General features: G+C 68.9%; 46 protein-coding genes (1 of these 46 running past the window's edge). 40 read left to right on the top strand and 6 right to left on the bottom strand.

The annotated features are described in order from the left end of the window. The 31 genes from Q5064_RS07110 to Q5064_RS06960 all read left to right on the top strand — a co-directional run. Nucleotides 1-1,677: the 3' portion of a formate--tetrahydrofolate ligase gene (locus Q5064_RS07110; RefSeq protein ID WP_302963367.1), read on the top strand. Its footprint begins 12 nt before the window's first position; 1,677 of the gene's 1,689 nt are visible here — the last part of the coding sequence; its start codon lies beyond the left edge, outside the window; the stop codon is at nt 1,675-1,677. After that, entirely contained in the window at nt 1,677-2,291 is a 615-nt protein-coding gene (locus Q5064_RS07105; protein ID WP_302963366.1) for a cyclodeaminase/cyclohydrolase family protein, read from the top strand. The genes Q5064_RS07110 and Q5064_RS07105 overlap by 1 nt, the downstream gene beginning before the upstream one ends. After that, a complete protein-coding gene (locus Q5064_RS07100) occupies nt 2,292-3,167 on the top strand; it encodes a bifunctional 5,10-methylenetetrahydrofolate dehydrogenase/5,10-methenyltetrahydrofolate cyclohydrolase (RefSeq protein WP_302963365.1) in 876 nt (291 codons plus the stop codon). Between the two features lie 112 nt (nt 3,168-3,279). Beyond that, nucleotides 3,280-4,101, top strand: coding sequence for a formate/nitrite transporter family protein (locus Q5064_RS07095; RefSeq protein WP_302963364.1), 822 nt, complete (start codon nt 3,280-3,282; stop codon nt 4,099-4,101). A gap of 145 nt (nt 4,102-4,246) precedes the next feature. Beyond that, a complete protein-coding gene (gene tsaE, locus Q5064_RS07090) occupies nt 4,247-4,759 on the top strand; it encodes a tRNA (adenosine(37)-N6)-threonylcarbamoyltransferase complex ATPase subunit type 1 TsaE (RefSeq protein ID WP_302963362.1) in 513 nt (170 codons plus the stop codon). An 84-nt stretch (nt 4,760-4,843) separates the two neighbouring features. Beyond that, nucleotides 4,844-7,333, top strand: a complete 2,490-nt coding sequence (gene tsaD, locus Q5064_RS07085) for a tRNA (adenosine(37)-N6)-threonylcarbamoyltransferase complex transferase subunit TsaD (protein WP_302963360.1) — start codon at nt 4,844-4,846, stop codon at nt 7,331-7,333. 477 nt (nt 7,334-7,810) lie between these two features. Beyond that, nucleotides 7,811-9,598 (top strand): potassium-transporting ATPase subunit KdpA, encoded by a 1,788-nt coding sequence (kdpA, locus tag Q5064_RS07080; protein WP_302963370.1) that lies wholly within the window; start codon nt 7,811-7,813, stop codon nt 9,596-9,598. A 15-nt stretch (nt 9,599-9,613) separates the two neighbouring features. Further along, on the top strand, nt 9,614-11,749 hold the full coding sequence (gene kdpB / locus Q5064_RS07075; protein WP_302963357.1) for a potassium-transporting ATPase subunit KdpB: 2,136 nt from the start codon (nt 9,614-9,616) through the stop codon (nt 11,747-11,749). A 25-nt stretch (nt 11,750-11,774) separates the two neighbouring features. Next, entirely contained in the window at nt 11,775-12,383 is a 609-nt protein-coding gene (locus tag Q5064_RS07070; RefSeq protein ID WP_302963343.1) for a potassium-transporting ATPase subunit C, read from the top strand. Nucleotides 12,384-12,528: 145 nt separating this feature from the next. Continuing rightward, nucleotides 12,529-15,384: a sensor histidine kinase KdpD gene (locus tag Q5064_RS07065; RefSeq protein WP_302963342.1), complete on the top strand. Its 2,856-nt coding sequence runs from the start codon at nt 12,529-12,531 to the stop codon at nt 15,382-15,384. Further along, complete coding sequence (locus tag Q5064_RS07060; protein WP_302963340.1) at nt 15,374-16,105, top strand: response regulator; 732 nt, start codon at nt 15,374-15,376, stop codon at nt 16,103-16,105. Before Q5064_RS07065 ends, Q5064_RS07060 begins: the two co-directional genes overlap by 11 nt. Nucleotides 16,106-16,163: 58 nt before the next feature. Next, on the top strand, nt 16,164-17,495 hold the full coding sequence (locus Q5064_RS07055) for a replication-associated recombination protein A (protein WP_302963339.1): 1,332 nt from the start codon (nt 16,164-16,166) through the stop codon (nt 17,493-17,495). 127 nt (nt 17,496-17,622) lie between these two features. Beyond that, nucleotides 17,623-18,516 carry a DUF948 domain-containing protein gene (locus Q5064_RS07050; RefSeq protein ID WP_302963338.1) on the top strand — a complete coding sequence of 298 codons (894 nt, stop codon included), beginning with the start codon at nt 17,623-17,625 and terminating at the stop codon, nt 18,514-18,516. Nucleotides 18,517-18,543: 27 nt separating this feature from the next. Beyond that, nucleotides 18,544-19,920 carry an AI-2E family transporter gene (locus Q5064_RS07045; RefSeq protein ID WP_302963337.1) on the top strand — a complete coding sequence of 459 codons (1,377 nt, stop codon included), beginning with the start codon at nt 18,544-18,546 and terminating at the stop codon, nt 19,918-19,920. A 61-nt stretch (nt 19,921-19,981) separates the two neighbouring features. Next, nucleotides 19,982-22,618, top strand: a complete 2,637-nt coding sequence (gene alaS, locus Q5064_RS07040; protein WP_302963335.1) for an alanine--tRNA ligase — start codon at nt 19,982-19,984, stop codon at nt 22,616-22,618. A 187-nt stretch (nt 22,619-22,805) separates the two neighbouring features. Beyond that, nucleotides 22,806-24,371 carry a 5-bromo-4-chloroindolyl phosphate hydrolysis family protein gene (locus tag Q5064_RS07035; RefSeq protein WP_302963333.1) on the top strand — a complete coding sequence of 522 codons (1,566 nt, stop codon included), beginning with the start codon at nt 22,806-22,808 and terminating at the stop codon, nt 24,369-24,371. An 18-nt stretch (nt 24,372-24,389) separates the two neighbouring features. Next, nucleotides 24,390-25,541 carry a toxic anion resistance protein gene (locus Q5064_RS07030; RefSeq protein WP_302963331.1) on the top strand — a complete coding sequence of 384 codons (1,152 nt, stop codon included), beginning with the start codon at nt 24,390-24,392 and terminating at the stop codon, nt 25,539-25,541. Between the two features lie 33 nt (nt 25,542-25,574). Further along, the gene (gene ruvX / locus Q5064_RS07025; protein ID WP_302963329.1) at nt 25,575-25,991 is read left to right on the top strand and encodes a Holliday junction resolvase RuvX; all 417 of its coding nucleotides are present in this window, start codon (nt 25,575-25,577) and stop codon (nt 25,989-25,991) included. Nucleotides 25,992-26,067: 76 nt separating this feature from the next. Then, complete coding sequence (gene mltG, locus Q5064_RS07020; RefSeq protein ID WP_302963327.1) at nt 26,068-27,276, top strand: endolytic transglycosylase MltG; 1,209 nt, start codon at nt 26,068-26,070, stop codon at nt 27,274-27,276. Between the two features lie 51 nt (nt 27,277-27,327). Beyond that, nucleotides 27,328-27,861 carry a YqeG family HAD IIIA-type phosphatase gene (locus tag Q5064_RS07015; RefSeq protein WP_302963326.1) on the top strand — a complete coding sequence of 178 codons (534 nt, stop codon included), beginning with the start codon at nt 27,328-27,330 and terminating at the stop codon, nt 27,859-27,861. Beyond that, nucleotides 27,858-28,790, top strand: a complete 933-nt coding sequence (locus Q5064_RS07010) for a shikimate dehydrogenase (protein ID WP_302963324.1) — start codon at nt 27,858-27,860, stop codon at nt 28,788-28,790. The genes Q5064_RS07015 and Q5064_RS07010 overlap by 4 nt, the downstream gene beginning before the upstream one ends. A 112-nt stretch (nt 28,791-28,902) precedes the next feature. Beyond that, the gene (gene asnS / locus Q5064_RS07005) at nt 28,903-30,342 is read left to right on the top strand and encodes an asparagine--tRNA ligase (protein WP_302963322.1); all 1,440 of its coding nucleotides are present in this window, start codon (nt 28,903-28,905) and stop codon (nt 30,340-30,342) included. 144 nt (nt 30,343-30,486) lie between these two features. Continuing rightward, nucleotides 30,487-31,653 carry a chorismate synthase gene (gene aroC / locus Q5064_RS07000; protein WP_302963320.1) on the top strand — a complete coding sequence of 389 codons (1,167 nt, stop codon included), beginning with the start codon at nt 30,487-30,489 and terminating at the stop codon, nt 31,651-31,653. A gap of 1 nt (nt 31,654) precedes the next feature. Beyond that, entirely contained in the window at nt 31,655-32,197 is a 543-nt protein-coding gene (locus Q5064_RS06995) for a shikimate kinase (RefSeq protein WP_302963319.1), read from the top strand. Next, complete coding sequence (gene aroB, locus Q5064_RS06990; protein ID WP_302963318.1) at nt 32,179-33,288, top strand: 3-dehydroquinate synthase; 1,110 nt, start codon at nt 32,179-32,181, stop codon at nt 33,286-33,288. Before Q5064_RS06995 ends, aroB begins: the two co-directional genes overlap by 19 nt. Then, a complete protein-coding gene (gene aroQ / locus Q5064_RS06985; RefSeq protein ID WP_302963317.1) occupies nt 33,285-33,728 on the top strand; it encodes a type II 3-dehydroquinate dehydratase in 444 nt (147 codons plus the stop codon). Before aroB ends, aroQ begins: the two co-directional genes overlap by 4 nt. Nucleotides 33,729-33,897: 169 nt before the next feature. Continuing rightward, the gene (locus tag Q5064_RS06980; RefSeq protein ID WP_302963315.1) at nt 33,898-35,046 is read left to right on the top strand and encodes a Xaa-Pro peptidase family protein; all 1,149 of its coding nucleotides are present in this window, start codon (nt 33,898-33,900) and stop codon (nt 35,044-35,046) included. A 2-nt stretch (nt 35,047-35,048) separates the two neighbouring features. Further along, nucleotides 35,049-35,774, top strand: coding sequence for a response regulator transcription factor (locus tag Q5064_RS06975; protein ID WP_302963313.1), 726 nt, complete (start codon nt 35,049-35,051; stop codon nt 35,772-35,774). A 247-nt stretch (nt 35,775-36,021) separates the two neighbouring features. After that, entirely contained in the window at nt 36,022-36,966 is a 945-nt protein-coding gene (locus tag Q5064_RS06970) for an ABC transporter ATP-binding protein (RefSeq protein WP_302963312.1), read from the top strand. Then, the gene (locus tag Q5064_RS06965; protein ID WP_302963310.1) at nt 36,959-37,807 is read left to right on the top strand and encodes an ABC transporter permease; all 849 of its coding nucleotides are present in this window, start codon (nt 36,959-36,961) and stop codon (nt 37,805-37,807) included. The genes Q5064_RS06970 and Q5064_RS06965 overlap by 8 nt, the downstream gene beginning before the upstream one ends. Before the next feature lie 28 nt (nt 37,808-37,835). Further along, complete coding sequence (locus Q5064_RS06960) at nt 37,836-38,735, top strand: HAMP domain-containing sensor histidine kinase (RefSeq protein ID WP_302963308.1); 900 nt, start codon at nt 37,836-37,838, stop codon at nt 38,733-38,735. Between the two features lie 152 nt (nt 38,736-38,887). Here Q5064_RS06960 and Q5064_RS06955 read toward each other — a convergent pair whose 3' ends face one another. After that, complete coding sequence (locus Q5064_RS06955; protein ID WP_302963306.1) at nt 38,888-40,528, bottom strand: FAD-dependent oxidoreductase; 1,641 nt, start codon at nt 40,526-40,528, stop codon at nt 38,888-38,890. Nucleotides 40,529-40,812: 284 nt separating this feature from the next. Here Q5064_RS06955 and Q5064_RS06950 point away from each other — a divergent pair, with 284 nt between their 5' ends. The 3 genes from Q5064_RS06950 to efp all read left to right on the top strand — a co-directional run bounded on the left by Q5064_RS06950 (nt 40,813) and on the right by efp (nt 43,967). Beyond that, on the top strand, nt 40,813-42,216 hold the full coding sequence (locus Q5064_RS06950) for a helix-turn-helix transcriptional regulator (protein ID WP_302963303.1): 1,404 nt from the start codon (nt 40,813-40,815) through the stop codon (nt 42,214-42,216). A gap of 178 nt (nt 42,217-42,394) precedes the next feature. Beyond that, nucleotides 42,395-43,294 carry a YitT family protein gene (locus Q5064_RS06945; RefSeq protein ID WP_302963302.1) on the top strand — a complete coding sequence of 300 codons (900 nt, stop codon included), beginning with the start codon at nt 42,395-42,397 and terminating at the stop codon, nt 43,292-43,294. A gap of 109 nt (nt 43,295-43,403) precedes the next feature. Beyond that, entirely contained in the window at nt 43,404-43,967 is a 564-nt protein-coding gene (gene efp / locus Q5064_RS06940) for an elongation factor P (RefSeq protein WP_302963301.1), read from the top strand. 50 nt (nt 43,968-44,017) lie between these two features. On the opposite strand, the gene Q5064_RS06935 is transcribed toward efp, so the two are convergent. From Q5064_RS06935 to Q5064_RS06920, 4 genes are all read right to left on the bottom strand, one after another. Then, the gene (locus tag Q5064_RS06935; protein ID WP_302963300.1) at nt 44,018-44,890 is read right to left on the bottom strand and encodes a DegV family protein; all 873 of its coding nucleotides are present in this window, start codon (nt 44,888-44,890) and stop codon (nt 44,018-44,020) included. Between the two features lie 257 nt (nt 44,891-45,147). Further along, on the bottom strand, nt 45,148-46,680 hold the full coding sequence (locus Q5064_RS06930) for a response regulator transcription factor (RefSeq protein WP_302963298.1): 1,533 nt from the start codon (nt 46,678-46,680) through the stop codon (nt 45,148-45,150). A 218-nt stretch (nt 46,681-46,898) separates the two neighbouring features. Further along, on the bottom strand, nt 46,899-48,623 hold the full coding sequence (locus Q5064_RS06925) for an FAD-binding protein (protein ID WP_302963296.1): 1,725 nt from the start codon (nt 48,621-48,623) through the stop codon (nt 46,899-46,901). Then, on the bottom strand, nt 48,613-49,311 hold the full coding sequence (locus tag Q5064_RS06920) for a cytochrome c3 family protein (RefSeq protein ID WP_302963295.1): 699 nt from the start codon (nt 49,309-49,311) through the stop codon (nt 48,613-48,615). Before Q5064_RS06920 ends, Q5064_RS06925 begins: the two co-directional genes overlap by 11 nt. 330 nt (nt 49,312-49,641) lie before the next feature. On the opposite strand from Q5064_RS06920, the gene accB reads away from it, so the two are divergent. The 6 genes from accB to dxs are packed head-to-tail and all read left to right on the top strand — an operon-like array spanning nt 49,642 to nt 56,215. After that, entirely contained in the window at nt 49,642-51,525 is a 1,884-nt protein-coding gene (gene accB, locus Q5064_RS06915; RefSeq protein WP_302963294.1) for an acetyl-CoA carboxylase biotin carboxyl carrier protein, read from the top strand. Nucleotides 51,526-51,527: 2 nt separating this feature from the next. Next, nucleotides 51,528-52,880: an acetyl-CoA carboxylase biotin carboxylase subunit gene (accC, locus tag Q5064_RS06910; protein WP_302963293.1), complete on the top strand. Its 1,353-nt coding sequence runs from the start codon at nt 51,528-51,530 to the stop codon at nt 52,878-52,880. Then, complete coding sequence (locus Q5064_RS06905) at nt 52,877-53,227, top strand: Asp23/Gls24 family envelope stress response protein (RefSeq protein WP_302963292.1); 351 nt, start codon at nt 52,877-52,879, stop codon at nt 53,225-53,227. Before accC ends, Q5064_RS06905 begins: the two co-directional genes overlap by 4 nt. Nucleotides 53,228-53,237: 10 nt before the next feature. Continuing rightward, nucleotides 53,238-53,954, top strand: coding sequence for a transcription antitermination factor NusB (gene nusB / locus Q5064_RS06900; protein WP_302963290.1), 717 nt, complete (start codon nt 53,238-53,240; stop codon nt 53,952-53,954). Between the two features lie 4 nt (nt 53,955-53,958). Then, entirely contained in the window at nt 53,959-54,318 is a 360-nt protein-coding gene (locus tag Q5064_RS06895; protein ID WP_302963288.1) for an exodeoxyribonuclease VII small subunit, read from the top strand. A 10-nt stretch (nt 54,319-54,328) separates the two neighbouring features. Further along, nucleotides 54,329-56,215, top strand: a complete 1,887-nt coding sequence (gene dxs / locus Q5064_RS06890) for a 1-deoxy-D-xylulose-5-phosphate synthase (RefSeq protein WP_302963286.1) — start codon at nt 54,329-54,331, stop codon at nt 56,213-56,215. 142 nt (nt 56,216-56,357) lie between these two features. Here the strand turns inward: dxs and Q5064_RS06885 are convergent, their stop codons facing one another. After that, nucleotides 56,358-57,548 (bottom strand): 4Fe-4S binding protein, encoded by a 1,191-nt coding sequence (locus Q5064_RS06885; RefSeq protein WP_302963285.1) that lies wholly within the window; start codon nt 57,546-57,548, stop codon nt 56,358-56,360. Nucleotides 57,549-57,671 lie beyond the last annotated feature (123 nt).

Here is a 57,671-nt window from a genome sequence, read left to right as displayed (position 1 = left end):
ATTGAAATTGCCCAGGCGACCGAACCGAAACCGATTGGCGAGATCGCCCGCATCGCCGGCGTCGACGAGAAGTACCTCGAGCTGTACGGAAACTACAAGGCGAAGGTCGATTACAACCTGCTGCGCGAGGAGGAGCACGCCCCGGGCAAGCTCATCCTGGTGACGGCCATCAACCCCACGCCCGCCGGCGAGGGCAAGACCACCACCACCGTCGGTCTGGCCGATGCCCTCGCCAAGCGCGGGAAGAACGTGGTCGTGGCCTTGCGCGAGCCGTCGCTCGGGCCCGTGTTCGGCATCAAGGGCGGCGCTGCCGGCGGCGGGTACGCCCAGGTCATTCCTATGGAGGACATCAACCTGCACTTCACCGGCGACTTCCACGCCATCGGTGCGGCCAACAACCTGCTTGCGGCGCTGCTGGACGCTCACATCCAGAACGGCAACGAGCTGAACATCGACGTGCGCAAGATCACCTGGAAGCGCGTGGTGGACATGAACGACCGCCAGCTGCGCCACATCGTGGACGGCCTGGGCGGCAAGGCCCACGGCGTGCCCCGCGAGGACGGCTTCGACATCACCGTGGCCAGCGAGGTCATGGCCATCTTCTGCCTGGCCACCTCCATCACCGACCTGAAGGAACGCTTGGGCCGCATCGTGGTGGGCTACACCTACGACGATAAGCCCGTCACCGCCCACGATCTGAAGGCCGAGGGCGCCATGGCGGCGCTTCTGAAGGACGCCCTGAAGCCGAACCTCGTGCAGACGCTGGAGGGCACGCCGGCCTTCGTGCACGGCGGCCCCTTCGCCAACATCGCCCACGGCTGCAACTCCATCATGGCCACCCGCATGGCCATGGCGCTGGGCGACTACTGCGTCACCGAGGCCGGCTTCGGCGCCGATCTGGGCGCGGAGAAGTTCCTCGACATCAAGTGCCGCCTTGCCGGCCTGAAGCCCGACGCGGTGGTTGTGGTGGCCACGGTGCGCGCGCTCAAGAACCACGGCGGTGTGGCCAAGGCCGACTTGAACGAGGAAAATCTGGAAGCGCTGGAGGCGGGTCTGCCGAACCTGCTGCAGCACGTGGAGAACATCACGAACGTGTACAACCTGCCCTGCGTGGTGGCCATCAACGCCTTCCCGACCGACACCAAGGCCGAGCTGGATTTGGTAGAGGCCAAGTGCCGCGAGCTGGGCGTGAACGTGGCCCTGTCCGAGGTGTGGGCGAAGGGCGGCGAGGGCGGCCTGGCGCTCGCCGACGAGGTGGTGGCCCTCTGCGAGGACGGCGACGCGGCTGGCCGCTCGGCGGAGACCTTCTCGTTCTCCTATGAGAGCGATCTTTCCATCGCCGAGAAGATCGAGGCCATCGCCAAGCGGGTCTACCGTGCCGACGGCGTGGTGTTCGAGCCCGCCGCGCAGAAGGAGATCGCGCAGCTGGAGGCCCTGGGCTTCGGCGGCATGCCCGTGTGCATGGCCAAGACCCAGTACTCCTTCTCGGACGACGCCGCCAAGCTCGGCGCGCCGCGCGACTTCACCATCACGGTGCGCCAGGTGAAGGTGTCGGCCGGCGCCGGCTTCATCGTGGCGCTCACCGGCTCCATCATGACCATGCCGGGCCTGGGCAAGGCGCCGGCGGCCCACAAGATCGACGTGCTGGAAGACGGCACCATCACGGGCCTGTTCTAATGGTAAACACCGAGTTCATTGAGGCGCTGGCGTCGAAGGAGCCGACGCCGGGCGGGGGCGGGGCCTCGGCCTATGCGGGCGCGCTGGCTTCGGCCCTGGCCTCCATGGTGGGCAACCTCACCGTGGGCAAGAAGAAGTACGCCGAGGTGGAGGAGCGCGTGCAATCGGAGCTTCTGGAGCTGGCCGACACGCGCCTGCGCTTGCTGGAGCTTATCGATGCCGACGCGCGCGCCTTCGCGCCCCTGGCTGCGGCCTACGGTATGCCGCGCGGCACCGACGAGGAGGCCGCAGCCCAGAAGGCGGCGCTTCAGGCGGCGCTCGTGGATGCCTGCGAGGTGCCGCTCGAGATTATGCGCCAGTGCGTGCAGGTGGTGGAATCCTGCGTGTTCCTCGCCAAGCATGGCAGCACGCTCGCTGTGTCCGATGCGGGCGCGGGCGCGGTGCTCGCGAAGGCGGCCCTGCTAGCGGCCAGTTTGAACGTGCGCATCAACATCGCCTCCATGGACGATGCCGCCCGGGCCGGAGCCTACCGCGAGGAAATGGAAGAGCTCATCGACGCCGGAGGCGCTCTGGCCGACGATGTGTACGACGACGTGGTAAGGCGGTTGGGCTAAATGGCGAAGCTGCTGACGGGCAAGGAAGTGTCCGCTGATCTGGCCGAGCGCCTGGCACCGCGCATCGAGCGCTTGGCCCAGGCGGGCGTGGTGCCGTGCCTGGCCATCGTGCGCATGGGCGAGCGGCCCGATGACTTATCCTACGAGCGCACCGCGATGAAACGGGCCGACGCCCTCGGTGTTGCAGTGCGCCGCTTCACGCTTGCCGCCGACGCACCCCAAACCGAGCTGGAGGCCGTGATCGATGCGGTGAACGCCGACGATGCCATCCACGGCTGCCTGATGTTCCGCCCGCTGCCGCCGCATATCGACGAGCGTGCGGTGTGCGACCGCTTGGCGCCGGAGAAGGACATCGACGGCATCGGCGCGGCGTCGCTGGCGGGTGTGTTCGCCGACACGGGGGAGGGCTTTCCCCCAGCCACGGCCCAGGCGTGCCTGGAGGCGCTCGACTTCTACGGCATTCCCGTGGCGGGCAAGCGCGTGGTGGTGCTCGGGCGCAGCCTGGTGATCGGTCGTCCCGTGGCCATGATGCTCTTGGCCCGCCACGCCACGGTCACCATGGCCCACTCGCGCACCGAGGACGCCGCCGCCCATACCCGCGAAGCCGACATCGTGGTGTGCGCCACGGGCCAGGCCCGCGCCTTCGGGCCGGAGTTCTTCGCGCCGGGTCAGACCGTGCTCGACGTGGGCATCAACTTCGATGAGACGGGCAATCTCTGTGGGGATGTGGACTTCGCCGCCGTGGAGCCGCTTCTCGGCGAGGACGGCGCCATCACGCCCGTGCCCGGTGGTCTGGGCGGCGTGACCACGGGGGTGACGCTGGCCCATGTGGTGCGCGCCGCCGAACGGGCCGCGCAGCGGGAGGCGGCCGAATAGGGTGGCCCGCAGCCGCGCCGCCAGCCGATTGGTGCGGCATCGGCGCGGATACGGCCGCCGACTCGTGAAATGATATGTCCTTCACTAATGTTTGCGAGAAGGAGGGCGCCCCGTGGCCATCTTCACCCCCACCGAGATCACCGACAACTACATGAAGGCCTCCGTGGGCAAGGCGAAGTCGCCCGCGTGGCGCCTGTTCGTGCTCGCCGTGGCCGCGGGCCTGCTCATCGGCCTGGGCGCGGTCACCTCCTCCACGGCGGCCCATGGCCTTGAGAACGCGGGGCTCGTGCGCCTCATGTCGGGCCTCATCTTCCCCGTAGGCCTCATGATGGTCATCCTCATGGGCACCGAGCTGTTCACGGGCAACGCGCTCATGATCACGGCGGCCTTGGACGGCAAGATCAGCTGGGGCCTTCTGCTGCGCAACTGGGGCATCGTGTTTCTGGGCAACCTGGTGGGCGCGGTGGTGCTGGCCGCCTGCATGGCGTTCTTCGGCCAGCTGAACATCGGCGGGGGCGACTTGGCCGTGTACACGGCGAAGGTGGCCGCCACGAAGAACGCGCTTCCTTGGGTGAACGCCTTCGTGCTCGGCATCTTCTGCAACCTCATGGTGTGCATCGCGGTGTACCAGGCCAACACCGCCCAGGACACCGCCGGGCGCATCCTCGGCATCTTCTTCCCCATCATGGGCTTCGTGCTGGCCGGCTTCGAGCACTGCGTGGCCGACATGTACTACGTGCCGGCAGGCATCTTCGCCTATATGAACCCGGCCTACACCGGCATGATCGATGCGGCGGGCATCAACACGGCCCTGCTCACCTTCGGCGACTTCATCACGGCGAACCTCATCCCGGTCACCCTCGGCAACATCGTGGGCGGCGTGCTCGTGGGCGTGACCATGTACGCTTGCCATCGCACGAAGAAGGAGCAGTAGCCCATTGTCGGGAGGCCGCCTCCAAAACGCGACCGTGATATTCCCCGGCCTAAGAAAAAGTAAGGAATATGGGTAATTCGGTCGGGTTTTGCGGCGTCATCGTGGCGGGGGTTGCGCCGCGGGGCGCGAGCCGTAAGATAGGGGCATGGCAAACGGACTGACATACCAGCGCACCACCTCCACGTCCGAGGCGACCAAGCAGCTCGCCTCCACCCTGGCGCCCTACCTGCACCCGGGCGATGTGGTGGTGCTCGACGGCGATTTGGGCGCGGGCAAGACCCAGTTCGTGCAGGGGGTGGCCGCCGCCCTCGGCGTGCGCACGCCGGTGACGAGCCCCACCTTCAACATTCTCCTGGAATACGGCGAGGGCCGCATTCCCGTGCGCCATTACGACCTGTACCGGCTGGACGACCGCCTTCAGCTGGAGGACATCGACTACTACAGCGCCATCGACGGCGACGGGGATGGGGTGGCCTTCGTGGAATGGGCCGAGAAATTCCCCGAGGACATGCCCTACGACTACCTGGAGCTGACCGTTACCGTGGAGCCCGACGGATCCCGCCGCATCGTGGCCCACTCCTACGGCAGCCGCGCCCGCCAGCTGCTGTGCGTATGGGCCAACGACTCCAAGGCGCGCCTGGGGAAGTGCAAGCTGTAGGGCCTCGTGCGGTTTGTCTCGCGACGCCGCTGCGCAGTGGAGTACAATAGGGCGCTGATCTGTTGTCTTCGGGAAGGTCCCCCTTTGAATACTGAGCGCTCTTACGTACTTGCCTTCGATACGGCCAACGAGGTGATCACCATCGGCTTGGGGCTCTTGCATCCCGATGCGCGTGAGGTGGAATGCGTGGCCGCTGTTGAAGTGGAGGCGCGGCGGGCGTCGAACACCCAGCTTCTGCCCCGCATCGACGGGCTGTGCGCGGCGGCCGGTGTGGCGCGCGGCGGGATCGCCTGCGTGGCAGTGGGCCGCGGGCCGGGTTCGTTCACCGGCGTGCGCATCGCGCTTGCCACGGCCAAGGGCATCGCGAGCGCGCTCGAGGTGGCGCTCGTGGGCGTGTCGTCGCTCGACGCGGTGGCCTGGGGCGCATGGGCCGCGGGCGTGCGCGGCGAGGGAACCGTGGTGGCCGACGCCATGCGCCGCGAGGTGTACCCGGTGCGGTTCGCGCTTACCGATGCGGGCGTGGTACGCCTCTCGGCCGACCGCGTGGTGAAGGCAGCGGAAGCGGCCGAGGAGCTGGCGGAGGGGGCCGCGGCGCGTTCAGCCGGCGGTCCAGCTGCCGGGGTTGACGGGCCCCCCGCTTCCGATGCCGCGCTGCCGTTTGTGACCGGCGACGCCCTGCGCAAGTACGGTGAGCTCTTCGCGCCGTGCGGGCACGTGCTGTCCGAGGAACTGTGGACGCCCACGGGTGCGGGGCTCCTCCTCGCCGTCCAGGCAGCCTGGCGGGCGGGGGAGTGCGATCCCCTCGACGCGCGCCGGCATGACCCCGGCTTTCTTCTGCCGGTGTACACGCGTCTCTCCGATGCCGAGGAAAACGAGCGGACGCGCCTGGCCCAGGCCGGGGAAAACCTGGCCGGCAAGCGCGGCAGCAAGCATGTGACCATGAACGACACCGCTATTGCGAACGCGCGGGCCAACGGGGAGGGCATCGCCTACAAACCCCTCGATGCGCGCCATGTGGCCGACGTGGCCGCGCTGGAAGCGGAGGTCATGGGGTCGGATGCCTGGAGCGAGACCCTGGTGGCTGACGAGTTGGGACGGCCCGACCGCGTGTGGTGGGCCGCCTACGCCGCCGACCCGAAGATGCCGCTTGCGGCCGATGCGCCTTTGGTGGGCTACGCGGGCGGCTGGGTGGTCGACGGTGACGTGCAGATTTTAAAGGTGGGGGTGAGCCCCGACTGGCGCCGCCACGGCATCGCGCGGGCCCTGCTGGCCCGCGTGGCCGACGATGCGCGCAACCTGGGCGCGCGCACGAGCTCGCTCGAGGTGCGCGCTGCCAACGGGGGCGCCCAGGCGTTGTACGCGGCCCTCGGCTATAAGAACGTGGGGGTGCGCCCGCGCTACTACTCCGACGGGGAGGACGCCGTCATCATGCAGGGGCCGCTGCCCACCATCACCTTGGCCGCCGTGCCGAACGGGGAATGGGCAGCGGCGCCGGACGGCGTCCCAGAAACGCCCGCCGGCGCTCCCGAGCCCGCCCGCCCGCTCATCCTGGCCATCGAGTCGTCCTGCGACGAGACCGCCGCGGCCGTCATCGACGGGGTCGGCGCGCTGCGCAGCGACGTGGTGGCGAGCCAGGTGGACTTCCATGCCCGCTTCGGCGGCGTGGTGCCCGAGATCGCCAGCCGCAAGCACATCGAGGCCATCTGCGGCGTGTGCGACGAGGCGCTCGATGCCGCGGCCGCGAGTCTCGCCCGCCCGTCGGTGCGCTGGCGCGATCTGGACGCGGTGGCCGTCACCTATGCGCCGGGGCTCGTGGGCGCGCTCGTGGTGGGCGTGGCCTTCGCGAAGGGCGCGGCCTGGGGGGCCGGCATTCCCTTCATCGTGGTGAACCATTTGGAGGGGCATCTCTACGCCAATAAGATCGGCCTGCCCGATTTCGCGCCGCCGGCGGTGGTGTCGCTCGTGTCGGGCGGCAACACGCTGCTCGTGTTTATGGCCGACTGGGGCGACTACAAGGTGCTCGGCGCCACCATCGACGATGCGGTAGGCGAGGCCTTCGACAAAGTGGCCAAGGCGCTCGGGCTGGGGTACCCCGGCGGACCGGTGGTGTCGAAGTTCGCGGCGGAGGGCGATCCTGCCGCCATTCCCTTCCCGCGGGCCATGCTGCACTCGGGGGACTTGAGCTTCTCGCTCTCGGGTCTGAAGACCGCCGTGGTCACCTACATCAACAACGAGCGCGCCGCCGGCCGCGAGCTTTCCGTGCCCGACATCTGTGCGAGCTTCGAGGCGGCTGTGGTGGACGTGCAGGTGGCCAAGGCCCGCACCGCCCTGCGCGAGACCGGCGCCCCCACGTTCTGCCTCGGCGGCGGCGTGGCGGCAAACCCGGCCCTGCGACAGGCCTACGAGAAGATGTGCGCCGAGGAAGGGGTGCGCCTCGTGATGCCCCCGCTCGCCTCCTGCGGCGACAATGCCGGCATGATCGCGGAGGTGGCGCTCGACCGCTATCGCGCCGGCGCCTTCTCGCCGCTGTCCGCCGATGCCCTCGCCCAGGGCGATCTGGAGCAGCCCTACTAGGGGAGTCGCCTGTGGGGCCGGGGAGGGGGAGGGGTCTCGGCGGCCGTCTGAGCGCCCTCCGGAAAACGCGGCTCATAAGAAGCAGATTCTACTTCAGCAGCAGCGATGCGGGGACGGTACCGACCTGCGTGCGTCATCTTCTCTGCTTCGCTTGCCGCGTTTGGAGGAGGACAAGCGCGAAGTCGGCCGCCGAGACCCCTTCTCCTCCCCGACGGGTGGTAACTCCGCCTTAATGCCGTCTTAATATCTGCGCGGGAACCTTAACGGCGCATTTATTCCCCTTTGCCTAGACTGCTTTCTAAGGATGCGTAAGGCTGCGCACGGCGCGGCGCCGCATCGGGAAGGCAGGCGGCCCTTGGCGGGGCCTTGAGGCGAAAGGGTGGCGAACATGGCGCAGGTGACCGCAATCGTGGGCGTGCTGGCCGTGGCCGCGATGGTGTACCTCGCGGTGCTGCTTCTGAGGGGCGGTGAGCGGTGATGGGAGCCGAGGTGGGCGCGGCCCTGCTCGAGGCGGCGGCCCTGCTGGCGCTCGTGCTGGCGTGCGCCGTTCCGCTGTCGGGCTATCTGGTGAACGTGATGGAGGGACGCTCCTGCGCGGCCCGGCGGGTCACCGGCCCGGTGGAGCGGGCGGCATTCCGGCTGCTGAGGGTGAACCCCGACGATGCCATGGGCTGGAAGCGCTATCTCGCGTGCGTGCTCGTGTTCACGGGTGTGTCGGTGGCGGGGCTGTTCGTGCTGCTCGTCGGCCAGGGCGCGCTGCCCGGCAACCCCGAGGGCTTTCCGGGCCTTCCGGCCGACACGGCCCTCAACGTGGCGGTGAGCTTCGCCACCAACACCGACTGGCAGGCCGTGGCCGGCGAGTCGCACCTGAGCTACTTCTCCCAGGCCGCCGGCCTCGCCGTGCAGAACTTCCTGTCGCCGGCGGTGGGCATCGCGGTGGCCTTCGCCCTCATGCGCGGCATGTGGTCGGCGGCCGCCGGCACGGTGGGGAACTTCTTCGCCGACGTCATCCGCGTGGTGCTGTGCGTGCTTCTGCCCCTGTCGCTCGTGCTGGCCGTGGTGGAGGTCTCCCAGGGCACGCCCCAGACCTTCCAGGGCTACGAGACCGTGCAGCTGCTGGAGCCGGTGGGGCTCGACGAGGAGGGTAACGTGGTGGACGCCGACGACCCGGCGGCCGTGCAGGAGGTGACCGAGTCCGTGGTTCCGCTCGGCCCCCAGGCCTCCCAGGTGGCCATCAAGCAGCTCGGCACCAACGGCGGCGGCTTCAACGGCGCCAACTCCGCCTCCGCCTTGGAGAACCCCACGCCGCTTGCGAACCTCGTGCAGTGCGCGGCCATCATGCTTCTGCCCCTCACGCTCATCCTGAGCTTCGGGCGCATGGTGGCCGACCGCCGCCAGGGCCGGGCGCTCATGGCCTGCGTGCTGGTGCTCCTGGCCGCCGCTCTTGCGGCCATCGTGGCGGCCGAGTTCGCCGGCACGCCCCAGCTGGCCCAGGACGGCGCGGTGTACACCGGCTCGCTCGGGCAGTCGGCCGGCAATATGGAGGGCAAGGAGTGCCGCGTCGGCACCGGCGAGTCGGCTATCTGGACGGCGTTCACCACGGCGGCCGCCAACGGGTCGACGAACGCCTCGCTGGAGGGGCTCACCCCCGCCGGCGCCATCGTGCCGATCGTGCTCATGGGCCTCGGCGAGGTTGTCGGCGGGGGCGCGGGCACGGGGCTGGCGGGGCTTCTGGGATTCACGGTGCTCACGGTGTTCATCGCGAGCCTCATGGTGGGCCGCACGCCGGAGTACCTGGGCAAGAAGATCGGCCCGGCCGAGATGCGCGCCGCCGTGGTGATGGTGACGGCGCCGGCGCTCGTGATCCTCGCGGCCGCCACGGTGCTCTGCCTGGCGCCCTCCTCCCTCGTGCCGGTGGGAGAGCCGGGGTCTGCCGGCTTCACGGAGATCCTGTACGCGGCGGTGTCGGCGGGGGCCAACAACGGCTCGGCCTTCGCGGGGCTCGACGCGAACGCGCCCTTCGTGAACGTGGTGCTGGCCGTAGAGATGCTCGCCGGGCGCCTCATCCCCGTGGCCTGCGCGCTCGTTCTGGCCGGCCGCCTCGCCCAGCGCGAGCCGGTGGCGGCCGGGGCCGGCTCGCTTTCCACGGCCAGCCCCCTGTTCGTGCTCCTCCTGTTGGTGATTATCGTACTCGTCGGCGCGCTCACGCTGCTGCCGGCCCTGGCCCTGGGTCCGGTTGCCGAGCAGGTCGGCGCGGTGTTGTAGGAAAGGCGGCGTGTGATGACGACGTTGGCAGAGAAGGCCCCGGGCGCGTCTGCCCCGCGGGGGCGGCGCGAGGGGGGCGCCGACCTGCGCCGGGCCCTTGCGGGCGCCGTGGCGAAGCTCTCCGTGCGCGAGCAGGCCAAAAACCCCGTGATGTTCATGGTGTACGTGTCGGCCGCGCTGACCACTGCGCTGTTCGCGCTGGCCCTGGCGGGTATCTCCGATGCGCCGGCGGGCTACATCGCCGCGGTGACCGCCATCCTGTGGGCCACGGTGCTGTTCGGCAACTTCGCCGAGGCCCTGGCCGAGGGCCGCGGCAAGGCCCAGGCCGACGCCCTGCGCTCGGCCAAGCGCGACGTGGCCGCCCTGAAGGTGGACGCCGCCGCGCTCGCCGCGGCGGCCGAGGCGGACGATCCGGTGGAGGCGCTGCGCCGGGGTGCCCGCTCGGTGAGCTCCACGGCGCTGGCGCGCGGGGACGTGTACCTCGTCGTGGCCGGCGAGCAGGTGCCGGCCGACGGCGAGATCCTCATGGGCGCCGCGAGCGTGGACGAGAGCGCCATCACGGGCGAGTCGGCCCCGGTGGTGCGCGAGAGCGGCGGCGACCGCTCGGCGCTCACCGGCGGCACCACCGTGCTGTCGGACTGGCTCGTGGCCCGGGTGTCGGCCGAGGCCGGGCACAGCTTCCTCGACCAGATGATCGCCATGGTGGAGTCGGCCGCCCGCAAGAAGACCCCCAACGAGCGCGCGCTCGAGCTGTTCCTCATCGCGCTCACCCTCGTCTTCCTCGTCGTGACCTTCGCGCTCTACGCCTTCGGCGCCTTCTCGGCCGGCCAGGCCGGCGAGGCGAACCCGCTCGGCATCACGTCGCTCGTGGCCCTGTTCGTGTGCCTGGCGCCCACCACCATCGGCGCGCTCCTGTCCGCCATCGGCATCGCCGGCATGAGCCGCCTGAACGCGGCCAACGTGCTGGCCACGAGTGGGCGCGCCGTGGAGGCGGCGGGAGATGTGGACGTGCTTTTGCTCGACAAGACGGGCACCATCACGCTCGGCAACCGCCAGGCCGCGGCCTTCCTGCCCGTGGACGGCATCTCCGAGCGCGACCTGGCCGACGCCGCCCAGCTGGCGAGCCTCGCCGACGAGACGCCCGAGGGGCGTTCCGTGGTGGTGCTCGCCAAGGAACGCTTCGGCATCCGCGAGCGCACCTTGTCGGGCGGCCACTTCGCCGTGGTGCCCTTCACGGCCCAGACGCGCATGAGCGGGGTCGACTTCGACGGCCACGAGATCCGCAAGGGGGCGGCCGACGCGGTGCGCGCCTACGTGGAGGCTCTCGGGGGCGCCTGGCCGGCCCAGGTGGCGGCCCTGGCCGACGAGGTGGCGCGTTCGGGCGGCACGCCGCTCGTGGTGGCCCGCGACGGGCGCGTGCTCGGGGTCATCCATCTGAAGGACATCATCAAGTCGGGCATCCGCGAGAACTTCGCCGACCTGCACGCCATGGGCATCAAGACGGTCATGGTCACCGGCGACAACCCGCTCACCGCCGCGGCCATCGCCGCCGAGGCGGGGCTGGACGACTTCATCGCCGAGGCTACGCCTGAGGCGAAGCTCGAGGCCATCCGCCGCTACCAGGCCGAGGGGCACCTCGTGGCCATGACCGGCGACGGCACCAACGACGCCCCGGCGCTCGCCCAGGCCGACGTGGCCGTGGCCATGAACTCCGGCACCCAGGCGGCGAAGGAGGCGGGCAACATGGTGGATCTGGACTCCTCGCCCACCAAGCTCATCGAGATCGTGCGCATCGGCAAGCAGCTGCTCATGACCCGCGGCAGCCTCACCACCTTCTCCATCGCCAACGACCTGGCGAAGTACTTCGCGGTCATCCCGGCGCTGCTCGTGCCGCTGTACCCGGGACTCGAGGCGCTCAACATCATGCACCTGGCAAGCCCCGCCTCGGCCATGCTCGCCGCCATCGTGTACAACGCGCTCATCATCGTGGCGCTCATTCCGCTCGCCCTGCGCGGGGTGAAGTACCGCGAGGGCACGCCGCAAAGCCTGCTCGCCCGCAACCTGGCGGTGTACGGCCTGGGCGGCGTTGTCGTCCCCTTCGTCGCCATCAAGGCGCTCGATATGCTGATGGTCGCCCTGGGCGTTGCCTAGGCGCGGCCGCGGGAAAGGAAGCATCATGAACGGAAGCCAAATCGCGCGCATCGCCGCCACGTCCGTGGGGCTGCTGCTGGCGGCCACCGTCGTCCTCGGAGGGCTCTACCCGCTCGTCGTGACGGGGGTGGCGGCTGCGGCGTTCCCGTCCCAGGCGACGGGGTCCATCATCGAGGTGGACGGCGTGAAGTACGGAAGCGCCCTGGTGGGCCAGCCCTTCAGCGACGAGGACCACCTGTGGGGGCGCCCCACGGTGGCCGACGCCTCCACGTTTTCCGGCGCGGACGGCGAGCCGCTCCTGTGGTACGGCCCCGAGAACCTGAGCCCGGCCAGCGACGAGTTCGCCTTCCGCGTGGCCGAGCGGGTGGCGGCCGTGCGCGCGGCCCATCCCGACCAGGGCGACGCGCCGGTGCCGAGCGAGCTGGTCACGGTGTCGGGCTCCGGCTTCGACCCGCACATCTCGCCGGCCGCCGCCGAGTACCAGGTGGGGCGCATCGCGGCGGCCACGGGCCGCACCGAGGAGGAGGTGCGCGGCATCATCCGCTCCTGCACCGAGCGGCCGCTTCTGGGAGCCCTCGGCGAGGCGCGGGTGAACGTGCTGAAGGTGAACCTCATGCTCGACGGCATCCTGTAATGCGCTCGCCTGCCGGAGCCTCACCGACTTCCTCGGACGCCTTCCTGCCATTGATTAACTGTTGATTGGGCGAAACCATCGCGGCGCGCCGTGATGATAGGATGATGAAAACGGTAATCTATGGCATGCGGAAGGAGCGAGGGCTATGCGCGAGGGGCGCGAGACGCGGGACTTGGTCGATGTCCGCCGCGATCCCGACGCCATTCTCCAACGCATCCGCGAGGAGGAAGCCGAGGGGGAGGCGGCCGAGGAGCGCGCCTCGCGCGGCAAGCTGAAGGTGTTCTTCGGCTACGCCGCCGGCGTGGGGAAGACCTACGCCATGCTCAGCGAGGCCCACCGGGTGCAGGGCGAGGGCGCCGATGCGGTGGTGGGCTACGTGGAGCCGCACACCCGGGCCGACACGCTGGCGCTCCTCGCGGGCCTCGAGGTGCTCGAGCCCCGCGTCGTGGAGCACCGCGGCATCGCGCTGCGGGAGTTCGACCTGGACGCCGCCCTGGCGCGGCATCCCCAGATCGTGCTCGTGGACGAGCTGGCCCACACCAACGCCCCCGGTTGCCGCCACCGCAAGCGCTACCAGGACGTGGAGGAGCTGCTGCGCGCCGGCATCGACGTGTACACCACGGTGAACGTGCAGCATCTGGAGGGCCTCAACGACCGCATCGCCGCCGTGACCGCCGTGGCGCCCTCAGAGCGCATTCCCGACCGCATCTTCGACGCCGCCGACTCGGTGGAGATCGTCGACGTGGAGCCGGCCGAGCTCATCGAGCGCCTCGAGGCGGGCAAGATCTACGCTCCCGAGCGCGTGGGCACCGCGCTCGCCCACTTCTTCTCCCGTCCGAACCTGGCCGCCCTGCGCGAGATCGCCCTGCGCCGCGCCGCCGACCGCCTCACGCGCAACGCCCCGGCGGCCGTGGCGCCCCATGCGGCCGGCGGCGAGGACGTGCTCGTGCTCCTCGGCTCCGACAGCACCGCCCCCCGGGTCATCCGCACGGCGGCGAACCTGGCCGAGGCCATGCACGGCTCGCTCACGGCCCTGGTGGTGGAATCGGGGAGCTCGCGGGGCGAGGGGGAGGAGCACGAGGCCCGCGACAGGGCCGTGGCGCTCGCCGAGGAGGTGGGCGCGCGGGTGGTCACCCTCGCCGGCGACGATCCCGTGCAACCGGTGGCGCTCTACGCGGCCACCGCCGGCATCCGCCGCATCGTGGTGTCGGCCGCGTCCGCCCGCCCGCGCCTGTTCGGGCGCGGGGAGGTGGCCTGGCGGCTCATGCGGGCGGCCCCCGAGGCCGTCATCACCGTGGTGCCCGCGGTGGACGCCCCCTCGGTGCTCGAGCGCCTGCGGGCCTCGACGGGCTTTCGGCCCACCGCCGCCGATGCGGGCCGGGCCGCCGCGGCCGTGGGGCTCGCCTCGGCCGTGAGCGCCGTGGCGTGGGCGGTGAGTCCCACCACGTCGGTCATCCTCATGATCTACCTGCTCGTGGCGCTGCTTCTGGCCACCCGCGCCGACGGCTTCCTCTACGCGGTGCTCGCGGCCCTCGGCAGCGTGGTGGCCTACAACTTCCTGTTCACCGCGCCGCGCTTCACCTTCCACGCCTACGGGCTGTCGGCACCGGTGATATTCGCGTTCCTGCTGGTGGGCACGCTTGCGGCGTCGTCGCTGGCCATTCGCCTCAAGCGCCAGGCGGCCCTCGCGGCCCGCCGCTCCTACCGCACCGAGGTGCTCCTGGAGAGCAGCCGCAAGCTCCAGGCCGCGCCCACCCTGGACGCGTGCCTCGAGACGGCGGCGGCCCAAGTGGTGAAGATCCTCGATCGACCCGTGGTCATCTACCGGGCCGACGCGTCCGCTCCGGGCGGCCTGGCGCCGGCCCGCGTGTTCGACGTGCCGGGCACGGGCGGGGGCGATGCGGAGACGGCGGCGCTCACGGCCCCGGGCGAGGCGGCCGTGGCGGCCTGGGTGGCGGCCAACGGGGAGCCGGCCGGCGCCACCACCGACACCCTGCGCGAAACGCGCTGCCTCTATTTACCCATCCGGGCGCGGGACCGCGTCTTCGGCGTGGCGGGGCTCGTCATGGGCTCCGACAGCGACGACTTCGGTTCCTTCGAGAAGAACCTGCTCATCGCCCTGCTCGACGAGTGCGGCCAGCAGGCCCAGGCCCTGGCGCTGGCCGCCGAGCGCCGCAACCTGTCGGTGAAGGCCGAGAAGGAGGCCCTGCGCACCAACTTGCTGCGGGCCATCTCCCACGACCTGCGCACGCCGCTGACGAGCATATCCGGGGACGCCGACATGCTGCTCGCCGCCGAGGGGGCCCTCGACGCCGAGCAGCGCCGGCGCCTGGCCGCCGATATCCACGACGACGCGAACTGGCTCATCGATCTGGTGGAGAACCTGCTGTCGGTGACGCGCCTCGACGACGGGGCGGTGGAGCTCGCCTGTGCGCCGGAGCTTCTGTCCGACGTGTTCGACGAGGCCCTGCGCCACGCGAGCCGCGCCGCCTCCGAGCATGCGGTCGCCGTCGAGGTGGAAGACGAGCTGCTCATGGCCCAGATGGACGGGCGCCTCATCGTGCAGGTGGTGGTGAACCTGCTGAACAACGCCGCGGCCTACACGCCGCCCGGCTCGGCCATCGCGCTGTCGGCCCGCCGGACGGGCGGTGCGGGCCCCGCGTGCGTGGAGATCGCGGTGACCGACAACGGCCCGGGCATCCCCGACGCCGAGAAGGAGCGGGTCTTCGACCTGTTCTACCACGGCAGCCGCGCCGAGGGCGGCCCGGCCGGGGAGGGGGGCGATACCCGCCGGGGCATGGGGCTCGGCCTCGCGCTGTGCCGTTCCATCCTGCGCGCCCACGGCAGCGACATCGTCCTCGAGGACGCCCCCGGCGGCGGCTGCTCATTCTCGTTCCGGCTGCCCGCGGCCGAGCTTCCCGCGCAGGACGGCGCCTGGAGCGCCCCCGCCGTCCCGCCGGCCGGCGCCGAGGCGGGAGGGGGTGGAGGCGATGGCCGCTAGGAACTCGGGCATCATCCTCGTGGTGGAGGACGACCCGGCGGTGCGCAACCTCGTGGCCACCGCGCTGGACGTGAACGGCTACGCCCACCGCGAGGCCGCCTCGGCCCGCGCCGCGCTCGCCGAGCTCACCTGCTCGGCCGACATCGAGATGGTCATCCTCGACCTGGGGCTGCCCGACCGCGACGGGGTGGAGGTCATCGCCGCCCTGCGCGGGTGGTCGCGCATGCCGGTGATCGTGCTATCGGCCCGCCAGGAGGACGCCGACAAGGTGGCGGCCCTCGACGCGGGCGCCGACGACTACCTGACGAAGCCCTTCTCGGTGGAGGAGCTTCTGGCCCGGGTGCGGGTGGCCCTGCGGCGCCTGTCCTACGACGCGCCCGCCCCCGCCGCGCCGGATGTCTGGCGCAACGGCGGGCTTTCCATCGACTTCGACGCCGGCGTGGCCTCCCTCGACGGGGCCGAGCTGCACCTCACGCCCATCGAGTACAAGCTGCTCGCGCTTCTGGCCCGCAACACCGGCAAGGTGCTCACCCACAACTACATCCTGAAGGAGGTGTGGGGGCAGGCCGTGGCCTCCGACCTGCCGAGCCTGCGCGTGTTCATGGCCACCCTGCGCAAGAAGATCGAGCCCGACCCCGCCAACCCGATCTACCTCCAGACCCACGTGGGGGTGGGCTACCGCATGATGCGGGTGGAGGAATCCCTCGGACGCCCCTCATAGTAAACATTTGTTCGATTTCTCCTTCGCATTTCCCCGAAGCCATGGTAGGATAGGCGCCATGGATACCTTATTTACTGCAATGGAGAACGATCGCCGGGCCGATGTCGCGCCGCTCGCGGTGCGCATGCGGCCCCGCGCGCTCGACGAGGTGGTGGGCCAGGCCGAGGCGGTGGGCGAGGGCAGCTGGCTTAGGGCCGCCATCGAGAACGACACCTTGAGCTCGGTCATCCTGTTCGGGCCCGCGGGCACGGGGAAGACCTCGCTCGCCCATGTGATCGCCGAGTCCACCAAGGCCACTTTCGTGGAGGTGTCGGCCATCGGCGGCACCGTGTCCGACCTGCGTCGTGAGATCGGCGAGGCCGAGCGCCGTCTCGTGTCGGGGGGCCTGCGCACCATCCTGTTCGTGGACGAGATCCACCGGTTCAATCGCAGCCAGCAGGACGCGCTGCTGCACGCGGTGGAGGATAGGCTCGTGGTGCTCGTGGGCGCCACGACCGAGAACCCGTTCTTCGAGGTGAACTCCGCGCTCATCTCCCGCTCGCGGGTGGTGGAGCTGCACTCCCTGGCCGATGACGACGTCGCGCGCCTCGTGCAGCGCGCCGTGGCCGACGAGCGGGGGCTTTCGGGCTGCTATGGGCTCGAGGATGCGGCCCTCGACGCCATCGTCACCCTGGCAGGCGGCGACGGGCGCGGGGCGCTTACCACGCTGGAGCTAGCCGCGGGCATGGCCGCGCCGGGCACGCCCGCCTCGCCGACGGCCATCACCGAAGCCATGGTGCGGGCCGCCACGCCGCACCGGGTGCTGCCCTACGACAAGAACAAGGACATGCACTACGACATCATCTCCGCGTTCATCAAGTCCATGCGCGGCAGCGATCCCGATGCCGCCGTGTACTGGCTCGCCCGCATGATCGACGGGGGAGAGGACCCCAAGTTCATCGCCCGGCGCATGTACATCGCCGCCTCCGAGGACATCGGCAACGCCGATCCGCAGGCGCTGCTCGTGGCCGAGGCCGCCTTCCGCGCCGCCGAGGTCATCGGCTATCCCGAGTGCCGCATCAACCTGGCCCAGGCGGCCATCTACCTGGCGCTCGCTCCGAAGTCCAACGCCGCCGAGGCCGCCATCGACGCGGCCCTTCGCGAGGTGCGCCAGGGGCCGGTGCGCAAGGTGCCCGACTACCTGCGCGACCGCCACCGCCCGGGCTCGGAGAACTACGGGCAGTACAAGTACCCCCACAGCTACCCGGGCGGTTGGGTAGATCAGCGCTACCTGCCCGAGGGGCTCGAGCGGGGCTGCTTCTACCAGCCGAGCGAGCGGGGTTGGGAGGCCTACCGCGCCGAGGCGGCCGCGCGCGATAGGCGACCGCCGGGCCCGCAGCAGGGCAGTTGACGCGATGCCAACTTCCGTTAACGGAATGGCTACTGTGTGACGGCCTTCTGTGAAATGGGAAAAGGCGCAATTAGAATGGGCGCGGTAATAGTATAGTCAAGTCTTCGGAATTATAAGGAGGCTCATCATGGATTTCGCCGCTATCGTGGACATCGCGCTGCCCGTGGTATACGTGCTCGTCGGCGCGGTGCTCGTCTGGTTCGTCGTGGAGCTGGCGCTGACCATCCGCTCGACGCGCGCCACCATCGACGATGCCCACGAGGAACTCACCCCCACCCTGCGCAACGTGGAGAAGATCACCTCCGAGGTGACGCCCCTGGTGGGCAACGTGAACACGCTCCTCGTCGAGCAGGTGACCCCCCTCATGGAGAAGGCGAACGCCATGGCTGAGGAGGCCAAGCCCGCCGTCGGGCGCGTGGACCCGCTCGTGGAGCGCCTCTCCCTCACGGTGGACGCGGCGAACCTCGAGCTCATGCGGGTCGATCAGATCCTCGAGGACGTCACCCAGATCACCGACTCGGTCTCGAAGGCCGCCGGCGCCGTGGACACGGTGACGAGCGCGCCTATCGATCTGGTGAACACGCTCACCGGCAAGCTGCGCAGCAAGTTCAAGCCCCGCTACGCCTCCGACGAGTCGGTGCGCCTCGGCGGCGCCTCGAAGCCCTCCGCGCCCGAGCGCTCCGCCACCGTGTCCGAGGCCGTGAGCGCCGTGGGCGATGCGGCGAGCGCCGTCATGTCCGAGCAGAAGGCGCGCCGCGCCGCCCGCAAGGCCGACGCGGCTGCCCGCGCCACCCGCACCGACGCCTTCGAGAGCCAGCTGGGCTCCACGGCGGCCACGATCACGAACGCCGCCGTCTCCGCCACCGACGCCGACACCCCCGCCGCGGCCCACGCCGCCCCGGTCTCGGCCCCGGCGCCGGCCCCTGCGGCCGATGCCGCCTCCCCGTCGCTGTCGCCGAATGCCGCCGCGGCCCAGGCCGCCCCGGCTCCCGTGGACGGCGGCTTCCGCGCCGCCCGCTAGTTCGCGTGGATTCTGTGAGGAAGAGTCATGAGCAACGAGGCCCCTGTCGCTAACAACCCGCGCCTGACCGCCGACCGCACCCTGACCGCGCGCCAGCTGAGGGCGCGCGCCCGTTTCCTCGATCTGTGGTCGGTCATTGCCGCCATCATCCTTCTCGGCGGCGTGGTGTGGCTCATGGGCATCCTGTCGGTGCCGGTGGCCATCCTCATCTGGACCGTGATCATCGTGTTCTGCCTGCGCGGCATCGTGAACGGCCTGGAGCGCATCCACGTGAACCGCGCCATCGGCACGACGGTGGCCTATATCGTGATGGCCCTCGTGCTGGCGGCGGTGGGCTTTCTCTTGTTCTCGCCTATGTTCGGCCTGAACTCCCAGTTCAACGACTTGCTCACGAGCATGCCCCACTACGTGGAGGCCATCACCGCCTGGGGCAACGACCTTTACGCCCGCTACGCCCAGTTCTTCGAGGACGACACGGTGAAGAACCTCATCGCCGAGGCGCAGAAGTCGGCGGCCTCCTGGGCGGCCGGCGTGGCCTCGGGGGCCGGAAGCGGCGTCATGGCCTTCGGCACCACGCTCGCCAACGGGCTTATGGCCCTGGGCTTCGGGCTCGTTATCGCGTTCTGGGTGCTCATGGAGCTGCCGGCCATCGGCCGCGAGACGCGCCGCCTCATCGGCCCGAAGCACGCCGAGGACGCCGAGTTCTTCCATGCCACCTTCACCCGGGTCATGGGCGGCTACATCAAGGGCACGCTTCTGCAGTGCGCCATCATCGGCGTGGGCTGCGGCATCCTGTTCGCCGTGGCGGGCGTTCCCAACGCCGCCGTGCTCGGCCTCATCACCGGCGTCATGAACATCATCCCCATCATCGGCCCCTGGATCGGCGGCGCCCTGGCGGCCATCGTGGCCATCTTCGCCGGGCCGGTGACCGCGGCCATCGCGCTTATCGGCACCATTATCATCCAGCAGCTCGTCTACACCTTCATCTCGCCGAAGATCATGGCGAACTCCGTGGACATCCACCCGGCCCTCACCCTGTTCGCCTTGATGGTGGGCTCGGCGCTCGGCGGCGCCATGAGCGGGCTTTTAGGGTCGCTCGTGGGCATGCTCGCCTCCATCCCGCTCGTGGCCGTGGCCAAGTCGGTGTTCGTGTACTATTTCGAGAAGAAGACCGGCCGCCACCTCGTGGCCGAGGACGGCGTGTTCTTCAAGGGCACTCCCGACGACGCCGAGACGGTGAACCCCATCGCCGACGCCACCGCGCCCGGCACCACGGGAACCTTGAGGCCCATCCGCCTGGAGAACATGCCCGGAATATCGGGGCGCCTCCCGAAGCTGCACATGCAGGGCCACGGCCGCATCACCCCGCGCCACTCCCACGACGAGGACGACGGCCGCAAGTAACTTGTACTATAATGCTCGGTTGGATATTTTCGGCAATCCGCAAAGGACGGACAGGATACCTATGCAGTACATGACAACCGCTGAGATTCGCGAGAAGTACCTGAACTACTTCCAGGAGAAGGGCTGCAAGCTGGTGCCGTCCTCCTCGCTCATCCCCGACGACCCGTCGCTTCTGCTGACGAGCGCCGGCATGGTGCAGTTCAAGCCCTACTTCCTGCAGCAGAAGCAGCTCGAGGCGCCCTATATCGGCACCACGAGCGTGCAGAAGTGCGTGCGCACCAACGACATCGACATCATCGGCACCACGGGCCGCCACTTGAGCTTCTTCGAGATGCTCGGCAACTTCTCCTTCGGCGAGTACTTCAAGGACGAGATGTGCGCCTGGGCCTACGACTTCTCCGTGAACGTGCTCGGCCTGCCGCCCGAGCGCTTGTACTTCACCGTGTTCGAGGACGACGACGAGACCATCGAGATCTGGAAGAAGCTCGGCGTGCCTGAGGACCACATCTCGAAGCTGGGGGAGGACGACAACTTCTGGCGCGCCGGCCCGACCGGCCCCTGCGGCCCCTGCTCGGAGATCTACTACGACCAGGGCCCCGAGTTCGGCTGCGGCAGCCCCGACTGCGCGCCGGGCTGTGACTGCGACCGGTTCCTGGAGTACTGGAACTGCGTGTTCACCCAGTACGACGGCCAGGAGGACGGCACGCTTGAGCCCCTGCCCAAGAAGAACATCGACACGGGCATGGGTCTGGAGCGCATGGCCGCCATCATGCAGGGCGTGCAGTCCAACTACGAGACCGACGTGCTGCGCAGCCTCGTGGCCGTGGGCGAGCGCCTCTCCGGCCGCACCTACGGCGAGGACGCCGAGGTTGATCTGGCCCTGCGCATCATCGCCGACCACTCCCGCTCGGTCACCTTCATGATCGCCGACGGCATTCTGCCGGGCAACGAGGGCCGCGGCTACGTGCTGCGCCGCCTGCTGCGCCGCGCCATCATGAAGGCCCAGCTCATCGGCATCGAGGGCCACTTCCTGAACGAGTACGTGGACGAGATCGTGCGCCTCATGGGCGACGTGTACCCCGAGATCGTGGAGAACCGCGAGCTGGAGCGCGGCCTCATCATGGCCGAGGAGGACCGCTTCGGCGCCACCCTGCGCCAGGGCCAGGCCTACCTGGAAGACGCGCTTGCCGCCCTTGAGGGCACGGTGCTCTCGGGCGAGGAGGCCTTCACCCTGCACGACACCTACGGCTTCCCCGTGGAGGTGACCCAGGAGATCGCCGAGGGCCGCGGCATCACCGTGGACATGGCCGGCTTCGAGGCCGCCATGGAGGCCCAGCGCGAGCGCGCCCGCGCCGCTGGCGCCAAGGACGCCGAGGCCGCCTGGTCCACCTACGGCGGCATCTACGCCGACCTGCTGCGCGAGCTCGGCCCCACTGAGTTCGTCGGCTATGAAGCCACGGACGCCGAGACGCGGGTGCTCGCCATCGTGGTCGACGGCGAGCGGGTGGGCACCCTGGCTCCCGGGCAGACCGGCGAGGTGGTGCTCGCCGCCACGCCGTTCTACGCCGAGATGGGCGGCGAGGTGGGCGACACCGGCCTCATCGAGAACGGGGACGCGCACATCTACGTGCTGGACACCAAATCGCCCGAGAAGGGGCTGTTCGTCCACGCCGTGCGCGCCGACGAGGGCGGTCTGGCCGAGGGCGATACGGTGGTGGCCCGTGTGGACGCCAACCGCCGCGCCGCCATCGAGCGCAACCACACTGCCACCCACATCCTGCACGCCGCCCTGCGCCGCGTGCTGGGCGATCACGTGAAGCAGGCCGGCTCCTACGTGGGCCCCGACCGCCTGCGCTTCGACTTCACCCACTTCGAGGCCACCACGGCCGAGCAGCTGGCGGAAGTGGAGCGCGAGGCCAACATGCACATCATGAGCGCCACGCCCACGACCATCTACGAGACCTCGCTCGATGAGGCCCGCGCCGCCGGCGTGACGGGCCTGTTCGGCGAGAAGTACGGCGAGGTCGTGCGCGTGGTAGAGGCGGGTGACTTGTCCCGCGAGCTGTGCGGCGGCTGCCATGTGTCCAACACCGCCGAGATCGGCTTCTTGAAGATCACGAGCGAGTCGAGTGTGGGCGCCAACGTGCGCCGCATCGAGGCCGTGACGAGCTACGGCGCGCTCGCCTATGTGAACAAGGTGGAGGCCGAGTTGCGCGGGGCCGCCGAGGTGCTGCGCGTGCCGCCCTTCGACGTGGCCGAGCGCGTGGCCGCCGACCAGAAGGCCATGAAGGAGATGCGCGCCAAGGCCAAGCGCGCCAAGGAGATGGTGAGCGACGACATGTTCGCCGCGCTGCTCTCCCAGGTGCAGGAGGCGCCGGCGGGCTACCCGGTCATCATCGCGCGGACCGAGGTGACCGACGGCGGCCAGATGCGCAACATGTGGGACGTCGTGCGCAGCCGCATGAGCGCCCCGGGCGCCATGGTGGTGGCCGCGGTGAGCGACGGCAAGCCCGTGCTCATGGCTGCCGGCACCGACGAGGCCGTGGCCGCCGGGTTCAACGCCGGGGCCATCATCAAGGCCATGGGCCCGGCCATCCAGGGCGGTGGCGGCGGCAAGCCCACCATGGCCCAGGCCGGCGGCAAGAACCCCGACGGCATCGACGACGCTTTGGAGATCGCCCGCAACATGATTCTGTAGGCTCCTTCGCGCCATAGAGAGCTATTACCCCGAGGGGCGGCCATGGCCGCCCCTCTTTTCATGGCGCCTCCGTTGATTGCGTGGGGCGCGGAGGCGGGCCCGGCGGGGCGGGGCGGGCGCGTGGTATGATGGCGGCGAAATGAACGGTGGTGCCTGCGAGGCGCCGAGAGCGTGATGAGGATGGTCGATGGCGACGTATCGGACGGGACAGGGGGTGCCCCAGCAGCCCCACGACGGCTGGGGGCGACCTGCGGGCGAGCCCCAGCAGCCCGGTCCCGAGGCTACCTACGAAGTGCCCTGGGACGACCCGGCTCCCGCCGGCGCGCAATCGTCCGCGACCGGGCCGGCGGGAGCGGGGGCCGCGCCATCGCCCGGCGCTGCGGGCTCCCCGCGCTCCGCATCCTCGTCGTTCCGGCCGGGGGAAAGCCCCGTGCCCGGCATGTCGGCCAAGGACTTCGAGCGGATGTGCCGCTCGGTGGATAAGGCGTTCTCCCAGTTCGCCAAAGCGGTGGAAAGGGGCGTGGACGAGGCCGCCGCGGCCCTCGGCCAGTCGCCCGAGAAGAACCTGAAGGCCCATAAGGAGCTCCAGGAGAAGCGCAAGAAGCAGCAGAAGCAGGCGCAAAAGGCCCAGAAGGAGGCCCAGCGCACCGCGCAGCAGGCCGCTTACCAGCAGTCCCCCGGCGCTGCGCCGGGTGGCACGGCCCCGGGCTACCGGCCGACGGCGGCCTACGTTGCGCAGCAGGCGCAGCAATGGGCGCCGCTCGCCAAGACCAAGGGCAGGTTCCGCTCATCGGCGGGGCTGACGGTGTCGGGCACTTTGATGACGGCCGTCGGGGGCGCGGGCACCGCGTTCTTCGCGATCCCCACGTTGGTTGCCGCCATCACCGAGGCGGCCATGGGAGCTACAGGCGTGGCCACGACGGTGGTGCTCGGGCTTATCACCGCCGGTTTCGCCACGCTGCTCGGCTTTGGCATTCGCCGGCTCCGTCGCGCCTCGAAGCTGAAGGCGCTCGCAAGGGCCGTGGGGGAGCGCGAAGCCGCTGCCATCGAGGATATTGCCGCACGCATGCAGGTAAGCCCCAAGGCGGCGCTTGCCGCGTCGCGCAACCTCATCAAGGGCGGCTACCTTCCCCAGGGCCGCATCGACGACGAGCAGACCACCCTCATGGTGACCGACAACGCCTATCGCCAGTACCGCCAGCTGCAGATGGCCCAGCGCCAGTCGCTCGAGAACGAGCGCGCCGCCGAGGAGGCCCGCGCCGCCGAGGCCGCTGCCGCCGCCGCGCGCGAGCAGCATCTGTCCGAGAACCTCACGCCCGCCCAGCGGGCCTTCATCGTGCAGGGTCGCGACTACGTGCGGCAGATGAGCGCGCTGAACGCGGCCATCGACGATGCGGCCGTGAGCGAGAAGATTGCCGCGATCGAGGAAGTGGTCGGCCGCATCCTCGCCCGGGCCGAGGCCGAGCCGAAGGTCATCGCCGGGCTCGACCGCCTGAACGCCTACTACCTGCCCACCTGCGTGAAGCTGCTCGAAGCCTACGACAACCTGGAAGAGCAGCCCGTGCAGGGCGAGAACATCTCCAGCTCGCGACGCGAGATCGAGCGCACCCTCGACGTGCTCCACGCCGCCTTCGAGAAGCTCTTCGACGACACCTACCAGGACCTGTCGCTGGACGTGTCGGCCGACATCTCGGTGCTGCATGCCATGCTCGCCCAAGAGGGCCTGACCGATGGCCCCTTCGACGCGAAGTAGAACCCGAAAGGATTTCCCATGACCAACGAACTGACAAACCTCGAGAACATCCCCGCGCCCACCCTCACGCTCGACCCGGTGACCGACGGGGCCGACGCGGTGGAGGCCACTCTCGTCGAGGCCGAGCCGCCCGCCGCCCCTTCCCTCGCCGACTCGCTTTCGGCCGAGGAGCTGGCCCAGGTGGACGCCTTCGCCAAGCAGATCGACATCGCCAACTCCCAGCAGGTGCTCACCTTCGGCGCCGGCGCCCAAAAGAAGATGGCCTCGTTCTCCGAGACGGCCCTTGAGCGCGTGCGCACCCAGGACCTTGGCGAGGCCGGCACGCTCATCGCCAACGTGGTCACCGAGCTGAAGAGCTTCGATGCCGACGAGGACGACAAGGGCCTCTTCGGCCTGTTCAAGCGCCAGGCGAACAAGATCGTGGCCCTGAAGGCGCGCTACGACACCGCCGAGGCCAACGTGGACAAGATCGCCAAGGCGCTCGAGGGGCACCAGGTGCAGCTCATGAAGGATGCGGCCACCCTGGACAAGCTCTACGACTTGAATCTCACCTACTTCAAGGAGCTCACGATGTACCTTCTGGCCGGCCGCCAGCGCCTGGCCGAGGTGCGCGACGGCGAGCTGGCCGAGCTTTCGGCCAAGGCCCAGGCCTCCGGCTCCACCGAGGACGCCGAGGCGGTGCAGAAGCTGGCCGCGGCGTGCAACCGCTTCGAGAAGAAGCTCTCCGACCTGGATCTGTCCCGCACGGTGGCCATGCAGATGGCCCCGCAGATCCGGCTCGTGCAGAACAACGAGATGCTCATGATCGAGAAGATCCAGACCACGCTCGTGAACACCATTCCCTTGTGGAAGAGCCAGATGCTTTTGGCCCTGGGCCTCGCCAACAACGAGGCGGCCCTGCGCGCCCAGTCGGCCGTGACCGACATGACCAACGAGCTTCTGCGCAAGAACGCCGAGAAGCTGAAGCAATCGACGGTGGAGGTGGCCCGCGAGTCCGAGCGCGGCATCGTGGACATCGAGACCTTGAGGGCCACCAACGAGAACCTCATCCAGACCTTCGACGAGGTGATGAAGATCCAGGCCGAGGGCCGGGCCAAGCGCGCCGAGGCCGAGGCCGAGATGCGCCGCATGGAGGCCGAGCTGCGCGCCAAGCTGCTGGAGGTGAAGTAGCGCGCCCGTCCGCGCTCGGAAAGGAGGTGTGCCGTGCGCGTGATGGCGCTCGATATCGGGGAGGTGCGCGTGGGGGTGGCCGTGAGCGACCCCGGCGAGCGGGTGGCAAGTCCCGTGTGCGTGCTGCCCGCCCCCGACGTGCTCGCCCACGGCAAGGCGTTCCGCCGCGTGCTGGAGGACTGGGAGCCCGAGCTGCTCGTGTGCGGCCTTCCGCGCACGCTCTCCGGCGAGGAGGGCCCCCAGGCCGTTCGCATCCGCGGGGCGGCCGCCCGGATCGCCTCCGCGTGCGGCCTTCCCCACGTCTTCGCCGACGAGCGCCTCAGCTCGGCCGAGGCCAAGCGGAGTTTGCGTGAAAAGGGCTGCTCCGAGCGCGATATGCGCGGAAAAGTCGATATGATAGCCGCGAGTTTGTTCCTGCAATCGTGGCTCGACGAGCGCGCCCGCGGCTAGGGGAGGCCGCGCCCTTCGGAGGGGCTCCTGCCCGTGTCGTGCCCGCGTCCGATCTGCGAAGGCCATAGAGAAAGGCATGCCCGTGGCTCTGCACAAGAAGACGGTCACCTACTCCTCGCGCCCCACCCACGCGGCCCGCGCGGCCCATGCCAAGGGCGATCGGGAGTTCCGCACCTACGACACGAGCGCCATCATGCCCAAGCGCGATCCGAAGCCCGCCATCTTCCTGGGCGTCGTGGCCCTCGTCATCATCGCGGCCGTGTGCTTCTTCGCCTTCCGCGCCTGCGCTACCCCCGCTCCCGAGCTGCTCGCGCCCGGCGAGACGGTGAACGTGACCATCGCCGAGGGCGAGAGCGCCACGGCCATCGGCGACGCGCTCGTGCAGGCGGGGCTCATCGCCTCGGCCCAGGACTTCACCAACGAGGTGACGCGCCTCGAGGCGGCCGCGGCCCTCATTCCCGGCACCTACACCTTCGAGGGCGGCAGCACTCCCGAGCAGCTGGTGCGCCTCATCATGGCGGGCCCCGCCTCCACCGGCGACACGCTCACGGTGCCCGAGGACATCACCCGCGCGGCCCTGGCCGACCTGGTGGCCCAGGCCACGGGCGGCCGCGTGAGCGCCGACGACTTCCTCGCGGCGTCCGCCGACGCCAGCGTGTACGCCGCCGACTACGCCTTCCTGGAGACGGCGGGCACCAACTCCCTCGAGGGCTTCCTCTTCCCCAAGACCTACAGCCTGACGGCCGAGGACGACGCCGCGGCCATCGTGCGCATGATGCTCGGCCAGTTCGCCGCCGAGACCGCGAACCTGTCCTACGAGTACCCCGAGGGCCAGGGGCTCAACCTCTACCAGACCGTCACCTTGGCCTCCATCGTGGCCAAGGAGTCCTCCGACGATCCCGCCGTGCGGGCCGAGGTGGCCGGCGTGTTCTACAACCGCCTGGCGTCCGAGCGCCCCTACCTGGAGTCCGACGCCACCACCGCCTACGCCGTGGGCCACGACCCCTCCGCCGAGGAGGTGCACGCCGACGACCCCTACAGCACCTATACCAACGAGGGCCTGCCGCCCACGCCCATCTGCTCGCCGGGGCTGGCGAGCCTCGAGGCCGTGTGCGCGCCGGCTGAGACGAGCGCCATGTTCTTCTTCTTCACCTCGGGCGAGGACGGCGCGGTGCAGCACTTCTTCAGCGATACCTACGAGGAGCACCAGCAGGTCATCGCCGACCATACCGGCAACGGCTCGGGCAACGGCGACGAGGGCGACGGCTCCTCCGAGGAAGCCTAGGGCGCGCTCTTCGCCGCCCATGCGATTCGGCGCTTCCGCCTGAGGACGACCATGGCCCTGCTCACCCCCGACCGCTACTTCTCGCGCATCACGAGCATCGACATCCAGGCCGATCTTCTCGATCGCGGTCTGACGAACGTGCTGCTCGACATCGACAACACCGTCCGCGCCCGCGACACCCACAGCGTCCCGCGCGACGTGGGGCTGTGGCTCGGCCGCGCCCGCACGGCCGGCGTTGAGTTCTGCCTCGTGTCGAACAACTGGCATGCCGACGTGTACCAGTTCGCCGGCGAGCTGGAGATGCCCATCGTGGCGAAGGCCATGAAGCCCCTGCCCTTCGCGTTTTTGGCGGCCATGAGGAAGATCGGCGCCGGGCGGAAGAACGCGGTGGTGGTGGGCGACCAGCTGGCCACCGACGTGCTCGGGGCCCATGCGGCCGGCCTTCCCGCCTACATGCTGCAGCCGCTTGTGGAGCAGGATCTGCCCCACACACTGCTTCTGCGCAACGTGGAGCGGGTCATTCTGGGAGATAGAGTGCCGGAGCCGGCGGTGAACATGCAGAAGACGGAAGGAGAGCGGCCGTGACCGAGCAGCATCTGTACATTTTGGGGCATCCCATCGGGCACTCGAAGTCGCCGGTCATGTACAACGCCGTGTACGAGAAGGCGGGCCTTCCCTGGGTCTACGGCGCGCGCGATCTGCCCACGGCGGCCGAAGCCGAGGCGTTTTTGGCCGCGCGGGAGTTCCTCTCCCTTAACATCACCACGCCCTACAAGCCCGAGGCCTTTGCCGCCGCCGATGTGAAGGCGGCCTCGGCCCAGCTCGCCCACGGCGCCAACGTGCTCGTGAACCATGGCGGAGCGCTCATCGCCTACAACACCGACGGCCAGGGATGTGTGGCCTACCTGGAGCGCGCCGGGGTGCGCTTCCGCAAGAAGTCGGTGGTCGTGTGCGGCACCGGTCCCACGGCGCTGTCCATCCTGCACGCCGTGGCCCAGGCGGGGCCGGCCGAGGTGGTGCTGCTCGGCCGCGACAAGGCTCGGGCCCAGAAGGTCATGCGCGCCTACGCCGACGAGCTGGGGGCCATGATCGGGCGCACGGTGGATATGCCCGCCGCCAAGGAGGGTCACCTGAGCTTTGCGCAGGTGTACGAGAAGGTGGCGTTCAAGTTCGGCAGCTACGACACATCGCGCCGGGCCCTCGCCGCGGCTGATATCATCATCGACGCCACGCCGCTCGGCATGAGCGCCGGCGATGGCGCGCCCTTCGATACGAGCCTGCTCTCTGCGGGCCAGACGGTATTCGACGTGGTGTACGGCCACGGCGAGACGGCCCTCGCGCAGGCGGCCCGCGCTGCCGGGTGCACCTTCTTCGACGGCGCCGGCATGCTCGTGGGCCAGGCGGTGGTGACGGTGAACATCCTGCGGGACATCACCGGGGAAGGCGCCCTCGACATCCCCGAGGACGAGCTGTTCGCCATCATGGCCGCCGCCGCGGGATTCGACCTTAGCTGATCGCCGCACCGGCGCCGGCGGGGATCGCCTCGCCTTCCGTGGCCGCTCGGGCCGCGTCCTGCTATGATGGGTGCCGGCAGAAAACGTCTTCGATTCTGAAGGAGAGCGCCCCATGGATCGCATCAAGATCGCCCAGCTGTACGCCGACGCCGACCGCTTCGACGGCGAGCGCGTCACCGTCGCCGGCTGGGTCAAATCCGTCCGCGATATGAAGAACTTCGGCTTCGTCACCTTGAACGACGGCAGCTGCTTTAAGGATCTGCAAATCGTCATGGAGCGCGAGGCGCTGGCCAACTACGACGAGATCGCCCACCAGAACGTGTCGGCGGCGCTCGTGGCCACCGGCGTTCTGCGCCTGACCCCCGACGCGCCCCAGCCCTTCGAGCTGGCGGCCGCCGAGATACGCGTCGAAGGTCCCTCGGCTCCCGATTACCCGCTCCAGAAGAAGCGCGCGACGGTGGAGTTCCTGCGCACCCAGCAGCATCTGCGCCCGCGCACCAACCTGTTCCGCGCGGTGTTCCGCGTCCGCTCGGTGGCCGCGGCCTCCATTCACCGCTTCTTCCAGGATCGCGGGTTCGTCTACGTGCACACGCCCGTCATCACGGCCAGCGACTGCGAGGGGGCCGGCGAGATGTTCCGCGTGACCACCTTCGATCCGGCGCACGCCCCGCGCGTGAGCGAGGAGGCGGCCGCCGCGAGCGGGGGCGCGCTGGTGGCCGGCGAGACCGACTGGAGCCAGGACTTCTTCGGGGAGGCGGCGTCGCTGACGGTATCGGGCCAGCTGAACGCCGAGAACTTCGCCATGGCCTTCGGGGACGTGTACACCTTCGGGCCGACGTTCCGCGCGGAGAACTCCAACACCGCCCGCCATGCCGCCGAGTTCTGGATGGTGGAGCCGGAGATGGCCTTCGCCGACCTTAACGACGACATGGATGTGGCCGAGGCCATGCTCAAGTACGTGATCGAAGACGTGATGGAACGCTGCCCCGACGAGCTGGCCATGCTCAACAAGTTCGTGGACAAGGGGCTGCTCGAGCGCCTGCGCCATGTGGCCGGCTCCGATTTCGCCCGCATCACCTACACCGAGGCGATAGACATCCTGCTGGCGGCCCAAGAGGCCGGGCACGCCTTCGAGTTCCCGGTGGAATGGGGCATCGACCTGCAAACCGAGCATGAGCGCTACCTGACCGAGGAGCATTTCCGCTGCCCCACCTTCGTGACCGACTACCCGGCGGCCATCAAGGCGTTCTACATGCGCCTGAACGACGACGGGCGCACGGTGGCGGCCATGGACTGCCTGGTGCCGGGCATCGGCGAGATCGTGGGCGGCTCCCAGCGCGAGGAGCGCCTGGAGGTGCTCGAGCGCCGCATCGAGGAGCTGGGCATGGATGCGGAGGATTATCGGGCCTACCTGGACCTGCGCCGCTTCGGCACCTGCTCCCATGCCGGCTTCGGCCTCGGCTTCGAGCGCATGGTGATGTACCTGACCGGCGTGAGCAACATCCGCGACGTGATTCCCCATCCCCGCACCGTCGGCAACGCCGCATTCTAGCGGCGAGGGAAAACGCGCCGTTCGGGTTCGGGCCGCTGCGGGTTTGCGAGCCTGCGGCGGCGCGCGGCTCCGACTGCGCTACAATAGGGCGTTGTACCGATTGCGCGGCCTTTTGGAGCGCCGCGCCATGAGAAAGCGTCCACCATGGAATACATCACAGCGGGCGAGAGCCACGGGCCGGAGCTCACGGCCATCGTGACCGGCGTGCCGGCGGGCCTTCCCGTATCCGAGGAGCACATCAACGCCGATTTGGCGCGCCGCCAGGCCGGCTACGGCCGCGGCGGCCGCATGGCCATCGAGAAGGACAAGGTGCGCGTGACGAGCGGCATCCGCTTCGGCCGCACCATCGGCAGTCCCATCGCCCTTACCGTGCGCAACCGCGACTGGGAGAACTGGACCGAGCGCATGGCCGCCTTCGGGAGCGCCCCGTCCGATCTGGTGCGCGAGGTCACGCCGCGCCCGGGCCACGCCGACCTGGTGGGCGCCCTGCGCACGAACACCGACGACTGCCGCAACATCTTGGAGCGCGCGAGCGCCCGCGAGACCGCGGCCCGGGTGGCCGCGGCCGGCATCGCGCGGGAATTCCTCGCCGAGCTGGGCGTGGACATCATGAGCTACGTGGTGTCGGTGGGGGATGCCGCCATGGCCGAGGAGTCCATGGCCGACGCCGCCGAGCACAAGCCGCTCGACATAGAGCTCTCGGAGATGCGCTGCCCCGACGCGAAGGCCACGGTGGCCATGAAGAAGGCCATCGACCGGGCGAAGTCCGACGGCGAGAGCTTGGGCGGCACCTTCCGCATCGTGGCCACGGGGCTCGTGCCGGGGCTCGGCACCTACGCCACCGGCTCCGACCGCCTCACCTCGCGCATCGGCGCGGCGCTCTTCTCCATTCCCGCCATCAAGGGCGTGGAATTCGGCCTGGGCTTCGAGGCGGCGGCCCGTCCCGGCAGCCAGGTGCACGATCCCATCCTGCTGGAGGGCTGCGACTTCATCCGCGCCTCGAACAACACGGGGGGCCTGGAGGGCGGCATGACGAGCGGCATGCCGCTTATCGTGACGGCGGCCATGAAGCCCATTCCCACCCTCATGCAGCCCTTGCAGACGGTGAACCTGGACACGCTCGATGTGGAAGAGGCGTCCAAGGAGCGCTCGGATGTGTGCGCGGTGCCGGCGGCGGCCGTGGTGGCCGAGGGCGAGGTGGCCTTCGCGCTGGCCAACGCCTACCTGGAGGCCTTCGGCGACACGTGCATGGCCGACATCAAGGCGTCCATCAAGGCCTACAAGCAGCGTCTGCGCACCATGGGGCGCTAGCATGGCGGCGGAACTTTCGCGCCCGGTGTTCTTCGTGGGCTTCATGGGCGCCGGCAAGACCTCGGTGGCGCGGCGCTTGGCCCGCACCTGCGGCGTGGCCTCGGTGGACATGGACACCTACATCGAGCGGCGCGAGGGCAAGAAGGTGAAGGACATCTTCGCCGCCTCCGGCGAGGAGGGCTTCCGCGCCGTGGAGACCGACGTGTTGCGCGAGCTGGCCGCGGCGGAGAACCCCATGCTCGTGTCCTGCGGCGGCGGGGTGGTGGTCACGCCCGAGAACCACGAGGTGTTCCGCGAGGGCGGCTTCGTGGTGTATCTGGAGGTGACCGCCGACGAGGCCGCGAGCCGCATCAGCGACACGTCCACCCGGCCCCTGTTCCAGAACTTGGAGGCGGCCCGCGCCCGCTGCGCGGAGCGGCTGCCCCTGTACGAGGCGGTGGCCGATGCCACCGTGAGCACGGCCGGCCGCTCGGTGCCGGCCATCGCGCGCGACGTGCAGCGCATCTTGGAGAAGGAGGGTATCTTATGCCCGCAACGAAGATAGTCGTCAACATTCCCGGGGAAGCGCCCTACGACGTGCGCATCGGCACGACGGTGCTCGAGGGCTTGGGGGCCTCGCTCAAGAAGCTGCCCGGCGTGGCCGATGCGCCGCGCCTGCTCGTCATCACCGACGCGAACGTGGGTCCGCTGTACCTGGAGGCCGCTAAGGCGTCGCTCAAGGCCGCGGGCTTCCGCGTGAGCGACATCACGGTGCCGGCCGGCGAGGAGGCGAAATCGCTCGCCGTGGCCGGCGAGGTGTGGAACGCCATGGCCGCGCTCTCGCTCACCCGCGACTGCGCCGTGGTGGCCCTCGGCGGCGGCGTGGTGGGGGACCTGTCCGGGTTTGTCGCCTCCACCTATATGCGCGGCATCCCCTTCGTGCAGGTGCCCACCACCCTTCTGGCCATGGTGGACTCCTCGGTGGGGGGTAAGACCGGCGTGAACCTGGATGCGGGCAAGAACCTCGTGGGCACCTTCAAGCAGCCGGCCTACGTGGGCGCGTGCACCTCGGTGCTGGCCACGCTGGACGAGCGCGAATGGGCCTGCGGCTGCGCCGAGATCGCCAAGGCGTCGGTGATCGACTCCGACGAGTTCTTCTTCTGGATGACCGACCACGCGCCGGCGCTCGCCGAGCGCGATCCGGTCGTGGTGACCGAGGCCATCGCGCGTTCGGTGGTGTTCAAGGCCAACGTGGTGGCCGAGGACAAGACGGAGAGCCGCGGGGTGCGCGAGTGTCTGAACTACGGCCACACCCTGGGGCATGCCGTAGAGGCGCTTGCGGGCTACGGCACGTTCTCCCACGGGGCGGCGGTGGCCGAGGGCATGCGCTTCGCGGCGCGGCTCGGCGTGGCGGTGGCGGGCACCTCCGAGGAGCTCGTGGCTGCTCAGGACGAGCTGCTCGACGCGCTCGGGCTTCCGGCCCTTCCCTGGTCGGCGCCGGCCGAGGAGATGCTCGCCGCCATGAAGCGCGACAAGAAGACCCGCGCCGGGGAAGTGCGCTTCGTCATCCCGCGTGACATCGGCGACTGGGAGCTTACGGCCGTGCCCGACGAGGTGATCCTGGAGCATCTGCGCCAGTGGGAGGCGTCGAAGTGAAGAGGATCCTCCTTGTGAACGGGCCGAACCTGAATATGCTCGGCGTGCGCGACCCGGCCATCTACGGCTCGGACACCCTGGCCGACATCGAGGCCATGGTCGCGGCCTACGGGGCCGATCGCGGCGTTGCGGTCGACTGCTTCCAGTCGAACCACGAGGGCGCGCTCATCGACCGGCTGCACGCGGCCCGGGGCACCTATGACGGCATCGTGTACAACCCCGGCGCCCACACCCACTACTCCTACGCCCTGCACGACGCGGTGGAGTGCATCGGCGTGCCGGTGGTGGAGGTCCATATCTCGGACATCGACCGGCGCGAGGAGTTCCGCCGCACCTCCGTCATCGCGCCGGCCTGCGTGGCCCAGGTGAAGGGCTTGGGGAAGGAAGGCTACCTGCGCGCGATGGATATACTGTTGGAAGCGGCGACAGCCGCGGACTGAGAGCCTGCAAGCTGCGATCATGGAGGACGCGGGAGCGGCGGGGCGTCCCGCGCGCAGGTTGCGCAGCGAACGGAAATGTCCAGTGGACATTTCCGCCGAGCGAGCCATTGCTTGAGCACGGGACGTCCCGCCGCTCCCGCGGCCGGACGATGAGATGAAAGGCACACCTATGACCGTCTTCGACGAACTGCACAACCCGGTAGCCTGCGAGTGGCATATCGGCCAGCTTCTGCGCACCATGAACCAGCTGCGCGACGGGCGGCCCTCGCCCATGGTGGTGCGCGACACCTCGAACATCCGCTGGCTCACCGCCTTCGACGACGTATTCGACGACGAGGACGCCCACGCCCTCTACGTGGCGCCCGACCGCGTGGTGCTGCACACCGACTCGCGCTACGCCAAGGCCTGCGAGCAGGCGGCGCGGCGCACGCCGGTGCGGGTGGACGACACGCGCGAGAGCCACGCGAGCTTCGTGGCGCGCCAGTGGAACGGCTCGTGGCTGCACGGGATGCCCGGGGCCCAGCTGCAGATCGAGGACACTATCACCTTGGCCGAGTACCGCGCCCTGCAGAAGGCCTTCCCGCCCGAGTTCTCCATCGGCGAGACCGACGGCGTGGTGCGCCGTCTGCGCTCGGTGAAGGAGCGCTACGAGGTGGCCCGCATGAAGGGGGCCCAGTCCATCACCGATGCCGCCTTCTCCCACATCGTGGAGTTCATGCGGCCGGGCATGGCCGAGCGCGAGGTGCAACTGGAGCTGGACGAGTGGATGCTGCGCCACGGCGCCCAGGGACTCGCCTTCGCCACCATCGTGGCCACCGGCGAGAACGCCGCGAACCCCCATGCGGTGGCGGGCGCGACGCTGCTCGAGGCCGGCCAGTGCGTGGTGCTCGACTTCGGTGCGAAGTCCTACGGCTACTGCTCGGACATGACGCGCACGGTGTTCCTCGGCGAGCCCGAGGGACAGATGCGGTCGGCGTGGGACGCGGTGCGCGCCGCCAACGAGGCCGTGGAGGCCATGCTCGCGCCGGGCGTGACGGGCAAAGAGGCCCACGAGCGGGCCGAGGAGGTTCTGGCCGAGGGCGGGTTCGCCGGCGCCATGGGCCACGGGCTCGGCCACGGCGTGGGGCTCGACATCCACGAGGAGCCGGTGCTCTCGCCGCGCAACCCCGAGCCGCTCGTAGAGGGCAACGTGGTCACGGTGGAGCCGGGCATCTACCTTCCGGGCAAGTTCGGCATGCGCCTGGAGGACTTCGGCGTGGTGACCGACGACGGCTTCGAGGTGTTCACGAACTCCACCCACGACATGGTGGTCGTCTAAGCGTGACGATCCAGGGTGCCCGCATTCTCGTGGTGGAAGACGACGCGGCCATCAACCGCGTCGTCTGCTCGTATCTGGGCAAGGCCGGCGCGGCGTGTACGGCGGCCTTCTCGGGCAGCGAGGGGCTGATGCGTCTGGAAGGCGGCGCGGCCTTCGACCTAGTCGTCACCGACCTTATGCTGCCCGGTGCGTCGGGGGAGGCGGTGGTGGCCGCTGCTCGTGAGCGAGGTATTCCCGCCCTGGTGCTTTCGGCGCGAACTGCCGTGGCCGACCGGGTCGACCTGCTGCGCATCGGGGCCGACGACTATCTCACGAAGCCTTTCGATTTGGAAGAGCTGCTCGCCCGATGCGAGGCGGTACTGCGCCGCAGCGGGGCATTTGCGGGCGGCGCTGGCGCGGATGCCGATTGCGATGGGGGAGCGGGCGCCTCCCTTCTGCACTTCGGCGCCTGGGAGCTAGATGAGGATGCCCGCACCTTCGCGGCGGCTGGTACGCCGGTGCGCCTCACACGCACGGAGTTCGAGATCATGCGCGCCCTCATGGCCGCACCGCGCCGGGTGCACACCAAGCGCGCGTTGTCGGCGGCTGCGGGCGGAGATGCGGCGGCTTTGGAGGACAAGACCGTGGCCACCCATATCGGCAACATCCGCGCCAAGCTGCGCCCCTCCGGCACCGACGACTACGTAGAGACCGTCTGGGGCGTCGGCTTCAAGCTGCGCGAGCTGTGATGTTGGAAAACGTTGAATTCTTGCCAAATCAAAACACGTAGGATGACCAGGCTATACGTACTATAATCGCAGGTCAGGGTCGTGGCAAGAAACCAACGTTTTCCAACGAGCAGCCGCGAGGGCATCGTTGCGGGGACTGCGGATGCCCCCTCGTTCTTGTCCCTTTCTTGGAACTTTCTGGCCGGTTCCTGAAAACGGGCTTCCTAAGATGGAGGGGAAATCGGTAGCCAAGAGAAAGGGTGAGCCTATGGAGGCGCTGTGTTGCGAGCACGTGAGCCGGGCATTCCGGGGAAGGCGTGTGGTGGACGATGTGTCGCTGGCGGTGGAGCCCGGCGACATCTACGGGCTTGTGGGGCGCAACGGGGCCGGCAAGTCCACGCTGCTGAAGCTGCTTGCGGGCTACCTGGCCCCGACGGACGGTACGGTGGCGGTGTGTGGTGAGGTGCTTGGGCCGTGCCAGACGAGCGCGCATCTGGGTTGCCTCATCGAGCACCCCGCTGTGAATCTCGGGCTCACGGGGTTTCAGAACGTGATGGTGCGGGCGCTCGCCCAGGGGCTGCCCGACCCCAAGGCGGCGGTGGCCGAGGTGATGGAGGCCGTGGGGCTTGAGGCTGTGGCTGGGAATGTTGCCAAGGGCTATTCCCTCGGTATGAAGCAGCGCCTCGGATTGGCGCTTGCTCTCATTGGGCGGCCGGATGTGCTGCTTTTGGACGAGCCGTTCAACGGCCTCGACCCCGAAGGGGTGCGCCAGGTCCGGCGCCTGCTGGCCGACCTCGCCTTGCAGCGAGGGTGCGCCGTGCTCGTGAGCTCGCATGTGCTCGACCAGCTGGAGCGTCTGGTCACCCGTTACGGCGTGCTGCGCGAGGGGCGCCTGGTAGCTCAGATGACCGCGCAGGAGGTGGAAGATGCCTGCGCCGACTATCTCTGCGTGGAAACACCGGAGACGCCGCGAGCTTTGGCGGTGCTGGAAGGGGCGTTTCCGAATGCCGCCTTTACGGTGATGCCCGACGACGCCATCCGCGTGGTCGGCCCCGATGCCGAAGCGGTGGGCCGCGCGCTGCTTGAGGCCGAGGTACCTGTGAGCGGGCTGTACGTTCACGCCCGCGACATCGAAGACTACTTTGTGGAACTCATGGGAGGTGCGGGCGCGGTACGTGCCGACTCCGAGAAAGGGGGTGGCAGCGATGCTTAATCTGCTGCGAGCTCAGTGGTACTCCTTGGCGCACAATCGGATGTTCTGGGGGTTTCTCGTTCTGTTTGCGGTCGTCATGGTGTGGGATATGGTGTCCATCGGGCAGAACTACCATGGGCAAGAGGGCTTCCGCAACATTCCGTTTGTCTACCACGAAGACGTGACGGTGACGCTTGATCCCGAGGGCTATTTGGGGGAAGGCGGGGTGATGTACTTTCTCGTGCCGCTTGTGCTCCTGTTCGTGGCGGTGTTTTTCGGCGAGGGGTTCCGCACGGGAACCTGCCGATCGTTCGTGGTCGGGCCGTCTTCGCGATGCGACCTCGCGCTGGCCTCGGCGGTGACGGTGGCGCTGCTGACCGTGCTGTTCGTGCTCGTCGGCCTGGTGGCGGTTTACGCGGTCATTCCCCGTTTCCCTCTTCTGGATGTGGGTCTGCCAACCGGGCGTACCCTGCGTTGGGCGCTGCAGTTGGTGCTGATCGTGGAGGTATACGGGTTGCTGACAGTGGCCGCGGCGGCGGCGACGAAGCGGGTCGCGCTTACGGTGATTGCAATGCTGCTTCTGGCCACGGGCCAGGCAGAGGTGCTGCTGATGAACCTGTATGTGATCGCGAGCCAGCTAGGGGTGGCCATTGGATTGCCCGAGTTGTTCGCAGCGGCCGAGGTGTCGTCGGCGTTCTTTGAGACGGCGGCCATGGTGCCCACGTGGCTGCCGGCCGCCCAGCTGCAGTGGATGATGGGAGAGGGCTGCACGCCGGTGGCTGGCGACATCGCGCCGGTGGCGTTGTTGGCTGCGGGGGCTTTTAGTGTCGCCTTGCTGGTGATACGCCGACGGGCGCTTTGAGGGCGATGGGCTGCGGAAAGGAGCTGCGATGATCTGGCTCGGAGTGCTGTGCGTCCTGCTTGCTGTTACGCTCGTGGTTTACGTGGCGGCCACAGAGCGGCAGATGCGCGGTTTGGCGGCGTCGCTGGCCCAGCGTTCCCACGAGGGGCGGCGCGTGCGGCTGGCCTTTCCCACAGCCGGCGCCTGTGCATTGGCCCGTGAGGCCAACGGGCTCATCGATGAGGCCGACGACGTCCGGCGCCAGGCCGCCGAGGAGCGGCGCGTGCTGCAGGAGAACCTGGCCTCGTTCTCCCACGATGTGCGCACGCCGCTCGCGGGCGCCCAGGGCTTTCTTCAGCTGTACGCCGTGGCCGACGACGATGCCGAGCGCGACGAATGCGTGGCGGCCGCTGCCGAGCGCCTGGGTGCGATGCGGGGACTCGTGGATGCGCTCTTCGAGTACGCCAAGGCCGGCGACGGCTCCCGCGCGCTTGCGCAGGAGCCCGTGGATGTGGCCGAAGTGGTATCGAGCGTGCTGGCGGCGCTTTATCCCGCCTTCGCCGAGCGCGGGTGGCAGCCGGCGGTATCGCTGGCGGAGGGCGTGGTTGAGGCCGATGGCGAGGCTGTGCGCCGTATCGTGGAGAACCTGCTCGCGAACTGCCTGCGCCACGGGAGCGCCGCGCCCGCTGTCGAGCTGCGCGCGGCCGAGTCCGGGGCGGCCGAGTCCGGGGCGAGCGGCTTCTCCCTGATGGTTTCCAACGCGGCCGAGGATCTGGATGTTCTGGATGCGAGCCGCCTGGGGGAGCGCTTCTATCGCGGCGACCCGTCCCGCCGCGCCGGCGGCAGCGGGCTCGGCCTTGCCACGGCCCGCAGCTTGGCCGATGCCATGGGGTTGCACCTGCGGCCGTCCATCGAGGGCGACCGCTTCATCGTGACGTTCTCGTCTTGAGGGGGAGTACCGGCTCCTTGGTGGCAGCAGGCATTGCAAAGCGGCTCTGTCGAGAGCGGAATCTGCCCTTGTGGACCCTCTCGGGATCTGCAAGCACGCGCGCTCCCTGACGGGAGCGCGCGGGGGAGGGCGTGTGGGGTTTGATGCGAGCCTTAGGCCTCCAGGCCGGCGAGGCGACGGCCGACTAGGTAGCCGAAGGTTAGGCAGCGTCCGTGACTGACGGCGCTCATGTGGTGGGGGTAGGTGCCGTTGAACATGCTGCCGGAGGTGTTGCCGAGGGCGTAGAGCCCCTCGATGGGCGCGCCCGAGCCCGTCAGCACGCGGGAGTCAGCGTCGATGCGCAGGCCGTTCACCGTGACCAGGCAGCAGCCGCTCTCCTCGATGGCGTAGTACGGCCCCTCCTCGAGGGGAATGAGGTCGCCGGGCTTCTTCCCGAAATCGGTATCCTCGCCGCTGGCGCACAGCTCGTTGTAGCGCGCCACCGTCTGGGCGAGGTTGGTGGCGTTGATGCCGCACTTCTCGGCCAGCTCGTCCAGGGTCGGCGCCTCCACGAGGACGTCCTTGATGGAGTCGTACATGTCCTCGGGCGTCCAGGGGGCGCCGCCCTTGGCCTTCTCGAGGGACGCGAGGATATCGGTGCCCGAGAGCAGCACGAAGTCATGGGCGCCCGGCTGGTACATGATGGCGTTGCTCATGTACTCGAAGGAGAGGTTCTCGTTCACGAAGCGCTCGCCGTTCTCGTTCACGCGCAGGAAGGCGAGCATGGCGCCGTTCGCGCGGCTGCCCGTCTTGGCGCCGGCGGGGTCGTTCATGAGGATGTGCGGCCAGTCGTCCTCGGCAGCACCCGCGGCAAGCCCCATGAGGATGCCGTCGCCCGTATTGGTGATCGTCGGGTTGATCCAGGCGTACACCGCCAGGTCGCGTGGGCGGATGCGCTGGGTAAGCATGTCCCAGTTGAACTCGTAGCCACCGGTGGCGAGCACGACGCCCTTCGCGGCCTCGATCTTGATGATGCCGTCGGCGCCCTTCGCGTAGACGCCCGTCACTTTCCCGTCCTGGACGGCCAGCTGCACGGCCGGCGTGTTGTAGCGAATGTCGGCACCCTGGCTCTCGGCGATGCTGAGGAGCATCTCCACGAACGAAGCGATGCCCTTTTCGATGCGCACGCCCGAGCCCCAGGTGGTGACGCCGCAGAACTCGGTGTTGCCGCCTTTCACCGTGAAGGAGCCGCAGGCATCGCCGACGGTGTCCATGGCCCAGTCCAGCGCTTCGCCCGAGCGCTCGCACCAACGCTCCCAGACGGAGCGGTCGCAGCGGAAGTGGGCGGTTGCGAGGCCGTCGTTCATGAAGTCGCGGGCGCTCAGCACGATGTCCGCCTCCGCATGGGCCCGGTCGCCGAAGGCCGCGACCTCCGTGCCGCGGGCGGCAAAGGTCGTGCCCTTCTCCAGGAGCACCACTGACAGCCCGTTCTCGGCCGCGGAAGCGGCGGCGGCCACGCCCGACATGCCCGCTCCGCAGATGGCGACGTCGCATGAAAGGGTCTCGACGACGTCGTCGTCGGAGATGGGCTCGGCGATATAGGCCACCTCGGCGCCGTTCGGCGGGAAGAACTCCAAGTTACCGGTATTGGGGATGGTCGTCTCGCCACCGTCGGCGGCCGTGCTCGCGAGCTCGGAGGCCTCGGTGTCGGGTTTGCCGGGCGTTCGCGGCGCGCAGGCGGTAAGCGATGCGGCCGCAGCGGCCCCGAGCGCTCCCAGTCCGATGAAGCCGCGCCGTGAAAGGTTCTTCTCCATAGTGCCCTCCTCAAGGTAGGTTTCTCCGTCAGGCGGCCGGGGACTTCTGCGCTATACTTGCGATTTGCATCTTCCGCACGGCGTCTGCTCCCGGCCGCCGCGCCCGTTGCACCGGGCATGGACGAGGCTAAGGGAATGGAGGGACCATGTCATCTGACCAAACGGCCAAATATGGCTTGGGCCGTGTCTGCCAAAAAGTAGGACACGGTTTATCGGGCATTTTCTCCGACAAAACGTCGTTCATCTATATTTTCGGCTTGGCGGCGTTCTACGCGTGGAACTTGGTGGATATCTTCGCTCCGCCGCTTGTGGGCTCGGGCGGAGGGCCTGGCATCGAGGTGTCCACGGTCGTCTCGTCGGTCTGCAACGTGGGGAGCTACATCGCCATCGCCGTGCTGCTCTCCCGATTCCGATCCTTCTTCGCCCTGGCCTTCGCTGCTGCCGTGGCGGCGGCTGCAGCGGTGCTCGGAGCCTGGGTCTTGTGGTCGGTCGGACTGGCGGGCTCGTCCGAGGCCTCACTTGCATACAAGGGGGCAACACGGGTGTGCGCGGCCTTCGTGATCGTCGCCTGGGGGATGCGCTTCAGCGAGCTGGAGGGTTCAGCGCTCACCCAGCGGGCCCTGGCCGCCTTCTGCGTGGCGACGCTGGCCTTCCTCGTCATCGGCGCGACGCGCGGGTTCTTGCAGTGTGGGCTGTTCGCGCTGCTTCTGCCGCTCTCGATGGGCTTGTGCTTTCGAGCGACGGGCGGATGCGCGGCGGGGGAGGGCGCACTGCGGCCTACGCAGGGCGAGGTCCCTCCCGATTGTGGGGAGACCCCGCCTGCCGCATCGGGGTCGCATGACGGGGTGAGCCGCTTCCTCTCGTCGGTCTGGCGCCTGCTGCTCGTCTTCACGCTGTTCGGCATCGTGACGTGGGTCATGATCCTCGGGGCGCAGGCGGGTCTGTCGGCGGCCTTTCCCGGTTCCGTCGTCGCGGGTGCGGCCTTCGCCGTTATGGCCTGCCTGCTCGTCGCCTCCTGCGTTTTCGAGGGAGTCGTCTCCTATCGCTATGTGTACAAGCTGGTGCTGCCCCTCGTCATGGTGGGGCTGCTGCTCGTGGCCGCGTTCGAGGGGTTCCGTGGCGTGGGGGCGGCCGTCGTGTCGGTGGGGTTCACGTGCTTCGATTTGTTCTGCTTCGTCATGGTGGCGACGGCCTGCCGCCAGAGCGGCGTGCGGGCGGGCGCGGCCTTCGGCTGGTACCGCGCCCTGGAGAGCTTCGTTCCCATGGTGGCCTTGGGACTCATGGCAGCCCTCGGGCAGCTCGGTGCTCGCGGTGGCAACACGACCCTGTACGTTCTTGTGGCGGCGTGCGTTCTGGTCCTCGCGGTGGTGCTCGTGTTCGACCGGGGGAACATTCTGGAGCGCGGGCGGCTGAACCCGGACGTCGTCTATCCCCACGCCGAGGCCCTTTACTTCGCACGTCAGTGCGAGGAGGCGATTCGCCTCTATGGGCTCTCGCCCCGCGAGGCAGAGGTCCTGAGTCTCGTGGTGCGCGGCCGCAGCGTCCCCCACATCGCCGAGCGCCTCTATCTCTCGCGCGGAACGGTGAAGACCCATATCACTCGCATCTACCAGAAACTCGGCGTGGGGGATCGCCAGGAGATGATCGACTGCATTGAGTCGTTGGAGCTGCCTGAGGACGAGCGGTAGCCATCTTTTCCTGCCCGCGCCCCAGCTGCCGTTCGTCGGCGGTGAGCGGCGGGGTGTTGGCCGTCTGGCCTTCTCGTGGTTGTGCTCGCGTAATTGTGCGGGCTCTCGCGCGGCACCGTGCCTTATAACTGAAAGGGTAAGCGAAAGCCGCGATGCCGGAGAGGACGGTGAGGAAACGATGACGGAACGGAAGATCAATCGTGGGAGCGAGATTCGGACCAAGGGCAAATCCATGGGGCGCGAGCGCTCGGGCGCATCTGCCGATCCGTCCGACAGATCCTCATCCGGCGCAACGCCGGCCCCCGCGCCCCGAGCTGCCGCGCGAACGGTTGCTGACGGCGCGGCAGGCGAGCCCCGCTGGCGCCAGCGCAGCCCGCGGGCCGTGCTCTTCCTGGCCGGCCGCGTGGTGCTCATGCTGGCGGGCATCGCGGTCATGGCCCTCGGCATCGATGTGGTGGTGAAGGCGAATCTGGGCAACTCGCCCATTTCCGCCACGCCCAACGTGCTCTCGCTCGGCTTTCCCGCCGTCAGTTTCGGCACGTTCATGCTGGGCTGGCAGTGCGCGCTCGTGTTGGTGCAGGTGGCGCTTCTGCGGCGCGACTTCCGCCTGGTCGATTTGTGGCAGATTCCCATCTCGGTGTTCTTCGGTCTGTGCATCGATTGGTTTATGGCGCTCATCGGTGCTGCCGAGCCCGCGAGTTATGCCGCGTCGTGGCTGTGGCTTGCGGTCGGCATGGCGGTGCTCGCCGCGGGCATCGTGATGACGGTGGTGTCGGGCACCGTGATGAACTGCGGCGAGGCCGTGGTGCAGGCCGTGGTGCGCAAGACGGGCATCCGCTTCGGCACGGGCAAGGTGCTGTTCGACCTCGCCTGCGCGGCGCTTGCGACCCTGTGCGCGTTTCTGTTCGTGGGGCATCTGGCCGGCGTGCGCGAGGGCACCGTGGTCTGCGCCGCGTTCACCGGCGTCATCGTGAACGCCTACATGGGCCTCTACGGGAAGGCGCGCGAGGCGGTTCGGCGCCGGCGGAGCATGACGCCCGAGAGCGCCCCGGCCGAGGAGACCGCGCTTGCCGAGTAGCGCTCCCTTTGCAGGATGCCCGTAAGATGGCTATAATGTAACGGTTTGAGTCAGGCGCGACGTGCGAGCACGAGGGTTCCGCGGCGCGTGAACATGAAAGGAAGCACTCGTGGCAACCATCTCTACCGCCGATTTCAAGAACGGCATGTGCATCATCAACAACGGCAAGATGTGCACCATCGTCGAGTTCCAGCACGTGAAGCCGGGCAAGGGCGGCGCGTTCGTGCGCACCAAGCTCAAGGACATCAAGACCGGCCGCGTGGTGGACTACACCTTCAACGCCGGCACGAAGTTCGACTCCGTGCGCCTGGAGTCCAAGAAGATGCAGTACCTCTACAACGACGGCGCCGACTACTGGTTCATGGACAACGACACCTTCGAGCAGATGCCCATCGCCGCCGACGTGGTTGGTTCGGTGTCCGACTGGCTGAAGGAGAACGACGAGGCCACGCTGCTGTACGCCGGCGACGAGCTCATCAGCCTGGAGCCCCAGATGTTCGTTGAGCTCGAGGTGACCCACACTGAGCCGGGCTTCAAGGGCGACACCGCCACCAACACGCTGAAGCCGGCCACCCTGGAGACGGGCAAGGAAGTGCAGGTGCCCACCTTCATCGAGATCGGCGACGTGCTGCAGATCGACACCCGCGACGGCCGCGTCATCAAGCGCGTCTAATCAAGCGGGAAAACCACGCAGATCGGGAAGCCTCCTTCGGGAGGCTTCTTCTATTCCCGGGCGAAGAAGGCGAAGGCGACGCCATCGGGGCCGACGTGGGTGCCGATGACGGCGCCCACGAGCGTGAGCGGCAGTTCCACGGCATCGGGGCTCTCGATCATGCCCGCATCCGCGGCGATGGCGAGCGAGTCGGCGATGTACTTGCGGCCGATCTTGTCGGACAGGCCGGAGTAGGCCACCCATACCGGGCGCGTGAAGTCGATGCCGCCGGCCTTCTCGATCTCCTCGAACACCATGGAGCGCGAGGCCTTCGAGCCGCGGGCCTTCCCCAAAACGACCACCTTGCCGTCCACGACGCCTACCACGGGCTTGATGGACAGAAGGCCGCCGATGGCCGCCGCCGCGCCCGAGATGCGGCCGCCGCGGCGCAGGTACTCCAGGCCGTCCAGGGCGGCCACGAGGCGGATGTCCTTCTTCTCCTGGTCGAGGCAGTAGGCGATGTCGCCCGCGGTGAGCCCCTCGTCGCGCAGGGCCCAGGCGCGCTCGGCTAAGATGCGCTCGCCGACGGTGGCGTTCTCGGAGTCCACCACGAAGACGGACTCCTTGAAAGGCGCCGCCGCGATGCAGGCGCTCTGGTAGGTGCCCGAGATGTGACTGGAGAGAGTGATGACCACGGCCGTGTCGCCGGCGGCCACCACCTCGGCGAAGATGTCCTGGAACACCATGGGCGGGATTTGGCTTGTGCGGGGCAGCTCATCGCTCTCGATGAGGCGCTCGAAGAACTCCGTGCGGGTGATGTCGACCCCCTCGGCGAACTCCTCGTCGCCGAAGCTGATGGTCATGGGGATGATCTGGATGCCGTGGGCCGCCGCGTAGTCCTCTTCCATATCCGCCGACGAATCCACGATGATGCGAATGGCCACAATGCCTCCCTCGTTGCGTTTTCTTCCCCGTATTCTATAGTGCAGGGGCGCTGGTCGGCCAAATCTCCGAAAAGGCAAGTAAATTGTTCATAATTCGCAGACGATTTCTCGATTGACGTGTTCGCGGAAAAGTGGCTGCTGGGAACTGCTCGGGGAGTCAGGGAGCGTTTGGTGCGAAGGGCTGCTCCCGTCAGCGGTTGCCAATCCTGTCGTAGGGGGCGCTTCGCTGTCTGTGCGAGCGCGTTCCCGCAGCAGGCTTACTCCTCCACCAGGTCGATCAGCTCCTGGTGGGAGTGGATGCCGAGCTTGGCGTACACGTGCTTCACGTGGGCCTTCACGGTGTTGCGTGACACGACGAGCGCCTCCTCGATGTAGCTGCGGTCACGGCCGCGGGCGAGCATGGCGAACACCTCGGCCTCGCGGGGCGTGAGTGAGAACTCGCCGGCGATGGTCTCGCAACGGGCGGCGAAGGCCTCCTCGGGTGTGCGCGCCGCATCGGGGGCGGCCTCGGGGGAGACGGCCACAGGCTCGATGCCGTCGATGGCCCCCGCGAACGTGAAGCGCTTCAAGCCCACCAGCACGTAGGCGGCGAATACCAGCAGAAGCACCGCCGGAATGGCCGCCCGCAGCGCTGGTGAGCCGGCGGCGAGGCCGTTGGCGATCATGCCGGCGGCTGCTCCCGTAAGCGATCCCAGAGCCGACACGCCGTTGCCCCAGGCCACGGCCGTCACCGCGCCCAAAGGGTTGCGGGCGGCGATGGCCACGAGCGCCATCTGGGCGGCCATGGTGAACAGCCCGTTGCCGGCATTCAACAGGGCCACATCGGCCGCCCCGCCGCCGACGGCGAGCAGGGGCTGGGCCGACAGCAGAAAGCCCGCCATCACCACGAGGGCCGAGAATTGCACCACGCCGTCGGCGGGGAAGCGCCGCCGCGAGAGAGCCACATAGAGCACGACGAGCGCCAGCGGTGCCGCCGAGAAAAGCGACATGCGCGGGGTGCCGGCCACCTCGTCGAAGCGCAGGGCGAAGCCGAAGGCCACCTGGAACAGGAACAGGCACCCGAACAGGGCCGAGAAGGGCGCGAGGAACGAGGCCGGCCGCGTGACGGACAAATCGCTCGGCGAGGGGCGGTCGCGAACTGCGTCGAAGAAGAAGCCGCCGCCTGCTGCCGTGAGAGCGAGCGCGACCAGGGGAAATGCCAGGAAGAGGACGACGCCCAAGGCAGCCGGCAAAAACGCACACGCGGGGCTTGCGGCCAGCTGCAGCGTGTAGGCCACGGCGATGGCCACCGCTGCCTGATGCGAGGAGAGGCGCGCCAGGTACAGGGAGGTCGTCACGGTGGCCGCCGCGCGGCCGATGGCAACGACGCACGCCCCCAGCACGAGCGGCGCCGGCGAGGCGAAGGCGAGGCCGGCCGCGAGCAGCGCGCCGCCGAAGACGAGGCATGTCGCCGCCCTGACGACGATCGCCCGGCGGCGCAGCATGGCCGGGGCGCGGTAGGCCGCCAGCCCGAGTGCCAGCAGCGTGGCCGCCGAGCAGGTGACGGAAATGTCGCGGGCGAACATGAAGACGGCATCGAACTGGGGAAAGATGGAGCCGTTCATGAGCGCGGTGGCCCCGAGCACCAGCAGAAGCGCCGCGAACCCGCGCACCGGGCGCACGGGCGGGGGAGTGCCGGTCTCTGACGATACGGCCCTTTCGCCCGCGCCGCTCTCCTGCGCAGCGGCCCGCTGCGCCCCGTTCTCGGACACTGCCTCAAGCGCCGCGCTTCCCGCCTCTTGTTTAGCCATGGCCCTCCCTTCCGTTCCCTCCATTGTACACGCGAAGACCCCCGGCCCGCGCGGGGCTGGGGGTCTGAAAACAAAACCGCTGGTCGCTGGGAGGGAGGCGCGACGGGCGGTATCCCAAAGGAAGGGCAAAGGGGAAGAGGTCGTAGCTGCGAAGTGCTGACCGCGGGCCCGCAAGCCCCCGGTGCGAGGCTTGCGGGCCCGTAGGGCAGAGGCCGCTCCTAGGCCTGGCCCGTGGCGGCCAGCATGCCGGCGCGGCGCCCGAAGGTCATGGTGCGCCCGCAGGCGAGGCCCGTCAGCAGATTCGGATAGCTCACGGAGAAGAAGCCTCCCGAGTCGTTGCCCGTCAGGTACAGGCCCAAAATCGGGTCGCCGTTCTCGTCGCAGGGGTGCATGTTCGTGTCGATGGTCACGCCGTCGAGCGTCGCCAGGAACCACGCGCCGGTGCGCACGCCGTAGAACGGCGGCGTGTCGATGGCCATGAGGCGGTGCTTCTCCTTGTAGTAGTCGGTGTCCTCGCCGGCGGCGGCCATCTCGTTGTAGCGCTTCCAGGAGGCCACGGTGGTCTCCACGGGCAGGTTCAGCTTCTCGGCCAGCTCCTCCATGGTGTCGGCCTGCTGCACGTAGCCGTCCTCGATGAGCTTTTCGATCATGCCGTCCACCACGGCCATGGGAATGTTGTTCTTCGCTCCGTTGGGGAAGGGGAACAGGCGGCAGCAGCCCACCTCGTCCATGGCCTCGGCCTGGGCGGCGTGGTTCGCGTCCCAGATGTCCACGTAGGTCTGGTGCGGCTGCATGATAGTGGAGTGCAGCATGTAGTCGTAGGGACCGCTCTCGTTGCAGAAGCGCTCGCCCTTCAGGTTCAGCTTCAGGAAGGGCTGCTCGCCGAACCAGAACCAGCGGCCGAGCACCCCGTCGCCGGCGTACTGGTCGGGCTTCACGCAGGCGCGGTTGAAGGTGCACGCCGCGCCGAGCGGGTCCATGGTGGCGCCGAGCCACAGGGCCGCCTTGATGCCGGAACCGGTCGGGTTGCCGCCGGAGCCGGGGGCCGCGATGCGAATCTTCTGGTTCCAGGCCTGGCGGTCCTCCATCATCTCCAGGTTGTTGCCGTAGCCGCCCGTGGACAGGATGACGCCCTTGCTGGCGTTGATGCGCAGGTAGCGGCGCTCGCCCTCCACCTCGCGGGCGATGACGCCGGTCACGCGCCCGGCCTCGTCGGTCTCGCACTTGATGAACTCGGTGTACCAGCGCACCTCGGCGCCCTGCTCGGCGGCGTAGGCCAAGATGGACTCGGCGAAGCCCCACTCCTCGTTCTCGGCCACGGCGTCGGTGAGCTGGGGGCTGTGGCCGGTGGCGAAGGCTTTGTCGCGGCCCGGGTCGGTGGTATCGCCCACGCCGCCCTCGAACTCCATGACCATCTTGCCGTCGCGCTCTACGATGTCGGTGAGCCAGTCCACCATGGCGCCGGACTCGTCGGCCCACAGCTTCACCAGGTCGTAGTCCACGAAGCCGTTGGCGTAGCGGACGATGTCCTCCACGGCTTCCTTCTTCTCGATGCGGAACTCGGGGAACTCGTCGAAGGACGCCTGCTGCAGGCGCGAGTCGATGGCGCCGATGTCCTCGCGGACGTTGTGCGGGCTGCCCTGGCGGTCGATGCCGAGCACGCGCGCGCCGTTCTCGGCCGCCGAGATCATGGCCGGGATGCCGCCGGTGCCGATGCCCACGACGAGCACCTCCGTCTCCAGGGTTTCGGCGATATCCGACTCCTCGATGACGGGCGGCGCGCCGAGCCAGGAGGGGCCGCCGAAGTCGCCGGCGCTCAGGTTCGCGGGCTCTTCGGCCGCGTAGCCGTGGCCGCATCCGGACAGCGCGGCAGCGGAAAGACCGCCCAGGGCGGCCAGGCCCGCGCCCTTGAAGAAGCTGCGGCGTGAGACGTTACTCTGCATTGGGGGCCTCCCATCCTTCGGGCAGGGTCAGATCGTGGCACTCGTTGCACACGAGCACCTGGTTCTCGTGGATCTTGTGGCAGTCGCCGCACTCGAGCGCCATGTCCTGGTGGCTCGCGTGGGGGTTGTACTTCTCGTCGTTGCCGGCAAAGCCCCACAGATTCGCGGTGATCTCGTCGAAGGAGGTGCCCGCGGCGTGGTGGCATTCGGGCCGTGCGCAGAACTCCTCGCTCGCGAACTGCTTGCCGGTGGCGAGCATGGTGCCGTCCTCGGTCATGGGGTAGGTGTCCGACACCCAGGCGCACACCTCGGCCACCTGGGTGGTCAGCTCGGCGGTGTGACAGTCCAGGCACGCCTCGCCGGCCTTCGCGTGGGCCGTCACGCCGAGCTGCGGGTTGCCGTCGTCGTAGGTTTCCACGTAGTAGTCCATGGGGCTGTGGCAGATGGCGTTGCAGAAGCTCGGCTGCTCGTGCCAGACCCAGAAGCCCGCGCCGGCCACCACGATGACGGCCACCACCACGCCGGCGACGATCCACCCGCGCCGCCGCGGCTTCTTGGGGGCGTTCGCTCCGGACACGCTGCCGGCAGCTTCAGCACTCCCGCGGTCCGCCGCATGGGCGCCCGGGCCGCCGGGCCCTCCCTCCTGCGGTGCGGCCGTCGTTGCGGCCTTTTCCTCGTTGATACTCATGATCGCTTCCTCCCTTCCTCGTCATAGTGAGAAACGATGGCGCCAGTGTGCGCCGCAAGAGCGCGAAAAGCTATTACCCCAGCGGGGTAAACTTTGCGTTTAGCCTGATGGGAATGGGGTAGCAGCCAACGGGGAAGAGAGCGGGGCGAGACTTTCACGCCAGCCCGCAGCAGCGGGACAGCGATGCCCGCAAACGCGCCGCGCTGCCTCCTCCCGCCGCTTCGTTGATGTTTCTTGTCGGCAAATCGGGCGTTCGCGTGGCGGGGCGTGCATGACGTCCCCTATAATGCAAAACTTGATCTTTGACTATCTATAAGGAGGTGTGAGTTCATGCCACGGCTTCAGATCATGGATACGACCATCCGCGACGGTCAGCAGAGCCTGTGGGCCACCCGCATGCAGATCGGCGACATGCTGCCGATTCTGCCGAAGATGGACCGCGTGGGCTACTGGGCCATCGAAGCGTGGGGCGGCGCGACGTTCGACTCGTGCCTGCGCTTTCTGGACGAGAATCCCTGGGAGCGTCTGCGCGCCATCAAGGCCAACACGCCCAACACCCCGCTCGCCATGCTGTCGCGCGGCCAGAACCTGGTCGGCTACAAGCATTACTCGCGCGATATCGTCAACCGCTTCATCGGCGCGGCGCACCGCAACGGCATCGAGGTCTTCCGCGTGTTCGACGCGCTGAACGACATCCGCAACGTGGTGGACAACGCCGAGGCCATCAAGGAGCACGGGGGGCTGTTCGAGGGCGCCATCTCCTACACCATCTCGCCGGTGCACACGCTGGACTCCTACCTGGAATACGGCCAGCAGCTGAAGGACTTGGGCGCCGATACCATCGCCATCAAGGATATGGCCGGCATGCTTACTCCCTATCGCGCCGAGCGCATGGTGAAGGCCTTCAACGAGGAAATCGGCCTGCCAGTGCACATCCACTGCCACTACGTCGGCGGTATGGCCCCGGCCAACATCCTGAAGGCCGCCGAGGCCGGCGTGGCCGTGGCCGACACCGCCCACGCGCCGCTCGCCTTCGGCAACTCGCACCCGGCCGTCGAGATGATCGTGGCCGCCCTGAAGGAGAGCCGCTACGACACCGATCTTGACCTCGACCTGCTCTTCGAGATCTCCGAGTACTGGGAGGAGATGCGCAAGCGCGGCCACTACAAGCGCGGCGTGTCGTCGCTCATCCACATGCAGGTGTACTCGCACCAGGTGCCCGGCGGCATGATGAGCAACCTCATCAGCCAGCTGGAGGTGCAGAAGGCGGCCGACCGCCTGCCCGAGGTGATGGCCGAGATCCCGAAGGTGCGCGCCGAGGTGGGCTATCCGCCGCTCGTGACCCCCATGTCGCAGATCGTGGGCACCCAGGCGGTGTTCAACGTGCTCACCGGCAAGCGTTGGAGCGTCATCTCCAAGGAGATGAAGGACTACGTGTGCGGCTACTACGGCAAGGCGCCCGGGCACATGGACAAGGAGATCGTGGCGAAGGTGGCCGGCGACTCAGAGATTTTGGATCCGAGCATCGCGCCGGGCACCCTTGTGACCACCACCTACGACGAGGTGGCCAACGAGATCGGGGATTTGGCCCACAGCGAGGAGGACGTGCTCATGTACGCCCTGTTCCCGAACGAGGCCCGCACCTACCTTTCCAAGCACCGTGTTTCCGAGAAGGTCGATTTCATGCTGGAGCAGGAATCCAGCGGCACCAAGGAGGACGATTACGTGGATATCAATCAGATTCGCGAGCTGGTTCGCGTTGCCGAGGAGAGCGGCGTCGGCGAGATCGTAGTTGAGGAAGAGGGCGTCCGCATCGCCGTGCGCATGCCCGGTCAGGGCGCGCCTGCCGCCGCGGCTCCCGCTGCTGCCGCTCCGGTGGCCCAGGCCGCCCCGGCCCCGGCTGCCCCGGCTCCGGCTGCCGAGCCGGCCAGCGACCGCCCGGCCAGCTGGAAGCCCGTGGTGGCCCCCATGGTGGGCACCTACTACGAGGCCCCCGCGCCCGGCGAGCCGCCCTTCGTGAAGGTGGGCGACGAGGTGGCCGCCAACGAGACGCTGTGCATCGTGGAGGCCATGAAGCTCATGAACGAGATCACGGCCGAGGAGATGGGTACCGTGCGCGAGGTGTGCCTGTCGGACGCCACGCCGGTCGAGTACGGCACCGTGCTCTTCTACGTGGAGCCCCACGAGTCCGTGCCGACCCTCCCGGAGAACTAGTCATGTTCAACAAGATTCTCGTCGCGAACCGCGGCGAAGTGGCCCTGCGCATCATGCGCGCCGCCCGCGAGCTGGGCGTGAAGACCGTGGCCGTGTACTCCACCGAGGACGCGGACACCTATCCGGTGCACTACGCCGACGAGGCCGTGTGCATAGGTCCCGCCCAGTCGGCTAAGAGCTACCTGGTGATGCCCTCCATCATCGCGGCGGCGAAGAACACCGGCGCCGAGGCCATCCACCCCGGCTACGGCTTTCTGGCCGAGAACGCCGACTTCGCCCGCGCCTGCGCCGACAACGACCTCGTGTTCATCGGCCCGGCCGCCGAGTGCATCGAGCGCATGGGCGACAAGTCGAGCGCCCGCGAGACCATGAAGGGCTGCGGCGTGCCCACCGTGCCCGGAAGCGACGGCTGCCTGGACACCGTGGAGGAGGCCGCGGCCTTCGCCGAGCAGGTGGGGTATCCCGTGCTCATCAAGGCGACGGCCGGCGGCGGCGGCAAGGGCATGCGCGAGGTGCACGACCCGGCCGACCTGGCCGCCCAGTACAAGGCCGCCCGCACCGAGGCCGGCGCCGCCTTCGGCAACGACGGCGTGTACCTGGAGAAGCTCGTGCTGCGCCCCCGCCACGTGGAGGTGCAGGTGCTCGCCGACGACCACGGCAACGCCGTGGCGCTCTGCGAGCGCGACTGCTCCATCCAGCGCCGCCACCAGAAGCTTTTGGAGGAGGCCCCCTCGCCGGCGCTTACCGACGAACTGCGCCGCGCCATGGGCAAGGCGGCCCTGAAGGCCGTGCGCGCCGTGGATTACCGCAACGCCGGCACCATCGAGTTCCTGCTCGACGAGCGCGGCGAGTTCTACTTCATGGAGATGAACACCCGCGTGCAGGTGGAGCACCCCGTCACCGAGGAGATCACCGGCACCGACATCATCAAAGAGCAGCTGCGCATCGCCGCCGGCGACCCCATGAGCTGCGCCTCCCGCGCGCCGTTTACGCCCGCGGGCCACGCCATCGAGCTGCGCATCAACGCCGAGGACCCGGCCCACGGCTTCCGCCCGTGCCCGGGCACGGTGAGCACGTTCATCCCCCCGGCGGGGCCGGGCGTGCGCGTGGAAACTTATTTACGGCCTGGTTCTAAAATCTCGCCGCACTACGATTCCCTCGTCGCAAAGGTTATCGTGCATGGTCAGGATCGCGAAGAGGCCGTGGCCCGTGCGCGCCGCGCCTTGGACGAGTTCGTGATCGAGGGCATTGCCACCACCATCCCGTTCCACCAGCGCGTGCTGGAAAACGAGGTGTTTCTGGCCGGCGAGGCCACGACGGACTTCATCGAAACCCAGATGGGAGACGTACTATGACCAGTGAAATGAACGTGGAAGGGCTCTCCATCGCCCCCGGCGTCATGGAGACCATTATCTCTGTGGCCGCCAGCGAGGTGGACGGCGTGGCCTCTTTGGGCAACTTCGCCACGAGCGGCATCCGCTCGATGCTGGCGAGCAAGCCCTCCACGAGCGGCATCGAGACGAAGATGGGCGAGGACGGCAAGCTGTACGTGGCCGTCCACGTGGAGGTGTACTACGGCTACGTGCTGCCCGAGCTGGCTGCCGCGCTGCGTACCGCTATCGCCGAGTCGCTGGCCACCCAGGCCGGCGTGGAGGTGTCGGCGGTGGACGTGTACATCGACGGCATCCAATTCAAATCCTAGGGGAGCGTTGATGGCTTCAAGGAAACACGAGAGGACCCGCGACCGCGCCTTCGCGGTGCAGGTCCTCTACACGAGCGAGCTTCAGGGGGAATCGCCCTCGAAGCTTCTTGACGAGGGGCTCTGCCTGGTGGCCACCGAGGCCGACCCGGAGCCCGCGCCGCCCGAGGCCGCCGACGAGGCGCCCTCGGAGTTCGGCCGCATCTGCGAGGGGGCGCTGACCGAGTACGCCCTCGGGCTCATCCGCGGGGTGCAGGAGCATCAGGCCGCCATCGACGAGCGGCTGGAGGGGGCGTCCGAGAACTGGGCGCTCTCGCGCATGCCCATCGTGGATCGCTCCATTCTGCGCATGGCCGTCTACGAGATGTTCCAGCGCGAGGATGTGCCGGTGTCGGTGTCCATCAACGAGGCGGTGGAGCTGGCCAAGGCCTTCGGCGGTGAGGACGACTCGCCGCGCTTCGTGAACGGCGTGCTCGGCCGCATCGCCCGCACCATGGACGAGGCCCCCGAGCTGGTCGTGGCTAGCGCGGAGGAGGCGGAAGCGGGGCAGGCGTCGGAGGACGCCGCGCCTGCGGCCGTGGCCGACGAGCCTGCCGCGGTTGCCGAGGGCAAGCCCGCCGAGGCAGCGCCTACTGCCAGCGAGTCCGCCGCTGCGACGCCCGATGCCGTCGCCTCCGACGCCGTGGTGGGCGCCTCGGGCGCGGCAGCCTGCGTGCAGGGGGAGGTGTAGCCTTATGGCCGATGCCGAGGGCCGCACCTTCGAGGGCGTGCACGAGCGCCTCTCCCAGATCGTGGACGAGGTGTCCGCCGAGGACATCTCGCTCGACGACGCGCTCAAACTGTACGAGGAGGCCGTGAAGCTGGGCCTTTCCGCCTGCGACCTGTCCGAGCAGGACATCGAGGCGCACCTGGCCGCCGCCGAGGGCGAACCGGGCGCGGACGTTGCTGCCGAGGGCGAGAATGCCACGGGCGACGAAGATGTCGCAGGGGATGAGACCACCCCCGCGGCCGGTGCTGCGGCCGGAGCCGGCGCTTCCGCCGAGCCTTCCGCCTCCGATGCGGAGGCTCCCGAGCCGACCGGCGAGCTATCGTAAGGATATTCCCATGGCCGCACCGCGCATACTGGACGCTATCAGCTCCCCTTTCGACTTGAAGGTGCTCGACAACGACGAGCTGGCCATTCTCGCCCGCGAGATTCGCCAGGAGATCGTCGCCACCACCTCGGTCACCGGGGGGCATGTGGCCTCGTCCCTCGGCGCGGTGGACATCATCGTGGCCCTGGAGAGCCTGCTCGACATGCCGCGCGACCGCGTGGTGTTCGACGTGGGGCACCAGGCCTACGCCCACAAGCTGCTCACCGGCCGACGCGAGGCTTTCAAGACGCTGCGCACCTACGGCGGCATCTCGGGCTTCACGAAGCCCCACGAGAGCCCCTACGACGTGCACTACTCCGGCCACGCCTCCGACTCGCTCTCCATCGCGACGGGCCTGGCGAAGGCACGCCAGCTGAAGGGCACCGACGAGAAGGTGGTGGCGCTCATTGGCGACGCGTCGCTTGCCGGCGGCATGGCCTTTGAGGCGCTGAACTACATGGGCAACGAGCAGCTGCCGCTCGTCGTCATCCTGAACGACAACGAGATGTCCATCTCGCGCAATGTGGGTGCCCTCATGAAGCATCTGGGAAACATCCGCGCGAACAGCCATTACCGCGAGGCCCGCGAGGGCCTGCAGGCGGCCATGGAGCAGGGCGGCCCTGCCACCCGCGGCTTGCTCGGGTTCGGGAAGAACATGAAGGAATCGCTCAAGCAGATGGTGATTCCCCATACCATGATCTACGAGTCGCTCGGCATCGTGTGCACTGCGCCCATCGACGGCCACAACATCGCCGAGCTGCGCGACATCCTCTCGCTCGTGCTGGAGATGGACGGGCCGGCGCTCGTGCACGTGGTCACGCGCAAGGGCGAGGGCTACGAGCCCGCCCGCCGCGACCCTGAGGCGTTCCACGGCACGGGTCCCTACGACATCGCCACGGGCAAAGCCGCGAAGAAGCCCGCGAAGCACCCGAGTTACACCGAGGTGTTCGGCGCGGCCCTGGCCGACGAGGCCGCCCGCGACAGGGACGTGGTGGCCATTACGGCGGCCATGACCGGGGGCACGGGCCTGAAGACCGTCGCCGCCGAGTTCCCCGACCGCTTCGTGGACGTGGGCATCGCCGAGGAGCAGGCCGTCGGCATGGCGGCCGGCCTCGCCTCGGGGGGCAAGAAGCCCGTGGTGGCCCTGTACTCCACCTTCATGCAGCGGGCCGTGGACCAGATGATCATCGACTGCGCCCTGCCCGAGGCCAACGTCGTGTTCGCCTTCGATCGCGCGGGCCTGGTGGGCGATGACGGCCCCACGCACCACGGCGTGTTCGACATGGTGTACTCCCGCATGGTGCCCAACGTGCGCGTGCTCGCCCCCTCCGATGAGGCGGAGCTCGTGCACGCGCTGCACACGGCGCTTACGCTACCCGGACCGGTGACGCTGCGCTACCCGCGCGGCGAGGCCGAGGGCGCACCGCTGCCCGATGCGCCCGAGCTTCTGGACGTGGGGAAGGCCCGTGTGGTACGCGAGGGCGCCGATGCGGCCCTGCTCGCCTTCGGGCGCATGGTGGGGCAGGCCCGCGCGGCCGCCGACCTCTTGGCCGCCGAAGGTATCGAGTGTCAGGTGGTGGACATGCGCTGGGTGAAACCGCTCGATGAGGAGGCTATCGCCGAGGCTGTGGCCACGGGGCTCGTGGTCACCGTGGAGGAGGGCGTCGTCGCCGGCGGTGCCGGCCAGGGCGTGCTCGAGGTGCTCGCCCGCCAGGGCGCGACCGTTCCAGCCGTCACGCTCGGCATTCCCGATCATTTCGTCGGCCAGGGCCCGGTGGGCCAGCTCTTCGCCGATTTGGGCCTGGACGCCGAGGGCATCGCCGCCACCGTGCGCGCGAAGCTGGCCGCCTCCCGCTAGCCCCGGCGCGGATCTGTCTCGTGGCTGCCTGCGAGCGGGGGGCAGTCTCGAAATTGCGGCGTGTCCAATTTTGAGACTGCAGGGCGCCTGCGACATATCCGCAGGCGCCCCTTCGCGTTCCCCGGGTTCTGACGCGCTTGCCTCAGCGCTCGTAGATGTAGTCGAAGTCGAGGAGCTTCTTGTAGGAGTTGAACATCTGGTGCGGGCCCAGGGCCACGTCGCGCGGGCGCATCTCGTAGCGTTCGGAGGCGTTTGCGACCAGATCGACGGCGAAGACCTCCTCGGAGATGCTGATGGCGCCCTCAGGGCAGATGTCGGCGCAGCAGCGGCACTTCACGCAGCGGGCGGGGAAGTGGTCGATGCCGAAGGCGCCGTCGGCCTCCGTGAACTTGCGCAGGGCCCCGGTGGGGCAGAAGGTCGCGCACATCTGGCAGGAGTCGCAGCGCGCAGCGTCGATGATGACGTGGCCCCACAGCCGGGTGCCGATCATGACGTCCTCGGGCTCTCCCAGGGAGGCGAGCCCCTTCAGGAGTCGCGTGCGGCGGTTCGGCAGGGCGTGGGGCAGCGTGCCGTCGTCGCCCACCTTCTGGAAGAGGGGCTCTTCGGCATTCTTCTCGTGGATATCGAGCGCATCCCGCACGGCCACCTCGGCCGAGGCACGGGCAGCGTCGCGGGCGGTGCCGATCATGTCGGCGAGGAAGGCCCGCCGCCCCTCGTTGAAAGCGGCCTCATCGCCGCGCTTGGCGAAGGCCGGCAGCTTCTGGGACACCTCGGCCACCGCCGGCGCACCCCAGGTGGCCAGCAGCGCGTTGGCCGTATCGCATACGGCGGCCGCCATGGCGGAGCCGGGGTTGCTGCGGCATCCCTCGCAGGTGCCCTCCACGAGCACGACGCGCTTCGCGCCGGCCCGGGCGAGCAGCACGATGAGGCTCTCGTCCACGCGCCCCAGGCAGGTAACGCCCACGACGCGCGCGGGATCGTAGAGGCCCTCGGCGGCCTGAAGCATGTTCTCGCACACGATGGCGACGCGCCCCTCGGCGGCCTGCAGCGCCGCCACGCAGGCCTCGAACAGCTCGCGGTCGGTGGGGTTTTGCGGGGTGAGCGCGCCGGTGGGACAGGCCGTGGCGCAGGTGCCGCAGCCGATGCACTCGTCGGTGCGCAGGACGAGCTGACCGTCCTCGTCGGCGGAGATGCAGTCGGAGGTGCAGGCCTCGGCGCACTTCAGGCACGAGGCGTTCTTGTTGCGCACGAGCACGCAGCGGTTCTGATCGACGGCGATGTCGATGCTTCGCAAGGCCTCCCAGACGCCGAGGATGTGGTTAATCTGGGCCATGGCGGCACCTTCCCTTCTTATTCTTCGGTGCGAAAGATCGAGGGCGCTCCGCGTAAAGTCGCGCGGGCGCCCGAAGCGTGCGGAGGTGGGAACCCCTCTCGGGAAGGACGCGGAGGGAGGGGG

Origin of the sequence: uncultured Adlercreutzia sp., from assembly GCF_958431955.1 — a bacterium.
Taxonomy (GTDB): domain Bacteria; phylum Actinomycetota; class Coriobacteriia; order Coriobacteriales; family Eggerthellaceae; genus Adlercreutzia.
Note: the sequence above shows the minus strand (reverse complement) of the source record. Positions and strands in the feature narration are given on the sequence as shown.

Excerpts from the sequence above, each read along its gene's own strand:
- Q5064_RS06960 (WP_302963308.1), top strand. The coding sequence starts at position 37,836 with ATGATCTGGCTCGGAGTGCTGTGCGTCCTGCTTGCTGTTACGCTCGTG.
- Q5064_RS06885 (WP_302963285.1), bottom strand. The coding sequence starts at position 57,548 with ATGGCCCAGATTAACCACATCCTCGGCGTCTGGGAGGCCTTGCGAAGC.
- Q5064_RS07100 (WP_302963365.1), top strand. The coding sequence starts at position 2,292 with ATGGCGAAGCTGCTGACGGGCAAGGAAGTGTCCGCTGATCTGGCCGAG.
- Q5064_RS07065 (WP_302963342.1), top strand. The coding sequence starts at position 12,529 with ATGCGCGAGGGGCGCGAGACGCGGGACTTGGTCGATGTCCGCCGCGAT.
- Q5064_RS06955 (WP_302963306.1), bottom strand. The coding sequence starts at position 40,528 with ATGGAGAAGAACCTTTCACGGCGCGGCTTCATCGGACTGGGAGCGCTC.
- Q5064_RS06995 (WP_302963319.1), top strand. The coding sequence starts at position 31,655 with ATGGCGGCGGAACTTTCGCGCCCGGTGTTCTTCGTGGGCTTCATGGGC.
- Q5064_RS06905 (WP_302963292.1), top strand. The coding sequence starts at position 52,877 with ATGACCAGTGAAATGAACGTGGAAGGGCTCTCCATCGCCCCCGGCGTC.
- dxs (WP_302963286.1), top strand. The coding sequence starts at position 54,329 with ATGGCCGCACCGCGCATACTGGACGCTATCAGCTCCCCTTTCGACTTG.
- tsaE (WP_302963362.1), top strand. The coding sequence starts at position 4,247 with ATGGCAAACGGACTGACATACCAGCGCACCACCTCCACGTCCGAGGCG.
- Q5064_RS07070 (WP_302963343.1), top strand. The coding sequence starts at position 11,775 with ATGAACGGAAGCCAAATCGCGCGCATCGCCGCCACGTCCGTGGGGCTG.
- alaS (WP_302963335.1), top strand. The coding sequence starts at position 19,982 with ATGCAGTACATGACAACCGCTGAGATTCGCGAGAAGTACCTGAACTAC.
- aroB (WP_302963318.1), top strand. The coding sequence starts at position 32,179 with ATGCCCGCAACGAAGATAGTCGTCAACATTCCCGGGGAAGCGCCCTAC.
- Q5064_RS06925 (WP_302963296.1), bottom strand. The coding sequence starts at position 48,623 with ATGCAGAGTAACGTCTCACGCCGCAGCTTCTTCAAGGGCGCGGGCCTG.
- Q5064_RS06920 (WP_302963295.1), bottom strand. The coding sequence starts at position 49,311 with ATGAGTATCAACGAGGAAAAGGCCGCAACGACGGCCGCACCGCAGGAG.
- Q5064_RS07015 (WP_302963326.1), top strand. The coding sequence starts at position 27,328 with ATGGCCCTGCTCACCCCCGACCGCTACTTCTCGCGCATCACGAGCATC.
- Q5064_RS06930 (WP_302963298.1), bottom strand. The coding sequence starts at position 46,680 with ATGGCTAAACAAGAGGCGGGAAGCGCGGCGCTTGAGGCAGTGTCCGAG.
- nusB (WP_302963290.1), top strand. The coding sequence starts at position 53,238 with ATGGCTTCAAGGAAACACGAGAGGACCCGCGACCGCGCCTTCGCGGTG.
- asnS (WP_302963322.1), top strand. The coding sequence starts at position 28,903 with ATGGATCGCATCAAGATCGCCCAGCTGTACGCCGACGCCGACCGCTTC.
- Q5064_RS06945 (WP_302963302.1), top strand. The coding sequence starts at position 42,395 with ATGACGGAACGGAAGATCAATCGTGGGAGCGAGATTCGGACCAAGGGC.
- Q5064_RS07045 (WP_302963337.1), top strand. The coding sequence starts at position 18,544 with ATGAGCAACGAGGCCCCTGTCGCTAACAACCCGCGCCTGACCGCCGAC.
- Q5064_RS06970 (WP_302963312.1), top strand. The coding sequence starts at position 36,022 with ATGGAGGCGCTGTGTTGCGAGCACGTGAGCCGGGCATTCCGGGGAAGG.
- Q5064_RS07050 (WP_302963338.1), top strand. The coding sequence starts at position 17,623 with ATGGATTTCGCCGCTATCGTGGACATCGCGCTGCCCGTGGTATACGTG.
- Q5064_RS06895 (WP_302963288.1), top strand. The coding sequence starts at position 53,959 with ATGGCCGATGCCGAGGGCCGCACCTTCGAGGGCGTGCACGAGCGCCTC.
- kdpA (WP_302963370.1), top strand. The coding sequence starts at position 7,811 with ATGGGAGCCGAGGTGGGCGCGGCCCTGCTCGAGGCGGCGGCCCTGCTG.
- kdpB (WP_302963357.1), top strand. The coding sequence starts at position 9,614 with ATGACGACGTTGGCAGAGAAGGCCCCGGGCGCGTCTGCCCCGCGGGGG.
- Q5064_RS06980 (WP_302963315.1), top strand. The coding sequence starts at position 33,898 with ATGACCGTCTTCGACGAACTGCACAACCCGGTAGCCTGCGAGTGGCAT.
- Q5064_RS06965 (WP_302963310.1), top strand. The coding sequence starts at position 36,959 with ATGCTTAATCTGCTGCGAGCTCAGTGGTACTCCTTGGCGCACAATCGG.
- Q5064_RS07055 (WP_302963339.1), top strand. The coding sequence starts at position 16,164 with ATGGATACCTTATTTACTGCAATGGAGAACGATCGCCGGGCCGATGTC.
- Q5064_RS07105 (WP_302963366.1), top strand. The coding sequence starts at position 1,677 with ATGGTAAACACCGAGTTCATTGAGGCGCTGGCGTCGAAGGAGCCGACG.
- aroC (WP_302963320.1), top strand. The coding sequence starts at position 30,487 with ATGGAATACATCACAGCGGGCGAGAGCCACGGGCCGGAGCTCACGGCC.
- accB (WP_302963294.1), top strand. The coding sequence starts at position 49,642 with ATGCCACGGCTTCAGATCATGGATACGACCATCCGCGACGGTCAGCAG.
- accC (WP_302963293.1), top strand. The coding sequence starts at position 51,528 with ATGTTCAACAAGATTCTCGTCGCGAACCGCGGCGAAGTGGCCCTGCGC.
- Q5064_RS07060 (WP_302963340.1), top strand. The coding sequence starts at position 15,374 with ATGGCCGCTAGGAACTCGGGCATCATCCTCGTGGTGGAGGACGACCCG.
- Q5064_RS07035 (WP_302963333.1), top strand. The coding sequence starts at position 22,806 with ATGGCGACGTATCGGACGGGACAGGGGGTGCCCCAGCAGCCCCACGAC.
- mltG (WP_302963327.1), top strand. The coding sequence starts at position 26,068 with ATGCCCGTGGCTCTGCACAAGAAGACGGTCACCTACTCCTCGCGCCCC.
- Q5064_RS07030 (WP_302963331.1), top strand. The coding sequence starts at position 24,390 with ATGACCAACGAACTGACAAACCTCGAGAACATCCCCGCGCCCACCCTC.